The organism is Bordetella sp. MIP270_01_BMS (assembly GCF_054958705.1).
In genome coordinates this window covers 744,908-801,192 of record NZ_CM143297.1, presented here as the reverse complement: position 1 = coordinate 801,192, position 56,285 = coordinate 744,908, and the positions used below count along the sequence as shown (strand labels likewise).

The window sequence follows — 56,285 nt, the reverse complement described above, 5'->3', positions numbered from 1 at the left end:
TGCATTTCCGCCGGCACCCAGCCTGGCGCGCGCTTTTCCAGGAAGGCCGCGATGCCTTCGCGGCCCTCGTCGGTGGCGCGCTGGGCGGCCAGCCGCGCCGCAGTGTCTTCCATCAGCTGGCCATCGATGGGGCGGCCCGACACGTCGTGGATCAGGCGCTTGGATGCTGCCACCGCGTGCGGCGAGGCCAGCATGAAAGCACCCAGCAAGGTGTTGATCCGGGCATCCAGTTCATCGGCCTCGCAGAGTTCGTGCACGAGGCCCAGGCGCCAGGCCTCGGCGGCTTCGAAGACTTCGGCGGTCAGGAACCAGCGGCTGGCGGCGCGCGGGCCGATTGCGCGTATCACGTAGGGCGAGATCATCGACGGGATCAGGCCCAGGCGGGTTTCCGTCAGTGCAAATCGCGCCTCGCGGGCCGCCACCGCAATATCGCACGCCGTGGCCAGGCCCATGCCACCCGCGATGCATGCGCCGTGCACGCGGGCGATGGTGGGCTTGGGGCAGGTGTAGATGGTGTGCAATAAGGTCGCCAGCCCCATTGCGTCGGATCGGTTGTCGGCTACGCTGGCCTGCGCGCTGCGCCGCATGGCGTTCAGGTCGGCCCCGGCGCAGAACGCCTTGCCGTGCCCGGCCAGCACGATGGCCCGGATCCCGGGGTCTTCACCCAGCGAGGCGTAGACCTCGGTGAGTTCGGCTATCGTGCGTGCATCCAGCGCGTTGCGCACATCAGGCCTGGCCAGCCAGACCACAGCGGTCTGGGGGCCGTACGCAACTTCAACGTTTTCCAGCATCTGCGGCATTCCTTTATGACGTTGGATTTCAGCGGTACAGCACCGTGGGCAACCACAGGCCGATGCCGGGGAACATGTACAGCAGGAAAATGGCCAGTACCTGGATGCCCATGAACGGCATCATGCCCAGGAAGATCTGGTTCAGGGTGACGTGCGGTGGCGAGATGCCTTTCAAGTAGAAAGCCGACATGGCCACCGGCGGAGACAGGAAAGCCGTCTGCAGATTCAGCGCCACCAGCAATCCGAAAAACAGCGGATCAATATTGAACGTGACCAGCAGCGGCACGAAGATGGGCATGAAGATCACGATGATCTCGGTCCATTCCAGGGGCCAGCCCAGCAAGAAAATTATCACCTGGGCAAGCAGCAGGAACTGGATGGGCGTCAGGCCCAGCGACAGCACCCAATCTTCGATGATGCGCTGGCCGCCCAGCAGCGCGAAGGCCGCGGAAAATATCGACGACCCCACGAACAGCCAGCACACCATCGCGGTTGTCTTGGCTGTCAGGAAAACCGATTCTTTCAGCATCGGCAAATTCAGGCGCCGATATGCAAGCGCCAGCAGCGCCCCACCCATTGCGCCCATGGCCGCGGCCTCGCTGGGCGTGGCCAGCCCGAACGTGATCGACCCCAGTACTGCCGCGATCATGACGGTCAATGGGAAGAACGACCCCATCAGCATCTTGAATATTTCCAGGCGGGCCCAGGTCAGCAAGGAATAGAACAGGATCAGCAGCGCCAGGCATATGCCAAAGAAAATCCAATAACCGGCCGGGGTCGGCAGCCGCTGCGCGCCGGTGTCGGCGCCGCTGGCGGGTTCCGGCGCGGCTGCCGCGGCGCCAGGCGGCTCGGCGATACCGGCCGCTGCAGGAGGTTCCGCCAGCCCGCCATCCTCTGCAGGAGGCTCCGCCAGCCCCCCATCGTCTGACGGGGGTTCTGCCAGTCCGCTGTCGTACTCGCCGCCGCTGCCCAGGCGCAGTTCGTCGGGAATTTCGTACACCACGGGTGGCTTTGTCACGGCGTAGTGCACCGTGCCGGTCAAGGCCACGAAGATCAGCAGCGGTACCAGCGCCACGGCCATATTGCGCGACAGGAAGCGCATGCTCACGCCGCTGTTGCGTCGGCCTTTGAACAAGGTGGCGAGCATGCCCGTCATGGCATGGGTGTAACCCTGCCCGGCAATCGTGCTGGCGCCGGCGGGCAGCGCGAGCTGGCGTTCCTCTTTGCTCAAGGGCGGCGCCATGTCAGGCCGCAATTTGGCCACCAGCATGACGTAGCCGACATAAAGGCCTGCCAGCATCAGGCCGGGGAAGAAGGCGCCGGCGTACAACTGCACGACCGAGACGCCCGTGGTGGCGCCGTACACGATGAGCATGACCGATGGCGGCAGCAGGATGCCCAGGCAGCCGCCGGCCGTGATCGAGCCTGCGGTCAAGCGAACGCTGTAGCCGGCTTTCAGCATCGCAGGCATGGCCAGCAGGCCCATCAAAGTCACCACGGCGCCGACAATGCCGGTGGCCGTGGCGAAGATCGCACAGGTGGCCAGCGTCGCCACCGCCAGTGCGCCGGGCAGTCGCGCCAGCGCCAGGTGCATGGAACGAAACAGCTTCTCGATGAGGTTGGCCCGTTCGACCAGGTAGCCCATGAAGACGAACAGCGGCACCGAGATCAGCGCGTCGTTGGTCATGGTGGCGTAGGTGCGTTGCACCATGAGGTCCAGGGTCTGCCTCATCGACTGCTGGGCGTCGGCATTCTGCAGGAAGTAGGCCAGAAAGGTGAATATCACCCCCATCCCCATCAGCGTGAACGCAGTCGGGAAGCCCAGCATGATCGCCACGACGATGAGCGCCAGCATCAGCAGCCCGATGTGCCCGGTGGTAATGTCGCTCCAGGGGGTCAGCAAGCCGATCAGGCCCAGCACAATGCCTATGCAGGACAGGCCGAACCACAATGCTTTGTGGATTTTCATTTGGCCTTCTCCCCATCGACGACATAGCGGTCGAGCTCGACGATGTCCTCGTCCTTGACGTGCACCATCTCTTTCAGCTTGTCGACGTCGACTTCCTCAACGTCTTCTTCCCGGGAGGGCCATGCGCCGTGGCGCAGGCACAAGGCGCAGCGGGCGATTTCGGCCAGGCCCTGCAGCAGCAGCACGGCGCCTGCAAGGGGAATGAATGCCTTGAAGGGGTAGATGGGTGGGCCATTGGCCATCAGCGATGAATGCTCGCGGATGGCGATGGATTCGCCGGCGTAATACCAACCGGCCCATACCAGGGCCACGACGCCGGGTATGAAGAAGGCGATGTACAGCACAATGTCCAGCGCGGCCTGTACCCGCGGCGGCAGAAAGCCATACAGAATGTCGCCGCGCACATGCCCGTTCTTGGCCAAGGTATAGGCGCCGGCCATCATGAACAGCACTCCGTAGTACATGAGCTGCAGGTCGAACGCCCACGCGCTGGGAGTGTTGAACAGATACCGGGCCATCACTTCCCAGCATATGTGCACGGTGAGTACTACGATAAGCCAGGCAAAGGCCTGGCCCACGAAGGTGGACAGACGGTCCACCAAACGTATCAGCTTGAGCATCGGGTGCAGTCCACATCAGGATAGGGGCGCCAGAACGGCGCACCCGCCCGCCGGGCCGGGGTGCGAATCCGGCCACGGAACCAGGCGGGTGCGGGGTCGCGGCAGACCATCAGCCGGCCGTAACTCAGGCCGACGGCTTGCGGGCGAAGTAGTGGTTGAACGCCATCCGGAAGTTGACGGACACGTCGTTTTGCCAGCGGCCCGCGCGTTGCGCGAAGGCGCGTTGCGAATCCAGCACCTTCTTGAACAGGGGGTTCTCGGCCGAGCGCTTTTCGATCATCTCGTCCCAGATCTTGAGCTGCTGCTGCAAAATGGCGTCCGGCGTCTTGTAGAACTTGACGTTGTGATCCTGCTGCAGCTTGATGTAGTCGGCCGAGTAGCGATCAGCGGCCTTCCACGACATATCCGCGCTGGCGGCCTGCGCGGCGTAGGCCAGCACATGCTTGAGGTGCTTGGGCAACGATTCGTATTTTTTCTTGTTGAACAGGATCTCGAACTGCTCGGCGCTCTGGTGAAAGCTCTGCAGCATGCAGATCTTCGACACGTCCTGGAAACCCAGCGCCAGGTCCGATGACGCGTTATTGAATTCGGCGCCGTCCAGCAGGCCGCGGTCGAGCGCGGGTACGATTTCGCCGCCGGGCAGGGCGTTCACCGCCGCGCCCATGGCCGAATACATGTCGATGGCCAGCCCCACCGTGCGGAACTTCAGCCCCTTGACGTCTTCTGCCTTGGTGACGGGCCGCTTGAACCAGCCGAAAGGCTGGGTCGGCATGGGGCCATACATCATCGACACCACGTTGACGCCCATGGCTTGCTGGATCTCGGTCAGCAGTTCTTTGCCGCCGCCATATTCGTGCCATGCCAGCAGCATGTTGGCGTCCATGCCGAATGACGGGCCCGAGCCCCACAGGGCCACGGCCGTATTCTTGCCGTACCAGTACGCCACCACACCGTGGCCGCCGTCCAGGGTGCCGGCCGACACCGCGTCGAGCAGGTCAAAGGCCTTCACGACGGCTCCCGCGGGCAACACTTCGATCTTCAACTGGCCCTCGGCCATGTCGTTGACCTTGCGGGCGTAGTCCTGCGCGAACTCGTGAAAAATATCGTTGGAAGGCCAGGTGCTCTGGAATCGCAGTGACACAGGCGCGTTCTGGGCCCGGCTCACCGCCGGAAAACCCAGGGCCGCCGTGCCGGCGATCGATGTCGCGCCGGCAATGAAACGGCGACGGGAAGTAGTGGGGTGTTGCATGGCTTGTTGTCTCCTGATTGGACTGCGTGAACCAGCTTGTTGTGAACAACTTGTTGGTGCAAGAACAAAGCGCAATGCATGGTGCGGGCGACCCGGAAGCGAGCGGACTGATGCGGATGGGTCGCAAGGCGATTAAACCGTGCTGCACGTGATCTGACAATTATCTGGCGCTCGGTGATAACCCGTACGGCAGGAAAAAGAGCAGGGCACGCTGCATGGCCCAGGCGCATACTGTGGACGGTGACTTTGTGTCGCCGCGGTTCGCCGTCGCGCAGCTCGGGGCTCGCGGCTCGCGGCGCGGCCGGATTTCCGCGGGGGCATGCCCGGCTGCTACACTACCCGGTTTACCCAACGCGTCCGTCTGACGCCTGTCTTCATTCCACATCCGTGATTTCTACCGCCAATCTCACTATCCAGTTCGGTCCCAAGCCCCTGTTCGAAAACGTCAGCGTCAAGTTCGGGGAAGGCAACCGATATGGGCTGATCGGGGCCAACGGCTCGGGCAAGTCGACGTTCATGAAAATCATCGGCGGCGACCTCGAGGCGTCCGCCGGCAACGTCTCGCTCGAACCCGGAGTGCGGCTGGGCAAGCTGCGCCAGGACCAGTTCGCCTACGAGGACCTGCGCGTGCTCGACGTCGTGATGATGGGCCACACCGAAATGTGGTCGGCCATGACCGAACGCGACGCCATCTACGCCAACCCCGAGGCCACCGAAGACGACTACATGCGTGCGGCCGAGCTCGAGGCGAAGTTCGCCGAATACGACGGCTACACCGCCGAAGCCCGTGCCGGCGAACTGCTGCTGGGGCTCGAATTCGCCGTCGACCAGCACCAGCTGCCCATGCGCGAGATCGCGCCCGGCTGGAAGTTGCGCGTATTGCTGGCCCAGGCCTTGTTCTCGAATCCCGACGTGCTGCTGCTCGACGAGCCCACCAACAACCTCGACATCAACACCATCCGTTGGCTCGAGACGGTGCTCAATGGCTACCAGAGCACGATGATCATCATCAGCCACGATCGTCACTTCCTGAACCAGGTGTGCACGCACATGGCTGACGTCGATTATGGCGATATCCGCATCTATCCGGGCAATTACGACGACTACATGCTGGCCTCCACGCAGGCGCGCGAGCGGCTGGTGGCCAACAACGCCAAGGCGAAGGAGCGCGTGGCCGAACTGCAGGATTTCGTGCGGCGCTTCTCGGCCAACAAGTCCAAATCGCGCCAGGCGACTTCGCGACTGAAGCAGATCGACCGCATCAAGTCCGAGCAGGTCGAGGTCAAGCCGTCGTCGCGGCAGAACCCTTACATCCGCTTCGAGCAGAACAAGGTCATGCACCGTCTGGCGGCCACCATCGAGCGCCTGTCCAAGTCGTACGACGCGCCCGTCATACGCGACTTTTCCGCGATGATCGACGCTGGCGAGAAAATCGCCATCATCGGGGCCAACGGCGTGGGCAAGTCAACCCTGTTGCGCATGCTGGCGGGTGATCTCGCGCCCGATTCCGGCTCCATCAAGTGGTCAGACAACGCCGATCTGGGCTACATGGCGCAAGACGTCTCCGACCAGTTCCAGCAGGGCGACATCAACCTCTTCGACTGGATGGGTGAACACCGCCAGCCTGGCGATGACGACCAGTCCATCCGCTCGGTGCTGGGGCGCCTGCTGTTTTCGGCCGACGACCTGCCCAAGGCGCCGCGGGTACTGTCGGGCGGCGAGAAAAACCGCATGACCTTCGGCCGCCTGATGTTGGGCAGGCACAACGTCATGTTGCTTGACGAGCCCACCAACCACCTCGACATGGAATCCATCGAGTCGCTGCAATTTGCGCTCGAGAAATACCAGGGCACGCTGATTTTCGTGTCGCACGATCGTGAATTCGTGTCGGGCCTGGCCACTCGCGTCATCGAGATCCTGCCTTCGGGAGAGATCGTCGATTATCGCGGGGGCTATGAAGACTATCTCTCGTCGCGCGGTATCGAAGGCTGACAGCCGGGTGGAGCAGTCCAGGCGTCTGCCCACCTCTCACTTATAACCAAAAGTTGTTAAAGAATTATAAAATTATTGTTTGGATTCATATAACGGATTGTTAGATTAGGGCTTCCGTTTCCACGCCAGCGCGCGAGCCCGTCTTCATGAATCTGACTTTCGACCACGTCCACAAGAACTTCGGCGCATTGCAAGTCGTGGACGGGTTCTCCAGTGAATTCAAGACCGGCGAACTGGTCGCGCTGGTGGGTCCGTCGGGTTGCGGCAAGTCCACCTTGCTGCACATGGCGGCCGGCCTCGAATCCCCCAGCCAGGGCAGGGTGCTTGCCGACGGCAAGCCCATCACGGGCCCGCATCCCAGCCGCACCCTGGTATTCCAGGAGCATGCGCTCTACCCCTGGCTGACACTGCGCGACAACGTGTCGCTGGCTCTCGAATTCCAGAACGTGGCCAAGGCCGAGGCCCGCGAGAAGGCGGTGGCCTGGCTGGCGCGCGTGGGCCTGACGGGCTTCGAACACTACTATCCACAACAGGTGTCGGGGGGCATGCGCCAGCGGGCCGCGCTGGCCCGTGCCTTCATCGCGCAACCGCAGACCATGCTGATGGACGAGCCTTTCGGCGCGCTTGACGCTCTTACGCGACTGAGCCTGCAGGATGTGCTGCGCCAGTTGATCCAGCAGGAAAAGCCCTCGGTGCTGCTGGTCACGCACGATGTCGACGAAGCGCTGTTCCTGGCGGACCGGGTCGTGGTGTTCAGTGCGCGCCCGGCCAAGGTGCTGCGGGAGTTCAACCTGCAACACCGCCGCAAGACGCACGACCTGGCCGACCTGGCCGGCGAAAAGCGCGAAATCCTGAGACTGCTGGGCATCCAGGTCGCCGACGGCGACGTCGCGCTGGCCGCCTGAACGGCCTGATGGTGCCGTTGGCCGTCGGCACCGTCCCGTTGATCCTGATTCCTGATCGTTGACGTACCGGAGAGCAAGATAATGAAACTCAAGCACTGGCTGGCCCTGACGCTGGCCACCGCCCTGGCTGCGGCTGCGCCCGCCATGGCCGCCGAAAAATTCCGCGTCGGCTACCTTCGCGTCATGGATGACGCGCAAGCCATCGTGGCCCAGGAGGGCGATTTCTACAAGAATGCGGGGCTGGACAGCGAACTGGTCGAGTTCAAGTCGGGCACCGACCTCATCAAGGCCATTATCGGCGGGCAGCTCGACATAGGCGTGCTGGGCTTCACCAACGCCGTGGCCTGGGCGTCCAAGGGTGCCGACCTGAAGGTCGTGGGCGGCGCCCAGCAAGGCTATCACTCGCTGCTGGTGCGCGAAGGCACCGGCATTGACGACATCGCCGGCCTGAAGGGCAAGACGCTTGCTTCGCAAAGCGAAGGCAGCACCGCCGACGTCGTGCTCAAGGGCGTGGTGCTGAAGCAGGGCGGCCTGCAGCCTTCGGACGTGAATATCATGGGCGTGAGCCCGGCCGTGGCCGTGCAGTCGCTGGTGGGCCGGCGCGTGGACGCGGCGTTCCTCTTCGAACCCTATGACCGCATCGCGCAACTGGTGGCGCCCGTCAAGCAGATCTACGAGGTCGGCCAGGCCTGGCCCTTTCCGTGCATGGTGGTGATCACTTCAGGCGAAGTGCTCGCCAAGCGCAAGGACGACGTCTGGAAGGCGCTTGATGCGCAGAAGGCGGCCATCGACCTGCTGCAGCAGGATCCCGAGCGCGCAGCCGGCCTGATTGCTTCGTACTTCATCGCCGAACCCACGTTGAAGACGCTCAAGCGCGGCGAGCTTGCACGCGAAATCGTGATCACCGAGGCCATCAAGACCCAGGAGTTCACGGCCAAGCTCACCGACAAGGATACGGCGCGCATGCAGGAAATCGCCGACATCCTTCAGGCGCAGGGCTCGCTGAAGACGCGTGACGGCAAGCCGTACGATGTCTCGACCATTGTCGATCTGTCCTGGCAAGAGGCGCGTCAGCTTTGAGCTCATCAACCCGTGTCACCGGCCTGCGCAAGCACCTCGCGGGGGTGCTGGGCGTGGCCTTCATTCTGTTGCTGTGGCAATCGGCCGCCTGGGTGCTGCCTGATTTCCTTATGCCTGGCGTGCCCACCGTGGTGATGCGCCTGGTGCATGACCTGGGCGAACCAGCCTTTCACCAGAGCCTCGCGGGCACGCTCGGCAGGCTGGGCGCGGGTTATGGCCTGGCCCTGCTGGCCGGCATCGGCTTTGGCCTGGTGGCCGCCGTGCTGTATTTTTTCCGCGAAGTGCTGCGCAGCGCCATCGTGATTCTGCAGTCGATTCCATCGATTGCCTGGGTGCCGCTGTTCTTGATCGTGATGGGCTTCGGCAGCACGCCGATCATCGTGGTTGTCGCGCTCGCCGCGTTCTTCCCGGCCGCGCTCAGCGTCATGAACGCCACCGAATCCGTACAGCGGGTGCACGTGTCGGCGGCCCGCGTCATGGGCGCGACACGCTGGGGCCTGATCAAGCGGGTATATCTGCCGGCCGTCATGCCCGAACTCATCACCGGCGCCCAGCTGGCTTTCGGCAACGCGTGGCGCGCGCTCATTTCGGCGGAGATGCTGATCGGTTTCGGCAAGGGCCTGGGCAGATCGCTGGCGTATTCGGGCGAGATTGCCGATATGACCGGCGTCATGATGAACATCCTGGTAATCGCGATTCTTGCGGCATTGATCGACCAGTTCGTGCTCGAGAACCTCAAGCACCGCCTGCTGCGCTATCAGTACGTCTAACGGGGAGGCGGGCGCAGAGCCCGCCGCGAGCCATGATTCCTGGGTTGAATTTCCTGTTTCGTTGTCTGCGGCCGGCACTGGCCGCATTTGTCGCGGGCGGCCTGTCGGTCTCGCAGATTGCTTTGGCCGCCGGCTCGTCCGGCCTGCCGTTCAAGCAGGCGCGGGATCGCGGCGAGCTGGTGATCGGTGTGCCGTTCCTGGCGCCGCCGGCGGTGGCCGGCGCCAAGGTGCGCACACCCGAACGCCTGGATACGGTCGTGGCGGCACGACTGGGCGAGCAGATGGGCCTGCCCGTCAGGGTCGTGCAGATCGAGCCGGGGCGCCGCGCCGAGGCGCTGGCCGACGGCACGGTGGACGTGCTGCTGGCCGACCGTATTGCCGGCCAATCCGTGCCCGGCCTCGACCGTGACCGCGTCATCGCCGTGCCCGCCCGTTACACCACGCGCCCCAAGGCCGTGATTCGCAGCGATACCGATCTGCGCCAGTGGCATCAATTGCGCGGCCATAGTGTGTGCATGTCGACCGCCGCCTTCCAGGCGCAAGCGCTGGCGGCTCGTTGGGGCGCCACGGTGCGCACGTTCCGTGTGCCTTCCGATGCCTTGGTCGCCGTGCGCGAGGGCACCTGCGACATTGGTCTGGTCGACGACACCGTATGGAGCCCCCTGATGCAATTTCCCGAGTGGAAAAAGTTCTCGGCGACCTTGCCCGTCTCAGGCGTCAACGCCGCGGAACTGGTGTGGCTGGTGCGCGCCGGAGACGACGCTTCGTCGCGCTGGCTGGCCGCCGTCATGCGGCAATGGCAGGACCAGGGAGTTTGGCAGGCCATGGCCGGCAAATGGGCGCGTGACGTGGCGTTCGACGTCTACCTCGACCAGGAAGTACCCGACTGCCACGGTTGATCTCCGGGCCGTCCCGGCACCGCCACGAGATGGGCCGCCGCGAGGCGAAGCGCGCCCCGCAGCAAGTACATGCCTCATGGCCATCGCTTGCGCGGCAAGTCCTACAATAGCCACGTATGAGCCAAACATTGGACGCGGCCTGCGCGTATCACGAAGACATCAAGAAAAGCCGGTTCCAGGTTTATGCGGCGCCCGTGGCCAGCGTAGACGAGGCCATGGCGTTCTTCGCCGCGCGCAGCGATCCGGCCGCCACCCACAATTGCTGGGCATATCGCATCGGGCAGGCCTATCGGTTCAATGATGATGGCGAGCCGGGCGGAACCGCCGGGCGTCCCATACTGCAGGCCATCGAAGGGCAGGGGCTCGATCGCGTAGCCGTGCTCGTCGTACGCTGGTTCGGCGGCGTGAAGCTCGGCGCGGGCGACTCGTGCGCGCCTACGGAGGCTGCGCGGCGCAGTGCCTGCGGCTGGCGCCCAAGGTTCCCATTATCGACACGGCCACCGTGGCCTGCCGTTGCAGTTACGCCGAACTGCCCCTGCTCAAGGCGCGTTTCGCCCAGGCTGGGGCGCAGATAGCAGCCGAGTCGTTCGACGGCGAGGGCGTTGCGCTGACCCTGGCCGTGCCGCGCAATGCGCTAGCGGGGCTCGCCGCCCAGGTGGCCGACATCACGCGCGGCCGTTCAGCCTGGCAGGCGCAAGACTAGCTGCCGGCACGAAACGGCACGCCACGGCGCGGCTTGACGCCGCGCCTGCGCGCAGCGTCGCGACGGCAGCCTCTCATCACAGTCCCGGATCACAGTCCCGGATCACAGCCCCGGATCACAGCCCCGGATCACAGCCCCGGATCACAGCCGCCGTTCTGCCCGCCTATTCTTCGCTGTTGCCCTGCGCGGCGGCGATTTCCTGGTGGACTTTTTCCATGTCGACCGCCTTGATCTTCTCGAGCAGTTCGTCGAGCTGGCCGGCCGACAGCGCGCCGGGCTGAGAGAACATCAATACCTGCTCGCGAAACACCATCAGCGTGGGAATAGAACGGATGCCGAGGGCGCCCGCGAGTTCCTGCTCGACGTCGGTATTCACCTTCGCGAACGTGACATCCGGGTTTTTCTCTGCGGCTTGCTCGAACACCGGTGCAAACCCTCGGCAGGGGCCGCACCACGGCGCCCAGAAGTCGACGATCAGGGTGTTGTCGGGCTGGATGGCTTCCTGGAAGGAGTCTTTGGTGAGTTCAACAATGCTGCTCATGCTGGCGTCCTTGCCGCCGGGTGGGCGGCGTTGATGGCCGGATCGGCCGATTGGGCGGTCGTTCGGGCCTTTGCCCGCCGATCGCACGGTGTCCCGCCGCTGCCGGCGGGTCGGACAGGCCTATGCGGCGGCCTGGTTGGAGGTTCCTGAACCCTGTTTGAGCGAGGCCAGAATCTCGTATGAACGAAGGCGGTCGGTATGGCGATAGAAGTCGGAGACAATCATCACTTCATCGGCTTCGGTCTGGGCGACCAGCGCCTGCAGGCCCCGTCTGACGGTATCCGGGCCTCCCACGATCGAGGCCCCCAGCTTCTGGTGCACGGCCTGGCGTTCCCATTCGTTCCACAGGCCGTCCATGCTCTCGACCGGCGGCTGCAACTGCAGGCGGTTGCCACGGATCAGCGACAGGAACTTCTGCTGCTGAGTGGTGGCCAGATGTTGCGCCTGGGCGTCGGTGTCCGCCGCAATGACCGGCACGCCGATCATTGCGTAGGGGCGTTCGAGCGTCGACGAGGGCTTGAACAGGTGGCGGTAAAGCCGCATGGCGGCCATGCCTTCGGGCGAAAAATGTCCGGCAAAGGAGAACGGCAAGCCCAGCTCGGCGGCCAGCCTGGCGCTGAAATCACTGGATCCCAGCAGCCAGATCGGGATATCGAGGCCGGCACCCGGAATGGCGCGCACCGCCTGGCCCGGCCGTTCGGGCGCCAACAGGGCGCGCAGTTCATCGAGCAGCGCGGGAAATTCCAGTCCGCTGCGCGGACTGCGCCGCAACGCCTGCTGGGTCGCGCCGTCGCTGCCGGGCGCCCGTCCGAGGCCCAGGTCGATGCGTCCGGGGAACAGGCTTTCCAGCGTGCCGAACTGTTCCGCGATGATCAGCGGAGCGTGGTTGGGCAGCATGATGCCGCCCGATCCGACCCGCATCGTCTTGGTGTGCGCGGCAACCTGTCCGATCAGGACGGCGGTGGCGCTGCTGGCGATGCCCGTGATGTTGTGGTGCTCCGCCAGCCAGAACCGCTGGTATCCCCAGCCTTCGACATGGCGGGCCAGGTCAACCGTATTGCGAAACGCGTCCGCAGCCGTACAGCCCTGCACGATGGGCGCAAGGTCGAGCACGGAAAACGGTACGCGGGCCAGATCGGTCATGGGGAGCCTCCGGGGAATTCATGACAATAAAGCGCCCGAAGCAGGGCGCCTATGCGAACACAGACAGTGTATCGGTGAATCGGGCTCCGGGCGCGATCAACCGCACACTCGATCGGGTCGATAGGCTGCGTCAATGGGCACGCAAACCGCATGCCGCCGATCGAGGCGGGGTCGGCACGGGCGAGGCGCCCGGCGTGCCGCGCGAGGCAGGCGAACGCGTCGCGGGCAGCCGGTGCACGGCTGCCCGCGGCGGGCATCACTCAGGAAAGAACGCGTACCGTATGACGAACAGTACGGCCACCAGCCAGGTGGCGGGATGCACTTCGCGCATGCGGCCGGTGCAGGTCTTGAGCACTACGTAGCTGATGAAGCCGAATGCCAGGCCGTTGGCGATGGAGTAGGTGAACGGCATGATCAACGCCGTGAGCGCGGCCGGCGTGGCCTCGGAAACTTCATTCCAGTCGATGTCGATGAGTTCCCGCATCATCAGGCCGGCCACATAAAGCAGCGCGGGCGCGGTGGCATAGGCGGGAACCGACCCGGCCAGCGGCGAGATGAACAGGGCGGCCAGGAACAGAAGCGCCACCACCAGGGCGGTCATACCGGTACGGCCGCCGGCTTGCACACCCGAAGCACTTTCGACAAAGGCCGTGGTGCTGCTGGTGCCCAGTGCCGAGCCGGCCACGATGGCCGTGCTGTCGGCGAACAGCGCGCGGCCCAGGCGGTTGAGCCGGCCTTCGGGCACCAGCCCGGCGCGCTTGGCTACGCCCATCAGCGTTCCGGTGGCGTCGAAGACCTCGACCAGCACGAACACCAGGATCACGTGCACAAAGCCCGTGTGCAGCGCACCCATGATGTCCAGTTGCAGGAAAGTCGGCGCCAGGCTGGGCGGCGCTGAAAACACGCCGTGGAATTCGTTGTAGCCCAGAGCCATCGATAGCAGCGTCACGGCCAGGATGCCGATGAGAATGGCGCCGCGCACCCGCAGAGCGTCCAGGGCGGCAATGATGAAGAAACCCAGTATGGCGAACAGGGGCGCATGGCCGCGCAGGTCGCCCAGCGTGACCTTCGTGGCCGGATGCGCCACCACAATGCCGGCGTTGGACAGGGCAATGATGGCCAGGAACAGCCCGATGCCCGCGGCAATTGCGCTGCGCAGCGAATGGGGAATGCCCTGGATCAGCCAGCTCCGCACTCCGGTAACGGTAAGCAGCAGGAAGATGACGCCGGAAATGAACACTGCGCCCAACGCCTGTTGCCAGGAATATCCCATGGTCGCGACCACGGTGAACGCGAAAAAGGCATTCAAGCCCATGCCGGGCGCCATGCCGATGGGCCAGTTGGCCACCAGGGCCATGATGAGGGACCCGAGCGCAGCGGCCAGGCAGGTGGCCACGAACACGGCGTTGCGATCCATGCCGGTGGACGACAGGATGTCCGGATTGACGAAGATGATGTAGGACATCGTCAGGAAGGTCGTCAGGCCGGCAACGATTTCGGTACGCGGATTGGTACCGTGTTCGCGCAGTTGGAATAGCTTCTCCAGCATTTTTCAGTTCCCCGGTAGATGGAATGCTCGGTGTTATAAAGCCGCCATTTTCGCACCAGATGTAAACTTCCGCCCATGATCATCCTTGGCTTCGAAAGTTCGTGCGATGAAACCGGCGTGGCCGCCGTCTGCACCGAACGCGGCCTGCTCGCGCACGCCCTGCATACCCAGATCGCCATGCACCAGGAATACGGGGGCGTGGTGCCCGAACTCGCGTCGCGCGACCATATCCGGCGCGCGGTGCCCCTGGCGCGACAGGTGTTGGCCGATGCGGGCCTCGGCCTTGATGATGTGGGGGCCGTGGCCTACACCGCTGGGCCGGGCCTGGCGGGCGCCTTGCTCGTGGGCGCCAGCGTCGCGCAGGCTTTTGCCTGGGCCCGGGGGCTGCCGGCCATTCCCATCCACCACCTCGAAGGGCATCTGCTGTCGCCGCTGCTCGATGATCCGCGTCCCGATTTCCCGTTTGTGGCGCTGCTGGTTTCGGGCGGGCACACACAGTTGATGCGCGTGGACGGGGTAGGGCGCTATACGCTTCTTGGTGAAACGCTCGACGACGCGGCCGGCGAGGCGTTCGATAAATCGGCCAAACTGATGGGCCTGGGTTACCCCGGCGGGCCGGCCCTGGCGCGTCTGGCGGCCAGCGGTGATGCAAGCCGGTTCACCTTGCCGCGTCCGATGCTGCACAGCGGCGACCTCGACTTCAGCTTCAGCGGCCTCAAGACCGCGGTGCTGACCCGAGTCAAGGATTGCGAGCGTGCGGATGCCTTCGACGAAGCCGCGCGCGCCGACCTGGCCGCCGCCACACAGGCCGCGATTATCGAAGTGCTGGTGGCGAAGGCGGGGCGGGCTCTCAAGCAGACCGGCCTGAAACGCCTGGTGGTGGCAGGAGGCGTCGGGGCCAATCTCGCGCTGCGCGATTTGCTGGCCAGAACGCTCAAACCGCTGGGCGCACGCGCGTATTTTCCGCCGCTTGCGCTGTGTACCGACAACGGCGCCATGATCGCCTACGCGGCGGCAGAGCGTGTGAAGGCAGGCCTGGTCACCTTGCAGCCCGGTCACCATGCGTTCACCGTTCGACCCCGCTGGGACCTCGCCGACATCAGCGCCGACGCCGCCCTGTAGGGGGCTACGCCTTTTTCTTGCCCCCGATGCGGCTTTCCGTGCCCGCCAGCAGCCGCGCAATATTGGCACGATGGCGGTAGAACAGCAGCGCGGTGATGATGGCGAGCGCGACGCTGACGGGCGCCTGCGCGTACCAGGCCACGCCCGACCCGAACAGGTAATACACCGGGGCGAAGAAGGCTGCGATCAATGCAGCCAGCGACGAGTACCGGGTGAATACGGCGACGATGATCCAGGTGGCGGCGGTGGCCAGCGCCAGCCCGGGGTGGATGGCCAACAGAATGCCCAGCGCGGTGGCCACGCCCTTGCCGCCCCGGAAACCCAGGAACACGGGGTACAGGTGGCCCAGAAATGCCGCCAACGCCACCAGGGCATAGGTATTCCAGGTGAGGCCCGGCGCCAGCGCCTGGGCCAGCCACAGCGCAAACCAGCCCTTGGCGGCGTCGCCCAGCAAGGTCAGGGCGGCGGCGGCCTTGTTGCCTGTACGAAGCACATTCGTGGCGCCCGGGTTCTTCGATCCGTAGCTGCGCGGGTCTTTCAGGCCCATCAGTTTGCTGACCACCACCGCGAACGGAATCGATCCAATCAGGTAGGCCAGCGCAATCAGCGCTGCACTGAAGAAGAACGAAGGGGCTGTCTGCACCATGACTCGGGTCCATTGTTAGAACTTGTGGCTGCGGATTCTACCGCGCGGGCTGCAGCGATGTCTGGGGGTTATCCATGACGTACCTGGCGCAGCGCGTAGTGGTCGACCCACTTTAATGACCCTCGGGGCGGTACAATCGGTCGCGATTCATCAAGCGCGCTTTCTTCTGGATGCACAATGCGGATTCTGGTTTCCAACGACGACGGCTACACCGCGCCCGGTCTCGAGGCGCTGGTTCAGGCCCTGCAGGGTCTGGGCGAATTGACCGTCGTCGCTCCTGAAACCAACCACAGCGGCGCGTCCAACTCCCTGACCCTCAACCGGCCCCTCACGGTACGCACGGCCTCCAATGGCTTCATTTGCGTGAACGGCACGCCTTCCGACTGCGTGCACGTGGCTCTCACCGGCCTGATGGATACCCGGCCCGACCTGGTCGTGTCAGGGATCAACAATGGCGCCAACATGGGCGACGACACGCTGTATTCGGGTACGGTGGCGGCCGCGGCCGAAGGCTACCTGTTCGGTATTCCCGCCATCGCGTTCTCGCTGGCCGAGAAGGGGTGGGCACATATCGAGTCCGCGGCCCGCGTGGCCCGCCAGGTGGTCGAGCGCCAGATCGCCAGCCGCCTGGCGGCACCGGTACTGCTCAATGTCAACATTCCCAGCCTGCCGTTCGAGGCGCTCGATGGCTTCCAGGTGACGCGCCTGGGCAAGCGCCATCCCTCCGAGCCCGTGGTGCGTACCACCACGCCCTACGGTGAAACGGTCTACTGGATCGGGCCGGTCGGGCTGGCCGCCGACGCGACTCCGGGCACCGATTTCCATGCGGTGGCCCAGGGGGCGGTATCCATTACCCCGTTGCGACTGGACCTGACGCAGCACAGCCAGCTGGATGAAGTCCGGAACTGGGCGGAGCCCCTATGCGCAAGCCAGTAAGCCCCGGCGGCCAATCGCCGCGCCCGCGTACGAATCAGTACGGATCGACGGCCCTGGCGCCGGGCATCACTGCGGCCAACAGCAATACCCGGATTTCTCCGCCCACGCTCGCCCGTCCCGCGCCGGCCGGCGGACCCGCGGGCGCCGCGGGCAACCTCGGCCTCAATTCCGATCGTCTGCGCCAGGCCATGGTGCAACGCCTGCGCGCGCAAGGCATCGCCGACGAACGCGTGCTGAACGCAATGGCCGCCGTGCCGCGGCACCTGTTCGTCGACGAGGCTCTGGCCAGCCGGGCCTACGAAGATGCGGCCCTGCCCATCGGGCATTCGCAGACTATCTCTCAACCCTGGGTCGTGGCCCGCATGATCGCCGCCGCCTGCGAGGACCGCACTCCGACCCGGGTCCTGGAAGTGGGCGCCGGATGCGGTTACCAGGCCGCGGTGCTTGCCCAGTTCGTACGCGAAGTGCACGCCATCGAGCGCATACGCGGTTTGTTCGAGCTGGCCCGCACGCATCTGCGCGCATTGCGCCTGGCCACCCGAGTGCGCCTGGTCTATGGAGATGGCATGCTGGGCCTGCCCGGCGTGGCTCCGTTCGATGCTATTGTTGTGGCTGCGGCCGGGCTGACCATTCCGCCCGCGTTGCTGACGCAACTGGCGCCGGGCGGGCGTCTGATCGCTCCTGAAGGCGGCTCCAGCCAGCGGCTCGTCCTGATCGAGCGTACGGGCGCGGCCAGCTGGAAACGCACTGAACTCGAAGCGGTGCGGTTTGTCCCTCTGAGGGCAGGAATACAATCTTGAGCAACCAGGAGAAACACATGCTCAACGGGCAGTTGCCACTGACCGCCATTTCATTTTCCGCGGCGTCTGCCGCGCGTCTGCCGCGAGCCGTCCGGCTTGCTGGCATGCTCAGCCTGGCACTGCTGGCCGGGTGCTCGTTCAATCAGAACCGCGCCCCGGTCGTCGACTTATCGAAACAACCCGCGCCAGGCCCTGCACAGCCCGGTGGTACCTACGTGGTCAAGCCTGGCGATACGCTGTTCCAGATTGCCCGGTCGAATAACGTCGATATCGAGCAGCTCAAGCGGTGGAACAACATCAGCGACCCCAATCAATTGGCGGTGGGCCAGGTGCTGAAGTTGTCGGGCAGTGCGGTGTCGAACCCGCCACCCGTCAACCCGCCTTCGGTGCCGCCCGCCGATAACAAGCCCATCCCGCTCGACCCGCCGGCAGAAACGCCGCCGGCCGTCACCCCTCCGCCTGAAACTCCGGCTCCGGTGCCGACGCCGCCGCGCGCCTCGGATGCCAGCCTCATCAGCTGGGGCTGGCCGTCCAGCGGGCCGATCCTGCAGACTTTCAACAGCAGCACCAAGGGCATCGACATCGGCGGGGCCCTCGGCGACCCGGTATCGGCGGCCGCCGACGGCAAGGTCATGTACAGCGGCAACGGGGTGCGCGGCCTGGGCAACCTGATCATCATCAATCACCAGAACGGATTCATCACCGCGTACGCGCACAACCAGACGCTGCTGGTCAAGACCGGGCAGACCGTCAAGCGGGGGGCGAAGATCGCAGAAATCGGCCAGACCGACACCACCTCGCCCCGGCTGCACTTTGAAATTCGTCGCCAGGGCACGCCGGTGGATCCGCTGCAGTATCTGCCGCCGCGATGACGCCGACGCTGGTCTTCGATCTTGAAACGCTGCCCGACACCGACGGGCTGCGCAAGCTCAACGGGTGGGGCACCGACGTGCCCGATGCCGAGGTCGCCGAGCGCGCGTTCCAGGCGCGACGCGACGCGGTGGGGCACGACTTCCTGCCCCTGCATCTGCAACGCATTGCCGTCATCGGTTGCGTTTTTCGCGACGATCAGGGCTTTCGCGTCAAGACGCTCGGGCAGCCCGACGATTCCGAAGCCACCTTGATCAATCTGTTCTTCAAGACCATCGAGCGCTACACGCCCCGACTGGTCAGCTGGAACGGGTCGGGCTTCGACCTGCCGGTATTGCATTACCGCAGCCTGATACACGGCGTGCCCGCGCCGCGATATTGGGACACCGGCGAGGATGATCGCGAGTTCAAGTACAACAACTACATCAGCCGCTACCACACTCGCCATACCGACCTGATGGACCTGCTGGCCAAGTACAACGGCCGAGCCAATGCGCCGCTCGACGAACTGGCCAAACTTTGCGGATTTCCCGGCAAGCTCGGCATGGACGGCGGGCAGGTCTGGCCCGCCTGGCAGCAGGGCAAAGCCGATGAAGTCCGGGCCTATTGTGAAACCGACGTCGTCAACACCTGGCTGGTGTACTGCCGCTTCCGGTTCCTGCGTGGCGAACTCGATCACGCCGCTTACCAGGCCGAAGTGCAACTGGTGCGCGATACCTTGGCGGCCAGTGATGGCGCTCACTGGCGCGAGTACCTCGCGACGTGGGATGCAGGCGGCTGAACAGCGCAATCAACTGAAATATCGAGCGCTGCACCGGAAACCTGGTTGAAACGAGGCGCGCTCCACAATGGTCTCGCGTTCCACTTTTCCAGGAGACCACTATGTCCCGATTCGCGATCCGTTCCTCCCTCGCCGCACTCAGCCTGGCCATGGCCGCCACCGGCCTGTCCGCCACCGCGGTGGCGGCGCCCGACGCCGATGGCGCACGCCATGAACAGCGTCAGCATCGTGGGGGCAAGCATGGTCACCACCATGCGGGCATGAAAATGCAGGGTGCTTTCATGGTTCCGGGCGTTGGCCCGATCAGCAAGAAGCAGGTCGAAGCGCTGAAGCTCGACGCCAGGCAGCAGGCCGCTTTCGACGCGGCACGCGACGCGCAGGCCGAGCTGCGCAAATCCATGCGCGCCGCCGGAAACCAGCGTCACGAACTGCTGAATACCCAGTTGGCCAGCGGTAAGCTCGATCCCCAGGCGCTCGTCGCGCGCCAGGATGAAGGCAGGGAGCAGTTCCGCGAGCAAGCCGGGCAGGTTCGCGGCAAATGGCTGGCCGCATGGGACACGCTCAATGACACCCAGCGCCAGCAGGTTACGGAACTGGTCAAGGCGCGGCAGGCCAAGATGCAGGAGCGTCGGGCGAAGATGCAGGACCGCTACGCCAAGATGCAGGAACGTCGCGCCACGCTGAAAGACGGCCAAGATGCCAAGGCTGCGCCCACGCAGGCACCGGCGAACTGAGCCCCACCTGTTCCGCTGCGGCCCATGCCGTAGCGGCCGATCTTCACGCGGCCATGGGCCGCGTTTTTGTTGCCTGGGATATCGCGCGGCCCGCATGCCGCGCCAGCGGGAAGGGTATACCCAGTTTGGCGCAAGCGCCGGCGCGTCTTGCGCCTGAATCGTGCGCGGCCCCAGGTTTCTGCACTACGGCGGTGCGGCCGCGCGGCCGAAAGCAAGGGAAAGCCGGGAAAGCGGAGTTGGCACGAAAGGTGCTTTAAGCATAGTCAGCCGGTGCCGCGTCATACTCGCGCGCCGGCGCCAACAGACCGGCATCCCGCCGGCGTTCAGTCCCTCGCACAGGATCCGCACCATGAAACGCACGCTGCTTGCCTTGCCCCTGGCGCTTTGCGCCGGCTTCGCCGCTATTGCCCATGCCGAGACTGATTTGGGTGGCGGATTTTCGCTGAGCGGTAACGCTGCCGTCGTCAGTGACTACCGCTTCCGCGGGTATTCCCAGACCAATTTCCGGCCTGCCGTGCAGGTAGGCATCGATCTGACGCACAGCTCGGGCTTCTACGTGGGCAACTGGAACTCGAACGTATCCGACTTCGTGTTCCCCGAAGGCAATCTCGAAATGGATTTCTACGGCGGCTGGAAAGGGGACCTGGGCCATGGCATCGGGCTCGACGTGGGCGCCTTGTATTACTACTACCCCGGCTCGTCTTCGCCCAAGGGCGGCAACTACAACAACACCGACTTGTACATCGGCCTGAGCTATGGCAGCTATAGCCTGAAATACTCCTACACCCCCAGCGACTTCTTCAGCACCCCGGACAGCAAGGGGACTTGGTATCTGGACGGAACGGCCAATTTCGATCTTGGCGATGGCTGGGGCCTGGTGGCGCATGTGGGCTACCAGAAGTTGAAGCAGCAGGTGGACATGGATGGCAACTCCATCGGGCACTATGTGGACTACAAACTCGGCGTCACCAAAGACCTGAACGGCTGGGTGCTCGGACTGGCCGCGGTTGGCGCCACCAAGGACAACTGGCTGCCTACCAAGAATGGGCACCCCTCGGGACGCCTGGGCGCCGTGTTCTCGGTCGCTCACGCCTTCTAGGCAAGCGCCGCACGGCGGCGCGACGTGCTTCGGCCGCATCTTTTACAATGCCCGGCTGCCGTATTAGCCTGGAACGACCGAAGATGGCCGAAGTACTGAATATCGAATCCCTGGACCTCGAGGCCCGGGGAATTGCCCACCGCGATGGAAAGGTTCTATTCGTCGAGGGGGCGCTCCCCGGCGAGCGCGTCGTTGCAGAAACCGTGCGGCGCAAGCCTTCCTATGAAATCGCGCGCGTGACAGAGGTGCTGCGGCCGTCGCCGTTGCGCGTAGCGCCGCGCTGCCCGCATTTCGGCGTCTGCGGCGGCTGCGCCATGCAGCATCTCGAGCCCAGCGCCCAGGTGGCGATCAAGCAGCGCGCCCTGGAAGATACCTTCTGGCACGTGGGTAAATTGCGTCCCCGACGCGTATTGCCGCCGTTGCACGGCCCGACCTGGGGTTACCGATTCCGGGCACGCCTGTCGGTGCGCGTGGTGCCCAAGAAGGGCGGTGTACTGGTCGGCTTTCACGAGCGCAAGAGCAGCTATGTGGCCGATATGCGTGAATGCCATGTACTGCCCCCGCACGTCAGCGACCTGCTGTTGCCCTTGCGCGCCATGATCGCCCGGATGTCGGCGCCGACACGGCTGCCGCAGATCGAAGTGGCGCTCGGCGAGGGCGTCACAGTGCTGGTGCTGAGGCATCTGGAACCGCTCACCGACGCTGATCTGGCGGTGCTGCGCGAGTTCGCGGCCCGTCACGATGTGCAGTGGTGGCTGCAGCCCAAGGGCCCGGACACCGTACATCCGCTCGAGCGGGCGCATGCCGATACGCTGGCCTACACGATGCCCGAATTCGGCCTGCGCATGCCATACCGGCCCACGGACTTCACGCAGGTCAACCATGCCATCAATCGCGCCATGGTGTCGCGTGCTCTCACGCTGCTGGACGTTCAGCCTGAAGATCGCGTCGCCGACCTGTTCTGCGGCCTCGGCAACTTCACCCTGCCGCTGGCCACGCGCGGCCGCGAGGCCGTGGGTGTGGAGGGCAGCAAGGCGCTTACCGACCGTGCCCTGGAAGCCGCGGAACGGCATGGCCTGGGATCGCGCACGAGCTTCGCCACGCTGAACCTGTTCGAAGTCGACGTGGCATGGCTGCGCGGCCTGGGATACTTCGATCGCATGCTGATCGATCCGCCGCGCGAGGGCGCCCACGCAGTGGCGCAAGCCTTGGCGTTGCTCGAGCCTGCGGAAAGGCCCCGCCGCATTGTGTATGTATCCTGTAACCCGGCTACGCTGGCTCGCGACGCTGCCATCATGGTCCACGAGGGCGGCTATGTGCTCAAGAGCGCCGGCGTGATCAACATGTTTCCCCATACCGGCCACGTGGAATCGATCGCCGTCTTCGAATCGTTGGCCGCCGATGAGGTGCTGGCCGCGCAGCAGCGGGCACGCGACAAAGCCCTGGCGGATGCGCAGGCCGCGGCGCTGGCCTCAGCGGGCCAACCCATGCTCGAAGATTCGTGATACCGCAGGGGGGGCGCTGGCCGGGCCCCTGCGGGTAAATACCAATGAACAACTACTTGATCTGGCGCGCTGTCAGCAACATACTTACCTGACAGTATGTTTAATGGGGCGGCGGTTATTCTCTTGACCGACACGCCCATCTCGAACCGGATGCAGTACATGGTGACAGACCAGAAACGCCGCACTAAGCAGGAACAGCGCGATGCCAGCATTGAAAAAATCCTGGCAGCTGCGGAACGCCTTTTCATCCAGAAAGGCTTCCATGCCACGACCACGGAAGAATTGGGCGCGAAGGCCGGGCTGACGAAAGGGTCGGTGTATTTCTATTTCGGCGACAAGAACTCGGTATTGCTGGCCTTGCTGGAACGCGTTCAGGAGCAGGTGCTCGACCGGCTGCGAGTGAAACTCACCGACACCAGCGTGCCCCCGCTGGAGCGGATCCGCCACTTTCTCGTGCATCAGGCAAATCTGGCAAAGAGTTCACCCGCCATGCTGCTTCTGCCGATTATGGTATCGATCGAATTCGCGGGCACCGGCGAGGTGGCAGAAAAGCGCGTCAAGTGGGGCTACCGCCAGACAGCGCAGCTTTTGGCAGGAGTGATCGCAGAGGGCCAGCTGGATGGGGTGTTCCGCACTGACCTGAGCGCCGACGAACAGGCCTCGTTGATGCTCGCCCTCAACGACGGCACGATGCTGGAGTGGTGGAGAAGCGATCGCAATATCGCAGGCAAAGGGCTCTTCGATTCTTTGTACGCAATGCTGATGGCAGGCATCGCAGTGCCGGGCAGTGACACAGCTTCGTCCAAACTGGGTTCGGCCGCTTAGCACGCTCCCATTTCGCCAGTGCCTAGCCCCCGTTCGCAAAATGAGCCAAACACCTAAACCAAAATGGAGCCTCAAATGTACCGACACCCTATGGATCTAAAAGAGAAAGTGGCCGTAGTCACCGGCGGAAACAGCGGAATTGGCTTCGGCATTGCCAAGGGTCTGGCGTCGGCCGGGTGCAACGTCGCCATCTGGGCGAGAAACCCAGAGAAGAATCGCGCCGCCGCCGAGGCCTTGAAGGATCTGCCCGGTCAGGTCGAGACGTACTGCTGCGACGTGACAAACCCTTCCGAGGTCGAAAGCGCCGCCAGCGCGACCGTAGCGCGATTCGAATACATCGACGGCATGTTTGCGAACGCTGGAATGGGCGGGGGAAGCCGGGTACCCTTCCTGGAGCGGCAGCCAGCGGATTGGGAAAAAATGATTTCGCTCAATCTCTATGGCGCCTTTCATGTGTGCCAGGCGGCGCTATCGCGAATGAAGCTGCAAAGCGAACAAGGAAGAAAATCCGGCCGTATCGTGCTGATGTCCAGCATCGCCGCGCATTTCGGAACTGCGGCCAACGAGCACTATGCCCTCACCAAGGCAGGCCTTGCTTCGCTCGCGCGGTCAATCTCGGTCGAGTTCGCCCGGTACGGCGTCACGGCCAACGCGTTGTTGCCCGGGTATACCGCTACTGATATGACTGCAGGGTTGTTCGACAACGAAAAGTTCGTCAAAGCAGTATTGCCGCGAATTCCGTTGCGTCGCTTTGGTTCTATCGACGATTTTTCCGGTGCCGCGATCTACCTGATGAGCGATCTCTCGAGCTACCACACGGGGGACACCATGACGATCGACGGCGGTTACTCCATCTATTAATGCCGCGCATTTTTTTGTTTATCTGATACTGACTGAATAGTAAGTATTGATTTTATGCGCGTTGAACTGGGACCAACGATGAAGGTGACGGAAGTGATCACAAAGCAAACCGTAGCAGATGCATCGCCGGCTCGAGAAGAGGATGCAGTAGAGCGCTCGCTGCAGCTGCGCGTGAAGGCCGGCCATAAGCTCGAGTGCGAAGAGGAGATGACGCCCCGGTATCGGGAGGTGCTGACGCAAACCATGCTGATCGCAGCCGACCTGGAACTCATGACCTTGCCTTCGTATTACGGCGCGTTATGCACGGCTCCGACCCTGGATGACAAGATTGCTGTCGCGGCTTCCATCCAGGACGAAATGGGACACGCCCAGGTCATGTATCGCATGTTGGAAGATTTTGGATTCGATGCCCAGAAACTGATCATGGAGCGGCCCCCGGAAGCCGTCAAATCTTTTGAGCTCATCGAGCAGGACGTCGGCGATTACATCACCTGCGTGGTCATGATGGCCTTGGGAGATCGGGCCGGCTACACCACCACCCGCGACCTGGAGGCTCACTGCTCGTTCGGACCTTACGCGCGGTCGCTGCGCAAGGTCAATTTCGAAGAGCGATTCCACGTGGCGCACGGCGAACGCTGGGTCAGATACTTCTGGCACCACTCGGCACATGCGCGCGAACGCGTTCAGGCCGCGGTTGATCTGCTGTTTCCCATGGCGGCAAGCTGGTTCGGGACACCGGACGCCATGAAAAAACGTACCGATCAACTCACCTACAGCATCCGGGGCCTGAGTAATGATGAGTTGCGTCAGCAGTGGCTGGATGAAGTCGTTCCGTTCTGCGAGTCGGTGGGAATCCAGATTCCCGCTCACTTTGACCACAAACTGGGTCGCCACGTCTTGAGCTACGAGGAGCCCATCGCGTGGGATGAGCAAAAGAAGAAATGGAACTTCGGCGCTCAGATCACCTGGCCCGAAAAATTCGCTCACTGGAAAAAGGGCGGGCCCATCAAGAGGTCTGGGCTGGAACGTATCCAGAACGAACGATGGGGCAAGGACCTATGGTGAGCCGCGAAGAATTGCACCAGTTGGTCGGTGCCGTCAAAGACCCCCATTTGCCGTTTGGCCTTGCCGAGTTGGGAATGCTCGAACGGGCGGAGTTCAACGATAGCGATGGCATAGAAGTGGTGGTCAACGTTCCTTGCCATCATTGCCCTGGGCTGCAGATGCTTCGGGATGACATTCAAGCCGCTTTGCGTTCGGCCGGGGTCACGGAGCCCATATCCGTGTCTTTTCAGGGGGCCAGATTCTGGAGTCCGGCGGATATGTCCAGCAGTGCGCGCGCCGCCATGCGAGCGGCAGGCATACAAGTCAATTCCACGCCTAAAGGATCCGAATCATGACTCGTTCATATAAAGAAGAATTCTTTGAAGTTTTCGCACGCAAGGATTCGGAAGATCCACTGCAACACGTCGGCAGCGTGAAGGCGCCGAGTTCCGATATCGCCATCACGCGGGCCTGGTATGTCTATGACCAGCACCCTTGGTCGGAAATGTGTTTGGTCCCTCTGGCGTCGGTCATACCGATCACTGAGCGCACGAAGCGCGTCAAGATCAAGCCGATCTGAGCGCAGCTTCTTCCTTCACCGCATTTCCGAGAGTACGCCTGATGACGACTACTTCTTACGACATAGATGCATTGCTGCGCGTGGCCGATACCAAGCTTGTGCTGGGCAATGTTTGTATAGCGACTGTATTCAATGGCCGGTCCATTGGTGATTTCGCCACCTTGCTGGCGATTTCAGGCACCGCACTGGGCGCAACGCGGGCCCTTTACCGCCTGTTGGAGCAAGCCGGTAACGATTACAGCTGGCTCGAACGGGGCCGCGACGCCTCAGAGATTGCTTCAGCGGAGATACTGGATTCGGCCCCGGAATCCTGGGCCGACTTGATGATGACGATATATCTCGCCGAGGCCATCGCGGCCGTCGCCTCGGGTGAGTGGGAAGCGAGTGCCGATCGTCTGCTTGTCAATCAGGCGCGAATGATGCGCCGCGACTGTGCCTTCCATAGTGCCTACTGTCTTGGATGGTTGAAGATCGAGACCGAGCACAATCCGGACGCGGTCCGGTCAGCCTTCGCCAGGCGGATGCCGTTGGCAATGCGTTGGATACAGCAATGCGCGGCGTCGGCCCGGCCACAATTCCTGGCCGACGTGGCGCCGCTGCTGAACCTGCTCGGTGCGGCTGAACCTCAGGCGTCGGCCGCGGAGGTCTGGGACGAGCGGCTCGGGCGCGCCGCCCCGGCCCTCGGCGCTGTGGGATATGGTTCGGTTCAAAGATGCCGAGCTTGCAAGATGAAGTCCTGCACCAGATTTCCCAATGCAGCCGATTATGGGGTGGATACGAGCAGCGTTCAGTGCCCATTCTGCGCGTGCGCTGATAAGGTCGAATTTGAAAGCATGACGGGTGGCGCCGCCAATGAACTCCTCATGCGCTGCACAGCTTGCCGGTCGTTCTTTTATGTATTGAAGGATCCAGTCTTTCTCAGGCCTCTTGCGTCGTAGGCATCGTGCGCAAGCGGTCCGGGAAATATAAAAAAAGCGTTGAATCGCTACACATCACCTTGAAGAGGATGGAGATAATGAAGAGCACCTTGCTGAAATTGCTGGCGATATCCGCCGGCCTGCTGATGGGCGCAACCAGTGCGGCCGCGTACCCGGACAAGCCCGTGCGCATCATCGTGCCGTGGCCGGCAGGAGGCGGTGCAGATTTCGTCGCGCGCGCATTCGGAAAAGAGCTTTCTGATCTGTGGAGTCAGTCGGTCATTATCGAAAATGTGGGCGGCGCAGGTTCGGTCATCGGAGCGGAGAGAGCGGCTCGTTCGACTCCCGACGGCTACACGTTGATGTTGACCATCAATGGAACTATTACCAGCAACCGATTTCTGTATAAATCGCTGCCTTATGACCCGGATAAGAGTTTCGTGCCGGTGTCTCAGCTGGTGCAGAGCGGACAGCTTATCCTGGTGAGTTCCGCTGTCCAGGCGAGCTCGATGCAAGAGCTCGTGGATCAGATCCGCCGGAGTCCGAACTCCATGTCGTACGCCTCTTACGGCAATGGAACCCAGCCCAACCTTCTTTTCGAATTGATGAAGAAGCGGGAAGGGGTCGACATTCTGCACGTACCCTACAAAGGATTGGCCCCTGCATTGACCGCTGTGATGGCCAACGAAGTGCAGATGACGGTTGTGAGTCCGAGCAGTGCGACGGGCGCCTTGAACTCCGGACGAGCCAAGCCGATTGCGATTGGCTCGCCCTCGAGGTCCAGCGCGCTGCCAGACGTTCCCACCGTGAGTGAAGCAAACTTCCCGTATATGGCGGCCACTATCTGGTTCGGCCTGTTTGCCCCAGCGGGGACCCCGACGGACATAATCAAGAAGTTGCAAGGCGACATCACCAAGGTCGTCAGCCAGCCTGTGTTCGCGAAATCGCTCGAAGAGCGAGGGTTTGACATCGTGGCGAGCGACTCCGAGCAATTCGTCAGAGTCATCCAGGAAGAAACTGCTCGCACGGCTGAAATGGCCGAGGCGGCGAACATCAAGCCCGAGTAATTTCTTCAATCCCGTACGCAGGAGTTCACCTCAGCATGTACTCTCCATCAGCATTGGATGCATTTTTCCGGCCCCGCAGCATTGCAGTCATCGGCGCCTCCGGCGGCCATGGAAAAATGGCGTCGCGTCCGCTTTCCTATCTCCGCAAGCATGGGTTCGGTGGCGGCATATATCCGGTTAATCCGAAATATGACGAACTCGGCGGGTATCCTTGTTTCAAGGATATCGAATCGCTCCCGCCGGATGTCGATCTGGCCATGATATCGCTGCCAGCTGAAGCGATTCCCGACGCGGTTCGCCGCTGCGCGGCCAAGGGCATCAAGGTCGCCACCATCCTGTCAGGCGGTTTCGGTGAGCTCGGAACCGACGCGGGCCGGCAGGTCGAAGAGCAACTCAGGGCTGTCGTGCGCGAGACGGGTATTCGGGTGTGTGGCCCGAATTGCCAGGGAGGCATCAACCTGTTCGACCGGGTTGCTGCTACCTATTCCGGAGCGCTCTCCAGCGACGCATTGCAGGCGGGGCCGATCGCCCTCATCACTCAAAGCGGAGTCTTCGGGGGCCTGGTTTTCGCGGCCGCCCAGGAAGAGGGCATTGGTGTCGGTTATTGGACCAGCACGGGCAACGAGATCGACCTGACTTTCAGCGATTTCCTGGACTACATCGTGAAGGAAGACCGGATCCGCGTGATCGGCGGATACCTTGAAAGCGTCAAGGACGAAGGACCTCGCTTCGTGGAGGCCTTGCGTCGCGCACGCAATGCGGGAAAGCCCGTCGTCATACTGAAGACCGGCCGGACCGATGCCGGGCGTGCCGCCGCCGCATCGCACACGGCGGCGTTGGCCGGATCCGACGAGGGATACAGCGCGGCCTTCTTGAAGGCCGGAGCCGTGCGCGTCGATTCGGCGGACGCATTTCGGGATTTGACCGCAGCCTTCTCCACGGGGCGCATGCCACGGGGCCGCCGGGTGGCCATACTGTCCATTTCGGGAGGCGCGGCAACGCTGATGGCAGATGATTGCAGCCAGCAGGGGCTGGAGATAGCCGCGTTTTCTGACGCGCTGCAGGCCCGGCTTGCCGAGGTGGTGCCCAGTTTCGGCAGCGTGGTCAACCCCGTGGACCTGACGGGGCAGCTCGTGGCCGACGCCTCGCTTCTCGAGAAGGCGGCAGACGAAATCATCCAGAGCGGGGAGGCCGACATTCTGTCGATCTTTATCGGGATGTGCGACGGCAACAAGGACGCCCTGGTCGAGGTGATCGGACGGCTGGCCTCGCGCACCGAGCTGCCGATTGCCGTCACGTGGGTCGCGGCAGAAGATAAATCCATCTATTCCAGAATCAGGAAACACGGGGTGCCCGTCTTTAACGACGCCACCGCCTGCATCGGGACGTTGGCAAAGATGGCTGAATGGGCATTGCACCGTGATCACCAGCCGACAAACTCGCAGGCCGATGCCGTCGCAACCTGGCATGAGCTCACACAAGACCTCGCACAGGGCCCGGCCGGCGTACAGACTGAAGCCACTGTCAAAGCAATGCTGCGAAAGGCCGGATTGCCCGTGCCCGCGGGGCGGCTCGTGCACAGCGCCGCAGAGGCGCGACAGGTGGTGGCTACGATGGACGGAGACGCCGTCATGAAACTGCAGGCCGTGTCCATCCCGCACAAATCGGACGTCGGTGGCGTTCGAATCGGCGTGACAGTGCACAGCGCCGAGGCGGAATTTTCTGCTCTTCAAGCCTTGTTCCCGCCCGATGCGCAAGGGGTTCTGGTCGAAGAACGAGTGCGACAGGCCACGGAGTGTTTTGTAGGGGTGCAGCGGCATCCCGTGTTTGGGCCCATGATTGCCGTCGGCCTCGGCGGGATCTTTATCGAAGTGTTCCGCGATGTCGCAATCCGTCTGGCGCCAGTCAGTCTGGATGAAGCCCATCAAATGATCGAGACCTTGAAAGGCTTTCCCATCCTGCAAGGTGCACGAGGACGGGGAGCAGCCGACGTCGCCTCGCTTGCGAAGCTCGTGCAGCAAGTCTCGGAGATTGCCTCGGCGAATCGCGACAGCATCGAGGAAATGGATCTGAATCCAGTATTCGTGCGCCCGCACGGACAGGGCGCAGTGATCGGCGATGCGCTGCTGAAGCGATCCTGATCCCGGCGTGGCGTCGCATTTTCTAATTGTGTGTACTCAACGGAAGCAAGGCTGACATGACTGAAGATCTGATTACCCGGGTCGAAAACCGGGTGGGCTATATCACATTCAACCGCAGCGCGGTGCTCAACTCCTTCACGCCCGACTTCCTGGGCATGTTGATCTCCGCCGTCCAGAAATTCGAAAAAGATGACGAGGTCCGCGCCATTGTGCTGACCGGCGCAGGAAAGGCGTTCTCGTCGGGCGGCGATAAAGCCTTCTTGAACGAGCTTACCAAGATGACTCCCATCGAGATCCGTTCCACGGTCTACACCTATTTTGGTGGTGCCGCCAAGACCATCAAGCTCTGCTCGAAGCCAACCATCGCAGCCGTCAACGGACCCGCCGTCGGCGCAGGATGCGAGATAGCCGTCGCTTGTGACTTTCGTGTCGTGGCGCGGGAAGCGTTCTTCTGTGAGTCCTGGATAGACCTGGGCATCATTCCTCCGTTGGGCGGCATGTTCCTGCTGCCGCGCCTGATCGGGCTTGGGCGCGCCAACGACATGGTGATGCGCGGGATACGGGTGTATGGCGAGGAAGCTGCCGCCATCGGCCTGGCTAATCAGGTCGTGGATCTGGAATCGCTTGGAAAAGCTGCCCGCGAATTTGCGGAGGATCTTGCGCGCAAGGCGCCTACGGCACTGAGTGTGGCCAAAGAAGGGCTGCGCCGCGGCCTGGAATCAACCATGGAAAGTGAGTGGGGATTCAACATCTACGCGCAAAGCATGCTGTTGAATGGGCCGGACTTCGAAGAGGCAGTACAGGCCATGGAACAGCGCAGAGCCCCAAATTTCTGATCTGGCATTTTCGCGGCGTATTCGCCGCATCTTGGACTCAGGAACTTTACAGATGAAGCTTTACGGAAGCCAAGCCGACGTCGCGGTGATAACCATCGATGCGCCCCCGGTCAACAGCCTGGGGCATGCAGTGCGATCCATGTTGGTGGCCAGCATTCGCGAGGCGGTTCACGCCGAATCGGTTCGGGCGATTGTGCTGATCGGCGCCGGAAAAATGTTTTCGGCCGGCGCCGACATCAAGGAATTCAGCGGCGCCGATGTCTGGCGTGATCCGGATCTCGGCGCGGTCATCGATGTCGTCGAGAACTGCAGCAAGCCGGTTGTGGCGGCGATTCATGGCATGGCCATGGGAGGCGGACTCGAACTTGCCTTGGGAGCGCACGCGCGCATCGCGACTCGCGCCGCCATGCTGGCGTTGCCGGAATCGAAACTCGGGTTATTGCCGGGCGCCGGCGGAACGCAGCGACTCCCGCGGCTCGTGGGATTGGGGCGAGCGCTGGACATGATCGTCTGGGGTGAGGCGGTTCGCGCAGAAATGCTTGCCTCTGCGCCGCTGCTGGATGCCTTGGTCGACCGCGATGATGAGCTGCTTCCCGCCGCGGTCGAGTTTGCCACCGAAATGGCTGCCAGATCGGGGCATGCCCGGGTCAGGGACCTCCACGTTGACGGCCAGCAGGCCCAGGAGCTGCTCGCGGCCGCCCGAGAGCAGGTGCAGCGTCGGGCTTATGGCCATCCCGCGAAAAAGCTATGCATCGAGGCCATTGAAGGTTCTCTGACGCTTCCGTTCGATTCTGCGCTGCAGAGGGAGCACGAGTATTTCACTGCTCTGAATGACAGCCCGGAATCGCGTGCGTTGATCCACTTGTTCTTCGCGCAGCGCTCTGCAATGACCATTCCTGGCTTACCACGCCAGAACTCGACGTCTGCCATTGAGAGTGTTGCGGTGATCGGAGCCGGCACCATGGGCGCGGGCATCGCTCAGTGCATTGCCCAGGCCGGTATGCCGGTCATGCTCCTGGACGTCGACCAGGCCGCGTTGCGACGGGGTTTGGCGGCAATCGAAGATGGCTTCCGCCGCGCTCGCGACAAGGGGCGTCTCACCGCGGACCAGATGGCCCAATGTCTGGCGCGTATCACTCCAACCGAGCATTTCGAAGATCTGCGTGACGTCGACATCGCGATCGAAGCGGTCTACGAACAGTTCAGTATCAAAGAGGACGTGTTCCGAAAGCTGGATGCCCACCTGAAGCAGGGCGCGATACTCGCGTCCAATACGTCGATGCTTGACATCAACAAGATCGCCGCCACGACTTCTCGTCCCGATGCCGTCGTGGGAACGCATTTCTTCAGCCCGGCACATGTCATGAGGCTGTTGGAAATCGTGCGGGGCGAACTCACCAGTCCAGCGGTGCTTGGCGCCGTGATGCAACTGGCGAAACGCCTTGGCAAGACTGCCATTGTCGCCGGGGTTTGCGATGGCTTCATCGGCAATCGGATGATCGAGCAGTACTTGCGGCAGGCCGGATTCCTCCTCGAAGAGGGCGCATCACCCAAGCAGGTCGATGGCGCGATTGAACGTTTCGGTTTTGCCATGGGTCCTTTCCGGATGAGCGACATGGCGGGCAATGATGTGGGCTACGACATCCGGCAGCGCCGCCGCATTGACATGCCCGAGCTCCGATATAGCAGGCTGCCGGATCTGCTGATCGAGGAAATGCAACGGCGTGGCCAGAAGGTCGGACGCGGCTGGTACGACTACCAGGAGGGCAGCCATCGCGCGACACGGAGCACAGAGGTCGAGGCGATGATCGAGCGATTCCGCGAGACCTCCGGCATCCGGCCACGGGCTATTACCGATGAAGAGATTGTTCAGCGCCTGGTCTATGCACTGGTCAATGAAGGCTACCGAATCCTCGACGAAGGAATCGCGCAACGCGCCTCCGACATCGACGTGGTTTATGTCGCTGGCTACGGCTTTCCCGATTATCGCGGCGGGCCAATGTTCTACGCATCAGAATTGGGGCTTGGCAAAGTCGCCGAGAAAATGCGGGACTTCGCGGCGAATCCTATGGCCGATCCGGCGTTCTGGGTTCCAGCACGCGGCCTCGAGGCCGCGCTGCAGCAGGCCGCCTGAACGCGCTGCGACACCACATATGGGCATGAAATGAGCGATGTATTTGTGGTTTCGGCTGTGCGCACTGCTATCGGCGATTTCGGCGGGGCGTTGAAAGACGTGCCGCCCGTCGAGTTGGGGGCGACAGTGATCCGGGAAGCGCTGGCACGAGCGAACCTCGATGGTGGGGAAGTCGGCCACGTCGTCATGGGCAATGTCATCAACACCGAACCGAGGGATGTATTTCTTTCACGGATCTCGGCGGTGCAGGCGGGAGTCAGCTACGAGGTTCCTGCGTATAACGTAAATCGGCTCTGCGGGTCAGGCCTGCAGGCCATCGTTTCTGCCGCGCAGTCCATCATGCTCGACGATGTCGGCATAGCGGTTGCCGGTGGCGTGGAAAACATGAGCCGTGCGCCGTATCTGGCCAGCGGCCAGCGCTGGGGCGCCAGGATGGGCGACAGCACCATGGCCGATATGCTGCTCGGCGCCCTGACCGACCCTTTCAACCAGATTCATATGGGCGTGACGGCCGAGAATGTCGCCGCACGCTACCAGGTCACGCGGGAGGACCAAGACGCACTGGCGCTGGAGTCTCATCGGCGGGCTGCCGCAGCGATCGATGCCGGACATTTCCAACAACAGATCGTTCCGGTAATGTGCAAGACGCGCAAGGGCATTGTCAGGTTCGACATCGACGAGCATGTCAGGCGAAACCTGACCCTCGACGCGTTGAGCGCGCTGCGCCCCGTATTCAAGAACGAACACGGCACAGTGACTGCCGGTAATGCGTCAGGGCTGAACGACGGTGCCGCGGCAGTCGTGTTGATGGACGAGTCGGCGGTTCGCAGACATCGCTCCGAGCCTTTGGCCAGATTGGTGGCTTATGCCCATGCCGGCGTCGACCCGGCATTCATGGGAATAGGACCGGTGCCTGCCACGCGTAAAGCGCTACAACGGGCGGGGCTATCGATCGATCAGATCGACGTCATCGAAGCCAACGAGGCGTTTGCCGCACAAGCCTGCGCGGTCGCGCGTGAGCTGCGGTTTGATCCTGCGAAAGTCAACCCCAACGGCAGCGGCATCGGGCTAGGGCACCCCGTGGGAGCAACAGGAAGCATCATCACCGTCAAAGCGCTCCACGAGTTGCAGCGCATCGGTGGCCGGTACGCCCTGGTCACCATGTGCATTGGAGGCGGGCAGGGGATCGCGGCGATCTTCGAGCGTGCCTGATCCGGACCGATCGTCCGATGAACGCTCTATTTCGGAACGCATTGCCCCGATACTCAGCCCCCACCTTCGAGTCCTTCGATAATGGGGCAGGTCGGTCGCCCATCGCCATGGCAATGCCGGGCCAGGTGACGCAGGGTGTCGGCCATTTGCTGCAGCTCGGCGGCTTTGCGCTCCAGGCCTGCCACGTGGCTGAGCGCGATGCGCTTGACGTCGGCGCTCGCCCGATTGCGGTCGCGCCACAGCGCCAGCAATTCATGCATCTGCTCCACCGAGAAGCCCAGGTCGCGAGCGCGCCGCACAAAGCGCAATGTATGCAGTTCGGCGTCGCCATATACGCGATACCCGGCCTCGGTGCGCGTCGCCGGTCCGACCAGTCCGATGCTTTCGTAGTAGCGGATCATCTTGGCCGAAATGCCCGTCGCCTTGGCGGCTTCCCCGATGTTCATGGCCGTGATGCTCCGGTATGCCGTTCGGCGCCAGCGGCTTGCTCGCCGAAACGGCGCAGGCGCAGCGCATTGCCCAGGACGAACACGCTGGAAAGAGCCATGGCGCCTGCGGCGAACATGGGCGACAGTTGCCAGCCGAACGCCGGATACAGCGCGCCCGCGGCGATGGGAATCAGCGCAGTGTTGTAGGCAAACGCCCAGAACAGGTTCTGGCGAATGTTCGCCAGGGTGGCTCGGCTCAGCCCGATGGCCGTGGGCACGCCGCGCAGATCGTCGGCCATCAGCACGACGGACGCGGCTTCGATGGCCACGTCGGTGCCCGTGCCTATCGCGATCCCGACGTCGGCGGCGGCAAGCGCAGGGGCATCGTTGATGCCATCGCCCACGAACGCGAGCTTGCGGCCGCCGGCGCGCAGTGCATCGATGGCCCGAACCTTGCCCTCGGGCAGGACTTCGGCGTGCACTTCATCGATGCCCAGGTGCCGCGCCACAGCCTGTGCCGTGAGCGCGTTGTCGCCGGTGATCATGGCCGTCTTGATGCCCTGGGCATGCAGTGACGCGATCGCCTCGGCGGCGCCGGGTTTCAGCGGGTCGCTTACGGCGATGATGGCCGCCGCCTGGCCGTCCACCGCGACGTAGACGGGAGTCTTGCCCTCGGTCGCCCACGCCGCTGCGAGCTCGGTGAAAATCGCCACGTCGATGCCTTGCTGGGCCATCAGCCGTGCCGCTCCAGAGATGACGTGCCTGCCATCGACGGTGGCCTGCACGCCTGCGCCGGTGATGGCCTGAAATTGCTCGGCGTGGGTGATCGGCAACCGGCGATCCCGCGCCGCTGCAACAATGGCGCGCGCAATGGGATGTTCCGATCGTTGTTGCACCGCGGCCAGCCAGCCCAGGACCAGCTCTGCGTCGAAAGCAGGAGCAGGGCGCACGTCGGCAAGCGTGGGCGCGCCCAGCGTGAGGGTGCCAGTCTTGTCGAAGGCCACCAGGGCGACGTCGCGCAGGGCTTGCAGCGCGTCGCCCTGGCGGAACAGCACGCCCAGATCGGCGCCTCGGCCGGTGCCGACCATGATCGAGGTGGGCGTGGCCAGCCCCATCGCGCACGGACATGCGATGATCAGCACGGCCACGGCGTTGACCAGCGCGTGCGTCAGCGCCGGCGCGGGGCCCCAGGCCAGCCATGCCCCGAAGGTCAGCATTGCAACCACCATGACCACCGGCACGAACCAGGCCGTGACCTGGTCGACCAGCGCCTGGATGGGCAGCTTGGCGCCCTGCGCGGCCTGCACCATATGGATGATGCGGGCCAGCATCGTGTCTGCACCGGTATGCGTGACGCGCATCGTAAAGCTGCCCGACGTATTGAGCGTGCCGCCGGTGGCACGCATCCCGGCATTTTTTTCGACGGGCATAGGTTCTCCCGTCAGCATCGATTCGTCTACAAACGATACGCCTTCGACAATCTCGCCATCGACCGGGATTTTCTCACCCGGGCGCACCAGCACGTGCTCGCCTCGCTGCACCTGCTCAATGGGCACATCCTGCGCCTGGCCCGCGCGCAGCACACGCGCCGTGCGTGGCTGCAACCCGATCAGCCGCTGGATCGCCGCGCCGGTGCGTCCCTTGGCCCGCGCTTCCAGGGTGCGGCCCAGCAGAATCAGGGTCACGATGACGGCAGCCGCTTCAAAATACACATGCCGGGCATTCTCAGGCAGCCAGCCCGGCGCGAAGGTCGCCACCGTCGAATAGGCCCAGGCCGCGCCGGCGCCCACTGCCACCAGTGAATTCATCTCGGGTGCAAGGCGAGCGAGGGCCGTCAGCCCCTTGGTGAAGAACATGCGGCCGGGCCACGCCAGCAGCGCCGTGGTCAACACAAACTGCAGGACCCAGCTGGTTTGCCTTCCGATCGTGCCGTCTATCCAGTGGTGCAATACGGGGATGACGTGGCCTCCCATTTCCAGCAGGAACACCGGTACCGCGAGCAAGATGGCCATCACGAAGGCGCGACGCAACGCGCGCGCTTCGTCGTCGCGGGCCTGTTTCTGTTCGCCGCTGGGGTAATGCTGCTCATTGACGGGGTGAGCGGCAAAGCCGAGCCTGGCAACGGCCGCGAGCAGGGCGTGGTCGTCGGCGTCGGGGGCGTGATCCACCTGCGCCCGCGCTGTGGCCAGGTTCACACTGGCATTGGCCACGCCCGGCACGGCGGCCAGCGCCTTTTCCACACGTCTGACGCATGATGCGCAGGTCATTCCCTCGATGGCGAGTTCGGTTTGGTGCAATGCAGGGGTATTCACGCTGGCTCCGGCCTGACGACATGCCGTTAGTCTGATCCTTCCCATCATGGGAAGGTCAAGCCATTCTACGCTTGACCTTTCTATCGTGGGAAGGATTAAGCTGGCGAAATCCCTGCGCTATTCGAGCGCGTGATTTCAGGAGCTACCCATGGCCTATACGTTCAAGGTCCCCGACATGTCCTGCGCCCACTGCGAAGGCGCCATCACACAAGCCGTTGCGCAGGCCCTGCCGGCTGCCAGGGTCCGCGTCGACCTTGCCAATCGCCAGGTGACCGTCGATAACGCGCCGGCCGCCGGCCCGGTGCAGGCGGCCATTGTCGACGCCGGTTATGACGCTGAGCTGATTGACTAGGCTTGGGCGATTGTTTTTGACTATCAATCAATTTTGTTTATTAAATTTGATATATTGATAGTGCTTATTTATCATTCTCTACATGGTGGTTACCCCACCGACACTCTAGGAGATGATTGAATGCTGCAGAATCGCGAAGGCCAACGGGTCCCCAACGTGACCTTCCCCGTCCGCCAGGGCAATGACTGGAAACAGCTCAGTACCGACGATCTGTTCAAGAACAAAACGGTCGTGGTGTTTTCGCTGCCCGGCGCCTTTACGCCGACCTGCTCGTCGACCCACCTGCCGCGGTACAACGAGTTGGCGTCCGCGTTCCGCGACGCCGGCGTCGACGACATCATCTGCGTATCCGTCAATGACACGTTCGTCATGAACGAATGGGCGAAGGACCAGGAATCCGCCAACATTACGCTGCTGCCCGATGGCAACGGTGACTTCACCGAAGGCATGGGTATGCTGGTCGACAAGCGCGACCTCGGTTTCGGCAAGCGCAGCTGGCGCTATTCCATGCTGGTGAAAGACGGCGTAGTGCAAAAGATGTTCATCGAACCCGAGAAAGACGGCGACCCTTTCGAAGTGTCCGATGCCGATACCATGCTCGCGTACGTTGCTCCCGACGCAAAGAAACCTGACCAGGTGGTGGTGTTCTCGAAGCCGGGCTGCCCGTTCTGCGTCGAGGCCAAGGCACTGCTGGCCGAGAAGGGCTTCGACCCGATCGAGATTCCGCTCGAGCACAAGGTGCGTGGCCGCGTCATCGGCGCCGTGTCCGGCAAGGGTACGGCTCCGCAGGTCTTCATCAACGGCGCTCTCATCGGCGGTCTGGAAGACTTGAAGGGCTACCTGGCCTGAGCCTGCGCCGACGCCGCCCGGCGCCGGTAGGCAGGCGGCTGTCCCGTCCGGCGGAGGTCGCTCCGGCGCGGCCCCGCTGACGCGGCGTCGCGCCGTACACGGCCGCACTGCCGCGCGACTTCCCATTTCACACGGCGAGCACGCCGGCCTGGCGGCCGGCGAGCTTGAGGCGGGTGCGCGCGCCTGGCGCGCGGCCCCAGTACAGCAGGAATAGTCATGGAAACTTTGCATACTGACGTTGCCGTTATCGGTGCCGGCACGGCGGGCCTGGCTGCTTATCGTGCGGCGCGTGCCGCCGGCAAGCGTGCCTTGCTTATCGAGGGCGGGCCCTATGGCACCACCTGCGCGCGCGTGGGCTGCATGCCTTCTAAACTCTTGATCGCGGCGGCGGAAGCGGCGCATGCCGCGACCCATGGAACACCGTTTGGCGTGCATGTGGACGGCCCGGTTCGTATTGATGGCCGGGAAGTCATGGCCCGCGTGCGAAGCGAACGCGACCGCTTTGTCGGTTTCGTCGTGCAGGGCGTGGAAAATATCCCGGCGCAGGACAAGCTGGCGGGCTACGCGCGCTTTGTCGCCGATACGGTGCTGCGTGTGGACGACCGCGTAGAGGTGCGCGCCGAGCGCGTCGTGATCGCCACGGGTTCGCGCCCGTCAATACCCGCCGCATTCCAGGCGCTGGGCAACCGGATGATCGTCAATGACGACGTATTCGACTGGCACGACCTGCCACGCAGCGTGGCGGTCTTCGGGCCGGGGGTCATCGGGCTGGAGCTGGGCCAGGCATTGGCGCGCCTGGGGGTGCGGGTTCGGGTCTTCGGCGTCAGCGGCAGCCTGGGCGGCATTTCGGACCCCGCAGTGCGCCAGCGTGCGCGCCGCGTTTTGCAGGACGAGTTCTATCTTGATCCCGACGCTCGCGTGCTGTCCACGCAGCGGGTCGATGATCAGGTCGAAGTACGCTATCTGGCGCTCGACAACACCGAACGCACCGAGCGCTTCGACTATGCGCTGGTGGCCACGGGCCGCAAGCCAAACGTCGATACCCTGGACTTGCACCGTACCAGCCTGGAGCTCGACGCGCGTGGCGTGCCGCTGTTCGATCGCCATACGCTGCAGGCGGGGCAATCGCCGATATTCATCGCGGGTGATGCGAACGCCGAGGCGCCCCTGCTGCACGAAGCCGCCGACGAGGGGCGCATCGCGGGCGCCAATGCCGCCCGTTTCCCCGACGTGCAGGAAGGCCTGCGTCGTGCCGGGCTCGCGGTCGTGTTTTCCGATCCGCAAATCGCGCTTGTGGGTACCCCCTACGCGCGGCTGCAGCCTGGCAGCTTCGTAACGGGGGAAGTCGATTTTGGCGACCAGGGCCGATCGCGCGTGATGCTGAAGAACAAGGGCATGCTGCACGTCTATGCCGACATCGAGTCGGGACACTTCCTGGGCGCTGAAATGCTCGGCCCCGCCGCCGAACATATCGGCCATTTGCTGGCGTGGGCGGTGCAGCAGCGCATGACCATCGATCAGATGCTCGACATGCCGTTCTATCATCCGGTGGTGGAAGAGGGCGTGCGCACTGCATTGCGCGACGCCGCGGCACGCCTGCAGCAGGTTCGCGCATCGCAGCAGCTCGCGGCCTGATCGCTCGGCCGGGTTCGGGCGCGCGCGTCGAATGCGGGCGCCCGGCCTTGTAGACAGGGCTGACAGGGCACTGCTGGCGGGCCGTCGGGCGCCCATGCCGCCAGGCCAGCCGCGCCGGCCTGAAAAACCTCAGCCTGCCTAAGCCGCGCGCTGCGCGACGTCTTCGCCGGCCAGGGCGTCAAGCACGGCCCGCTCGAATTGCATCTGGGTGCGTGGGCGGTCGAACGCCGCTCCGGACAGGATGAACACGTCTTCGACCCGATCACCCAGCGTCATGATTTTGGCCATGCTGACGCTCACTCCGTGGTCCGCGAACACGCGGGTCAATGCGTGCAGCAGCCCGGCCCGGTCAGTGGCCGTGACCGACAGTCGCCATGACTGGCTGCGCTCGTCGGGTTGCAATTCGGCCTGCGGCATGACGGGGAAGACCTTCGACAGCCGCGATTGCCGGCGCCGAGACGGCGCGCCGTAGGCGCCCCGCGTGCCGACGGCATCGTGCGGGTCACGCAGTCGCTGCGCCAATTCATGCTCTACCAGTGTGGCCTGGGCGCGCAGATCGGTGCTGCCTTCCGGCAGCAGCACAATAAAGCTGTCCAGGGCCCAGCCGTGCCTCGTCGTGTGGATGCGGGCGTCCTGGATACCCAGCGATTTGGCATCGAAGTACGCGCATATGGCCACGATCAGCTCGGGCACGTCGCGCGTATACACCATGATCTGCAAGCCTTCGCCCTGTTCGGTGGGCCGGGCGCGCACCACCGGGGCTTCGGGCGCCACCTGATAGTAGAGATGGCGTGTATGCCAGGCGATGTCCGAGGCGTCGTGCCTGAGGAAATAGGCCACGTCGAGCTGATTCCAGAACGCTTCGCGCGCATCGTCGCGCAGGCCCGCCAGCCGGGTCAGCCGTGCAGCTTCTTCCTTGCGCTCGGTCAGGACGGTATGCGTATCGGCCGGCGAGCCGCCGAGCGCCGCCAGCGTCAGCCTGTACAGGTCTTCGAGCAGCTTGCCTTTCCAGGCGTTCCAGACCTTGGGGCTGGTGCCACGAATGTCGGCGACAGTCAGCAGGTACAGCGCGGTCAGGCGGCGCTCGTCCCGTACCACCGCGGCGAATTCGCTGATGACGGCGGGGTCGGACAGGTCGCGTTTCTGCGCCACTGCCGACATGAGCAGATGCTGGCGCACCAGGAACTCGACCAGCTCGGCGTCTTCGGGGTCCAGCCCGTGGTCGTGGGCGAAACGCCGCACCTCGCGGGCGCCGAGTTCTGAATGGTCGCCGCCGCGGCCCTTGGCGATGTCGTGGAACAGCGCGGCGACATACAGTAGCCAATGGCGTTCCAGATTGGCAATCAGCTGGCTGGCCAGCGGATATTCCTGCGCATGCTCCGGCATGGTGAATCGCCGGATATTCCGCACCACGGCCAGCGTATGCTGGTCGACCGTGTACGCATGGAACAGGTCGTGCTGCATCTGGCCCACGATGCGCCGGAACACGGGCAGATAGCGGGGCAGAATGTTCAGCATGGTCATGCGCCGCAATTCGTGAACAATGCCACGCGGCTGTTGCAGAATCTGCAGGAACAGTTTGCGATGCACCGGGTTGCGCCGGAATTGCGCATCGATGCGATGACGCGAATGCCAGATCGCGCGCAGGGTGCGGGGCGACAGGCCCGTAAGCTCCGGATGCTGCTGCATCACGAGAAACGCCCGCAGCAATAGCGTGGGCTTGCGTTCGAATTCGTCGTCACGCACCACATCGAGCCGGTCGCGCAGATTGCGAAAATCGACGTCGATTTCTCGCGCTTCGGCATCCGGCCGCGGAAAGAGGCGTTCTTCGATGCTCGGCACCAGAATGGCGTTCAGCTGCGTGACCAGCCGCGCGGCCCAATAATAGCGTTGCATCAGCAACTCGCTGCCGCGCCGCGTGGCCGTGGCCTTGATGCCGTAGATGTCGGCCAGCCCGGGCTGCAGGTCGAACAGGACGCGGTCTTCGCGGCGGCCGGTGAGCAGGTGCAGTTCGATACGCAGGCGCTTGAAGGCCTGCTCGGCGCGGCGCAGGTCACGGGCTTCGGCGGGTGTCAGCAAGCCGGCCTGGGCGACTTCGCGCCAGGTCCGGCCGAATCCCGCAGCGCGGGCCATCCACAGAATGACCTGCAGGTCGCGCAATCCTCCCGGCGATTCCTTGCAGTTGGGCTCCAGGGCGTAAGGCGTTTCGTGGTAGCGCGCATGGCGCTGCTGCATCTCGACCCGCTTGGCCTGGAAAAATGCCGGCGCATCGAGCTGAACCTGGATGGCCTCTTCGAACTGCTTCATCAATGCGCGGCTGCCGGCCAGCCAGCGCGATTCGAGCAGGGCAGTCTCTACCGTGATGTCGGCCTGCGCCTCTTGTTCGCATTCCGCCAGCGTCCGGACGCTGTGGCCAGGTTCCAGCCCCAGGTCCCAGAGCGCGGCCACCAGACCTTCTACGGCGCTGGCGTCGTCGGGCCCCGGTGCATGGGGCAGCAGTATCAGCAGGTCTACATCAGAATGCGGATACAGTTCGCCGCGGCCGTATCCGCCCACAGCCGCCAGCGTGGCGCCGACCGGCAGCGGATGCAGTTTGAGGAGTTCGCGCAGGGCCTGGTCGACGACGCGCCGAAGGTCGGTGAGCAGGGTGTCGGGGCGGCGGTGCTGGCGGAATTGCGCAATGGCGGCGGCCCGGGCGGCTTGCAGCCGCCGGCGCAGTTCAGGGAGCGAGGGCGGGGCGGCTGCAGTCATGGCGGGCTTCAGGCGGGCAGGATCAGGCGGTCGGCGACGAATTCGGGCGGCTGGCGCACCCCCGGAGACAGGGTCAGCACTTCATATCCGGTGTCGGTCACGCACACGGTGTGTTCCCACTGCGCCGACAGACTGTGGTCGCGCGTCACCACGGTCCATCCGTCGGACAGCTGGCGGATCTCGCGGCGGCCCGCGTTGATCATGGGCTCGATGGTGAAGATCATGCCGGTGGCCAGGCGCACGCCGCTGCCCGGCTTGCCGTAATGCAGCACCTGCGGATCTTCGTGAAAGTTGCGGCCGATTCCGTGGCCGCAGAATTCACGTACTACCGAATAGCCGTTCGATTCGGCATGCTTCTGTATGGCATGACCCACATCACCCAGCGTGGCGCCATTTCGCACCTGCTGGATACCTTTCCACATGCATTCGAACGTGATCTCGGCCAGGCGGCGCGATTGGATGGATGGCTCGCCGACGTGATACATGCGGCTGGTGTCGCCGAACCAGCCGTCTTTGATCACCGTTACGTCGATATTCAGGGCGTCGCCGTTCTTGAGCACCTTGTCACCGGGAATGCCATGGCACACCTGATGGTTCACCGAGGTGCAGATCGCGCCGGGGAAGGGCGGGTATCCCGGGGGCGCGTATCCCACCGTGGCAGATTTCACCTTCAGTTCGTCGGTCAGGTATTCCAGGCACAGGCGGTCGAGTTCGCCCGTGGTAACGCCGGGTTTGACGTACGGCGTGATGAAATCGAGTATCTGCGCCGCGGCCTGGCAGGCGGCGCGCATTTTGTCCAGGTCGGCGGGGTCGGTCACTATGCCCATGTATCGGCTTGAGTATGTGGGTGGAAAAATAGTAGAATTATAGGCTTGCCTAAAAAACCGGGCGCGCTGGGGGCTCTGAGCCTCGAGTCGCGGTCATGGCAGTGAAGTCAAGGCGGGGAATTTACACCGGCAGTCGCGGCGCAAGCCAGCGGCAGGTCGGTACAGGCACAAGGTCCGGTTGGCATATCCAGCGGGCATGTGTCGATTGTATTCCCTGCCTGTGGCCTCGGCCGATGTGCCTCGTCCCGTCGTGTTCGTGCGGCCGGCCGGCTCAACCGGTTTGTTAGGCAGTTCATCCTGATATCAGGAAATCGCGTGCTACGCCACCTAGGGTGCCAGCCGTGCCACATTGCATGGGCCGGTACGGGTGTAGCACAAGAACCAACCCTCGGAGAAACTCATGTCCCTGATGCGCGAAATGCTGGAAGCCGGTGTCCACTTTGGTCACCAGACCCGCTACTGGAATCCCAAGATGGCCCCGTATATCTTCGGCCATCGCAACAAGATCCACATCATCAATCTCGAACAGACGGTGGCCAAGTACCAGGAAGCCACGAAGTTCGTCAAGCAGCTGGCTGCCCGCGGCGGCAACATCCTGTTCGTCGGCACCAAGCGTGCTGCCCGTGAACTGGTTGCCACCGAAGCGGCGCGTTGCGGCATGCCCTTCGTCGATGCCCGCTGGCTCGGCGGCATGCTGACCAACTTCAAGACCGTCAAAACCTCGGTCAAGCGCCTGAAGGAAATGGAAGCCGTCGTCGCCGAAGGCGGCGCCGAGCGCATGATCAAGAAAGAAGGCCTGTTGTTCCAGCGCGAACTCGACAAGCTGAACAAGTCCATCGGCGGCATCAAAGACATGAACGGCCTGCCCGACGCGCTGTTCGTCGTCGACGTTGGCTACCACAAGATTGCCGTCGCCGAAGCCCGCACGCTGGGTATCCCCGTGGTGGCCGTGGTCGATACCAATCACTCGCCCGACGGCATTGACTACGTCATCCCCGGCAACGACGACTCGGCCAAGGCCATCGCGCTGTATGTCAAGGGCATCGCCGACGCCGTCCTGGAAGGCCGTGAGCAAAACCTCAACGGGCTGGTCGAAGAAGCCGGCGAAGGCTCGGAAGAGTTCGTCGAAGTGCAAGACAACCAGGCTTGATACAGGCTGGCGTCGCCGCTTGGCGGCCGGCCCGGTTCGTGTTGCGGCACGGGTCGGCCTGGTTTTCCTGCCACGCGGCGCGGGCCGGTGTTCAGCAGTCTGTCTGGAAGGCGGTGCGTGGGGCGGTGTCGCCCCCGCAGTCCGCCGCAAAAATGTCGAGACGGGTTCCCGTCTCAGGGCCCGCCAGCGCGGGCGTCTAGTCGAATCAATCCGCGTGTTCCGGTGCCGCCGGAATGCGTCTTAGCGAAACTGGAGCAATCATGGCTGAAATTACCGCTGCCCTCGTCAAGGAACTGCGCGAAAAAACCGACGCGCCCATGATGGAGTGCAAGAAGGCCCTGACCGAAGCCGAGGGCGATCTGGCCCGTGCCGAAGAAATCCTGCGCGTCAAGCTGGGCAACAAGGCCAGCAAGGCGGCCGCCCGTGTCACGGCCGAAGGCCTGATCGGCCTGTACATCTCGCCCGACGCCAAGCAAGGTGCCGTCATCGAAGTGAACTGCGAAACCGATTTCGTGGCCAAGAACGATGATTTCATCGGCTTTGTGAACACCTTGGCCGAACTCGTCGCCACCAAGCAGCCCGCCGACGTGGCCGCGCTGGCAGAACTGCCCATGGGCGAAGGCACGGTCGAAACCACCCGCACCGCGCTCATCGGCAAGATCGGTGAAAACATCTCGGTGCGTCGCTTTGACCGCATCGAGACAGCCAATGCGCTGGCCAGCTATGTGCACAGCGGCAAGATCGGCGTGCTGGTCGAATACGCCGGCGCCGAAGAAGTCGGCAAAGACCTGGCCATGCACATCGCCGCCACCAAGCCCAAGGCCCTGAATGCCGACGGCGTGCCGGCCGATGTGATTGCTGCCGAGCGTTCGGTGGCCGAGCAGAAGGCCGCCGAGTCGGGCAAGCCCGCCGAAATCGTGGCGAAGATGGTCGAAGGTTCGGTGCAGAAGTACCTGAAGGAAGTGACGCTGCTGTCGCAGCCCTTTGTCAAGAACGACAAGCAGTCCGTTGAGCAGATGCTCAAGGAAAAGGGCGCCACCATCAACAAGTTCGTTTTGTTCGTGGTCGGCGAAGGCATCGAGAAGAAGACCAACGACTTCGCAGCCGAAGTCGCTGCCGCCGCCGGTCGCGGCTAAGCGGTCGTGGTACACGGGGCCGGCTAGATAAAAGTCTAGTCCGGCCCTATTTCTTGTCTTACACTTTCGTCGGATCGTTCCCTGGGACATCTCCAATGAGCAGCAGGCTATACAAACGGGTTCTCCTCAAATTGTCCGGCGAGGCGCTGATGGGCGAAGATGCGTTCGGCATCAATCGCGGCACCATCGTGCGCATGACCGAAGAAATCGCTGAAGTGGTGGCGCTCGGCGTCGAGCTGGCCATCGTCATCGGCGGAGGCAACATCTTCCGTGGCGTCGCCCCGGGCGCGCAGGGCATGGACCGCGCCACTGCAGACTACATGGGCATGATGGCCACCATCATGAACGCGCTGGCGCTTCAAGACGCGCTCAAGCACAAAGGGGTGGATACCCGCGTGCAGTCCGCGCTGAACATCGACCAGGTGGTCGAACCCTACATCCGGCCCAAGGCGCTGCGGTATCTCGAAGAGGGGAAGGTCGTCATCTTCGCGGCCGGCACCGGCAACCCATTCTTCACCACCGACACGGCTGCCGCGCTGCGCGGTGCGGAAATCGGTGCCGAAATCGTGCTCAAGGCCACCAAGGTCGACGGTATATACAGCGCCGACCCCAACAAAGATCCCACGGCCACGCGCTACGCCCGCATCAGTTTCGATGAGGCCATCGTGCGCCGTCTCGAAGTGATGGACGCCACGGCGTTCGCGCTGTGCCGCGACCAGAAACTGCCCATCAAAGTGTTTTCGATCAACAAGTCCGGCGCGCTCAAGCGCGCGGTCAGCGGCGAAGACGAAGGCACATTGGTACACGTTTAAGCAAAGGAAATCCTCATGAGCGTCGCAGAAATCCGCAAATCCGCCGAAACCAGGATGGCCAAGTCGCTGGACACGCTTAAGGTCAACCTGTCCAAGATCCGTACCGGACGCGCCCATACGGGCATCCTGGATCACGTTCAGGTCGAATATTACGGTTCGCCGGTGCCCGTGAGCCAGGTGGCCAACGTCAACCTGGTCGACGCGCGCACCATCAGCGTCCAGCCGTACGAAAAGCCCATGGCGCAGGTCATCGAGAAAGCCATTCGCGAGTCCGATCTCGGCCTCAACCCCATGAGCATGGGCGACTCCATCCGTGTTCCCATGCCTGCGCTCACCGAAGAACGCCGCCGCGACCTCACCAAAGTGGTCAAGGGCGAGGGCGAAGACGCCAAGGTTGCGGTGCGCAATCTGCGTCGTGAAGCCAACGAAGCGCTCAAGAAGCTGGTGAAAGACAAGGAAATCTCCGAAGACGACGAACGTCGCGCCCAGGACGACATCCAGAAGCTCACCGACCGCAATGTGGCAGAAATCGACAAGCTCATCACCCAGAAAGAAGCCGAAATCATGACCGTATAATCGGTCCAGGTACCGACTTCACGCGCCGCCAGTGCCGTACCGCTGCTTGCTTGCCCAGCGCGGTGGGGGCCGGCGGCGCGGTTCTTTTGGTTCGCTGGCCTGCACGGCTTCAACGGCACGACGCTTCTGCTCATGGTTATCAGTTCTACCCAGGCGATTCCCGCTCCACAGGCGGTCCCACAGCACGTTGCCATCATCATGGACGGCAACGGGCGCTGGGCAACGCGCCGTCACCTGCCTCGTACGGCGGGGCACGCCAAGGGCGTGCAGGCCGTGCGCCGCGTCGTCGAGGCCTGCGGACGGCAAGGCGTGCGTTACCTCACCCTGTTCGCATTCAGTTCCGAAAACTGGCGCCGTCCGCCTGAAGAGGTCTCTCTCCTGATGCGGCTGTTCGTGCAGGCGCTCGAACGCGAGGTCGACAAGCTCAACGAACAGGGCGTGCGTCTGCACGTGGTGGGCGACATGTCGCGTTTCGAACCGCGCCTGCAGAACCTCATCGCCGATGCGCAGGCCCGCACTGCCCACAACGACCGGCTTCATCTTACGGTGGCGGCCAACTATGGCGGGCGCTGGGACATCCTGCAGGCTACGCGCGCCTTGCTCAGCCAGCACCCCGAGCTTGCCCGCGACCCGCAGGGCATCGACGAAAGCCATTTGTCGGCCCATCTCTCGATGGCCTGGGCACCCGAGCCGGACCTGTTCATCCGTACCGGCGGCGAGCAGCGCATATCCAATTTCCTGATCTGGCAGCTGGCCTACACCGAGCTGTACTTCACCGACCAATACTGGCCGGATTTCGGTGCGGCCGAGCTCGATGCGGCATTTGAATGGTACCGTTCGCGCGAACGCCGATTCGGGCGCACCAGCGAGCAATTACGCGGCGACGACGCCCGTTGACCCGGAGGATCCCATGCTAGGCCAACGAGTTCTTACCGCTGTGATATTGCTGGCCGTGCTGGCTGCCGCGCTGGCGTCCGGCAACCCCTGGTGGTTCATCGCCTTGCTGGCTGCGGGCGCCGCCTGCGCCTGCTGGGAATGGCTGCGCCTTACCGTTGCGCAACCCCCGTCGCGGGCCTGGTGCGTGGGTAGCGCGGCAGTGCTGCTGGCGTTGATGTTGTGGCTGGCCTGGGCCTGGCTGTCAGGGCAGGCGGCCGGCGTGCTCGGGCAGGCGGCCTTAGTGAACTGGCTGGTCCCGGCCGTGGCGCTGGTATGGTTGCTGGCCGTGGTGCCGGCAGTGGTGCGCGGCCGGGCCGACGCGCCGCCGGCCAGCGTGGGGTGGTCGTTGTTCAGCGTGCCGGCCGTCCTGGCGGCGTGGGCGGCGCTGGCCCTGATGTTCATGTCCCGGGGCGCCTGGTTCGTAGTGTCCTTGCTGGCCCTCGTCTGGGTGGCCGATATCGCCGCCTATTTTGCGGGGCGGGCGTTCGGCAAGCATAAGCTGGCCCCGCGGGTCAGCCCCGGCAAGACGATCGAGGGTGCGGTGGCCGGCGTTGTTGCAGCGATCGCATGGGTGTGGCTGTCCAGCCTATGGACGGGCAGCTTCGGCGCTACGCTGGTCGAGCGCGGCACGTGGTGGCTTGCGCTGCCCGCGGCCGCGCTGCTGGGGGCCATATCCATCGTGGGCGATCTGTTCGAATCCCTGCTCAAGCGCCGCGCCGGCCGCAAGGATTCCAGCGCGCTGTTGCCTGGGCACGGCGGTGTCTACGACCGCATCGACGCCATCCTGCCCGTCGCGCCGTTCGCCATGCTGCTGTCTGGAGTGTTGTCTTGATTCGTTTCCAACGCGTTGCAGTCCTGGGCTCGACCGGTTCTATCGGCGAAAGCACGCTGGATGTCATCGCCCGCCATCCCGAAAGGCTGGCTGTATTTGCACTTTCCGCGCACAGCCGCATGGAACGCCTGGCGCAGCAGGCGGCCGCTTGCGACGCGCCGGTCGTGGTGGTGCCCGATGACGAGGCGCGGCAACGGTTCCTGGCCGCCTGGCCCGCCGGCCGCAACCCGCCTGAGGTACGCGTCGGCCCGCAGGCGCTGGCCGACACTGCTGCCGACCCGGGCTGCGATACGGTCATGGCCGCGATCGTGGGCGCCGCGGGCTTGCCGGCCGCCCTGGCGGCGGCCCGCGCCGGCAAGCGCGTGCTGCTGGCCAATAAAGAGGCCCTGGTGGCCGCCGGCGAACTGTTCATGCGCGCCGTGAGCGACCATGGCGCCGAGCTGCTGCCTATCGACAGCGAGCACAACGCCATTTTCCAGTGCCTGCCGCACGGTACACGAGCCGATGCGGTTCGGGCGCCGGCGCCCGGCGTGCGGCGCTTGTTGCTGACCGCCTCCGGTGGGCCTTTCCGCCGCCACGATCCGCTGGACCTGCACGACGTCACCCCGGCCCAGGCCTGCGCCCATCCCAACTGGACCATGGGACGCAAGATCTCGGTGGATTCCGCGACCATGCTGAACAAGGGGCTCGAAGTCATCGAAGCGCATTGGCTTTTCGCAATGCCGCCCGACCGCATCGAAGTCCTCATCCACCCGCAAAGCGTCGTGCATTCGATGGTCGAGTACGAAGACGGTTCAGTGCTGGCGCAATTGGGCCAGCCCGACATGCGCACGCCCATCTCGTACGGGCTGGGCTTTCCGGAGCGGCTCAGCAGCGGCGTGGGGCCCCTCGACCTCGCGCGCTGCGGCAAACTTGAATTCGAGGCCCCCGACATGCAGCGCTTCCCCTGCCTGCAATTGGCCTTCGACGCGCTGCGCGCAGGGCAGGCCGCCTGTGTCGTACTCAATGCGGCCAACGAAGTGGCCGTCGAGGCGTTCCTGGCAGGGCGCCTGCGTTACACCTGGATCCCCCGGGTAATTACCGCCGCGCTCGAATGGCAGCAGCGGCAGTCTTCTGTTACGCTGAATGATCTGGCCGACGTTCTGGCCCTTGATGCTGCCACGCGTGATTACGCCGGCAATCTCGGGCTGGCCTGAGCCCGCGGCGCCCCTATACACCGATCCATGCTTTTCACCCTGCTTGCCTTCGTCGTTGCCCTGGGCATACTCATTACGTTCCATGAACTGGGTCACTATTGGGTGGCGCGCCTGTGCGGCGTGCGCGTGCTGCGATTCTCGGTGGGCTTCGGCAGGGTCCTGATCCGGCGTACGGATCGCAACGGCACCGAATGGGCGGTCTCGGCCATTCCGCTGGGCGGCTACGTCAAGATGCAAGATGACCCGCCGGCCGGCGCCTCGCGCGAGATCGCGGCCCAATCTTTCAATGCCCAGCCTGTGGGTCGGCGCATCGCCATCGTGGCGGCGGGCCCGGTGTTCAACCTCATCCTGGCGGTCATGCTGTACGCCGGCCTGAACCTGGCCGGCACGCAGGAACCTGCGCCCATCCTCGCGGCCCCGGCCGCCGAGTCGCCGGCCGCCCAGGCGGGCCTTCGAGGCGGCGAGCAGATCGTGGCCGTGGACGCGAGGCCAGTCGCCTCCTGGAATGACGCGCGATGGCGCCTGCTCGACGTGCTGTCCACCGGTGGCCAGGCGCAGGTCGAAGTCCGCACTGCCGACGGCGCCACCCGGCAGCACCAGTTGCACGTGCCCCCCAATCGCATGGACCCTGCCCAGGGCGATCCCCTGGCGGATGCCGGCCTGCGCCTGGCCATGCCCAAGCCCTTGGTGCGCGATGTGATCGCCGGCGGCGAGGGTGAAAGTGCCGGCCTGCGCAGTGGCGATCTCATCGTGCGCGCGGGCGAGGTCGCCGATCCCGATACGGGCCAGTTGGTGCGCATCATCCAGCAGCATGCCGGCCAGGCTCTACCGCTCACGCTCGTACGAGACGGCGCACAGGTGTCGGTCAGCGTCGTGCCTCGGGCCGAAACCGTCCAGGGCCAGACCATCGGGCGCATCGGCGTGCAGTTGGGCGGCGAGGCGCCCATGGTCACCGTGCGTTATGGGCTGTTCGAAAGCATCAGTCGTGCCACTGTGCGCACCTGGGACACCGCATGGCTATCGCTGCGCATGATGGGGCGCATGGTCATCGGGGAAGTCTCGTGGCGCAATATCAGCGGCCCGGTCACTATCGCCGACTACGCGGGCCAGACCGCGCGGATCGGCATTGCGGCCTATATCGCCTACCTCGCGCTCATCAGCATCAGCCTCGGCGTCCTCAACCTGCTGCCGATTCCCATGCTCGATGGTGGCCATCTGCTGTACTATTTCGTCGAAATTGTGCGCGGCAGCCCGCCGCCCGACCGCTGGATCGATATCGGCCAGCGTGCCGGCATCGGGCTGCTGGCCGGTCTGATGGGGTTGGCCCTGTTCAATGATTTCGCCCGCCTGTTCACCTGACGTGCGATCGAATAAAATCGTCCGCCATTTGCTCCACCTAGGATAGCCAAGGACATGTCTTTTCGGATGTTTCATCACAAGAAGGGCGTCATGTCGAGCCTGCTCGCCGCGCTGCTTATGCCGGCCCTGGCTCACGCTTTCGACCCGTTCGTCGTGCGGGATATCCGCGTAGAAGGCATCCAGCGCACCGACGCCGGCACTGTGTTCGGGTACCTGCCTGTCAAGGTTGGCGAAGAATTCACGGATGCCGAGGCAACGGAAGCCGTGCGTCGCCTGTATGGCACCGGGTTCTTCAGCGACGTTCGCATCCAGACCGACAACGATGTGGTCGTGGTGGTGGTCCAGGAACGGCCCACCATCGCGTCGGTCACGTTCAACGGCATGCGGGAGTTCGACTCCAAGGCCATCACCACGTCGCTGCTGCAGGTGGGCTTTGGCGAAGGCCGCATCTTCGATCAGTCGATGCTCGAACGCGCCGAATACGAACTGAAAGAACAGTATCTGGGCAAGGGCAAGTACGGCGTAGAAGTCACCGCCACGGTCACGCCGTTGCCGCGTAACCGCGTGGGGGTCAGCTTCGACGTCTTCGAAGGCGAGGTCGCCAAGATTCGCCAGATAAGCGTCGTGGGCAACAAGGCCTTCTCTGAAAGCGAACTGCTCGACCTGTTCGACCTCACGACGCCGGGCTGGCTGACCTGGTACACCAATACCGACAAATACTCGCGCGAAAAGCTCGAAGGCGATATCGAGCGCCTGCGGTCGTTCTATCTCGACCAGGGCTACCTCGAATTTTCCGTCGAGCCGCCACAGGTCACGATTTCGCCCGACCGCAAAGACATCTACATCACGGTCACGCTTCACGAAGGCGAGCCCTACAAGGTGCGCAACGTCAAGCTTGCCGGCAACCTACTGGGTCTCGACAAGGAAATCAGCGGCCTGGTTCAGGTCAAAGAAGGCGAGGTCTTCTCGGCCGCGCAGGCCAACGATTCCGCAAAGGCCATCACCGATTACCTGGGCGACCTGGGTTATGCGTTTGCGAACGTCAATCCCAACCCCACGCTCGACCGTGCCGCACATGAGGCCGACGTCACGTTCTACGTCGACCCCAGCCGTCGCGTATATGTGCGCCGCATCCAGATCGGCGGCAACACGCGTACGCGCGACGAGGTCGTCCGGCGCGAAATGCGCCAGGAAGAGGCGGCTTGGTATGACTCGGGCGATCTCAGGATCTCGCGCGACCGCATCGACCGCCTGGGTTACTTCAGCGAAGTCAACGTTTCCACCGATCCGGTTCCCGGGTCGCCCGACCAGGTCGACGTCAACGTCGACGTCAAGGAAAAACCCACCGGCATGATCAACCTGGGGGTGGGCTACGGTTCGTCCGAGAAGGCCATCCTGTCCGCGGGCATCAGCGAAGACAACGTGTTCGGCAGCGGCACCAACCTGACGCTGCAGTTCAACACCAGCAAGACCAACCGTGCCGCGGTGCTGTCGCACACCGATCCGTACTTCACGAAAGACGGCATCAGCCGCACCACGTCGGCCTACTATCGCGTTACCGAGCCCTGGGACAACAACGACGGCGACTACCGCGTCAAGGCGCTGGGCCTGGGCATGAACTTCGGCGTGCCCATTTCCGAATACGACCGCGTGTTCCTGGGCGCCACGTTCGAACGCAACCAGATCGACCTGTACGACAACTCGCCGCTGGCCTACCAGGACTTCGTCGACCAGTATGGCGACAGCACCAATGCGCTGATCTTCAACGTGGGCTGGTCCAAAGACACCCGTGACAGCGCGCTGGCGCCCACCAAAGGCGCCTATACCCGCCTCAAGGGCGACTTCTCCACAATGGACCTCAAGTACTATCTGCTGACGGCTCAGCAGCAGTACTACATCCCGTTGGGCCGCAGCTATACGCTGGCGCTGAATGGTATGGTCGATTACGGGCGCAGCTACGGCAGCCTCGACTACCCGGTCATCAAGAACGTCTACGCCGGCGGCATCGGCACGGTGCGCGGCTATGATGGCGCCTCGCTGGGCCCCCGCGACCCGCTGACGGGCGATTATCTGGGCGGCTCGCGCCGCATCGTCGCCAACGCGCAGCTGTACCTGCCGTTCCCCGGCGCCTCGAAAGACCGCACGCTACGCTGGTTCGTGTTCGCCGATGCCGGCCAGGTTTCCGCGGGCAGCGGCATGAAGTGCACGGGTGGGGAACCGGGCAGCGAGGTCGACGATCCCTGCGGCTGGCGTTATTCGGCCGGCGTTGGCCTGTCCTGGCAATCGCCGCTGGGCCCATTGCAACTGTCTTACGCCCGTCCCCTCAACGCCAAGTCGGGTGACGACCAACAAAGCTTCCAGTTCCAGATCGGAACCGGATTCTGATACCTGCCGGTTACGCCTGATCACACGGGCAGGGCACCGCTTCCCGGTGTTCTGCCCGTTTAGTGGCACAATATTGGCTTTGCTTTACCTCATTGGAAGGTGAGATTTTCATGATGTCTGATTTCGCACTCAACACCTCGAGCCCGGCGCGCGTCCGACGTGCTGGCAAACTGCGCGGTACGCTGGCCTTGGCGGGTGCGCTGCTCCTGGGTTCCGTCGTCTCGCTTCCCGCGAACGCACAAGGCACCAAGATCGGCTTCGTGAACACCGAGCGCATCCTGCGCGAGTCCGGTCCGGCCAAGTCGGCACAAACCAAGATCGAATCCGAATTCAAGAAGCGCGACGACGAACTTCAGCGCCTGAGCAACAATCTGCGTTCGCAGGCCGAGAAGTTCGACAAGGACGCGCCGGTGCTGTCCGAATCCGACCGCACCAATCGCCAGCGTGACCTGTCGCGTCTCGACACCGAACTGCAGCGCAAGCGCCGCGAGTTCCAGGAAGACTTCAACCGTCGCCGCAACGAAGAATTCTCGGCAATTGTTACGAAGGCCAACCAGGCCATCAAGCGCATCGCCGAACAAGAAAACTATGACCTCATCGTCCAGGATGCGGTTACGGTCAATCCGCGTGTCGACATCACCGACAAGGTGATCCAGGCCCTCGGCAAGTAAGCGGCGGCGCCGTACGCATGCCGATCCTGCTGGACCCCGCCCGCGCCCCGGCTCTCGACGCGCTTCTCGCGGCCGCCAACACCAAGGGGCTGGATTGGCGCATCGAGCCCGCCGCGGCCGAAGCCGGCCTGCCGCGTATCCGGGGTATAGGCACCCTGGCATCTGCAGGCCCCGAAGAAATCAGTTTCCTGACCAATCCGCGTTACCAAAGCCAGCTGGCCACGACGCGGGCGGCGGCCGTCATCGTCACGCCGGATGCGGCGCAGGCGTTGGCCGGTGCCCCCGACGCGCCGCAGTGCGTGCGGGTGGTCTGTCCGCACCCGTATTTGCTGTATGCCCGGCTGGCACAATGGTTCGACGCGGCCCGGCAGCCTCGGCAGCCGGCGAGCGTGCATCCGCTGGCCGTGGTGGCCGACGATGCCGTGGTCGAAGACGATGTTCGCATCGGACCGCATTGCGTGATCGAATCAGGTGCGCGTATCGGCCGGGGCAGTACGCTGGGCGCGAGTTGCGTGATCGGAGCCGGGTCGAGCCTGGGTCCCGATTGCCTGCTGCATGCCCGGGTCACCCTGTACCCGAATGTGCGCATCGGCGCGCGGGCCATTCTGCACAGCGGCGCCGTGCTTGGCGCCGATGGCTTCGGTTTCGCGCCAGATCCGACGCTGGGGCAGGGCGCCTGGGGCAAGATCGCCCAACTGGGCGGCGTGCGCATTGGCGATGACGTCGAAATCGGCGCCAACACCACAATCGACCGGGGTGCGCTCGAAGACACCGACATCGGCGACGGTGTGAAACTCGACAACCAGATCATGCTGGGCCACAACGTGCGCGTCGGGGCCCACACCGCCATGGCGGCCTGCGTGGGGGTGGCGGGCTCCACCGTCATAGGCGCACGGTGCACCATCGGCGGAGCCGCAATGTTGTCGGGGCACCTGACCCTGGCCGATGACGTCCACATATCGGGCGGCACAGCGGTTACGTCGAGCATTGCCCAGCCTGGGCGCTACACGGGCGTGTATCCTTACGCCGAGCACGGTCAATGGCAGCGCAACGCCGCCGTCATACAACAACTGTCACATCTGCGCCGCCGCTTGCGGACGCTCGAAAAAGCCTGAGCCGCGGCCGGTTGCCCATCGGCGCGGCCGCATTATCAAAACGGTAGGAAACCTTAGCAAATGGAACTCGACATCAAGGCGATCATGGAGCGCTTGCCGCATCGCTACCCGATGCTGCTCATCGATCGTGTGCTGGACATCGTGCCTGGCAAATCCATTGTCGCCATTAAAAACGTGTCTATCAACGAACCGTTCTTCGAGGGCCATTTCCCCCATCATCCGGTGATGCCTGGCGTGCTCATAACAGAAGCCATGGCCCAGGCCGCGGCATTGTTCTCGTTCACCGATGAGAACGGCGGCCTCAAGTGCGACAGCGCCACGACCGCCTATTATTTGGTGGGCATCGACGAGGCCCGGTTCCGTCGACCGGTGGTACCCGGCGACCAATTGCGCCTGGAAGTGCAGGCCGAGCGCCTCAGCCGCGCCATCTGCAAATATCAGGGCAAGGCCCTGGTTGACGGCCAGGTGGTGGCCGAGGCCAAGCTGATGTGCGCCATTCGCAGCCTGGAAGCGTAAATGTCCGGAAACATCCATCCCACTGCTCTCGTAGACCCCGCCGCGCAGATCGACGCCAGTGTGCGCATCGGGCCCTATTGTGTCGTGGGGCCCGGAGTGACCATCAAGGCCGGCACCGAGCTCGGT

The 56,285-nt window shown here is 63.7% G+C and carries 52 protein-coding genes and 1 pseudogene (2 of these 53 running past the window's edge); 41 read left to right on the top strand and 12 right to left on the bottom strand.

The annotated features are described in order from the left end of the window. The 4 genes from ACV17W_RS03645 to ACV17W_RS03630 form a co-directional block, all read right to left on the bottom strand. Nucleotides 1-791, bottom strand: the 5' portion of a protein-coding gene (locus ACV17W_RS03645; RefSeq protein ID WP_462595098.1) for an enoyl-CoA hydratase/isomerase family protein. It extends 16 nt beyond the left edge of the window; the window shows 791 of its 807 coding nt (coding positions 1-791); its start codon is at nt 789-791; the stop codon falls past the left edge of the window. 28 nt (nt 792-819) lie between these two features. Next, nucleotides 820-2,760 (bottom strand): TRAP transporter large permease, encoded by a 1,941-nt coding sequence (locus ACV17W_RS03640; RefSeq protein WP_462595097.1) that lies wholly within the window; start codon nt 2,758-2,760, stop codon nt 820-822. Beyond that, nucleotides 2,757-3,380, bottom strand: coding sequence for a TRAP transporter small permease subunit (locus tag ACV17W_RS03635; RefSeq protein ID WP_462595096.1), 624 nt, complete (start codon nt 3,378-3,380; stop codon nt 2,757-2,759). The genes ACV17W_RS03640 and ACV17W_RS03635 overlap by 4 nt, the downstream gene beginning before the upstream one ends. Before the next feature lie 124 nt (nt 3,381-3,504). Next, nucleotides 3,505-4,629, bottom strand: a complete 1,125-nt coding sequence (locus tag ACV17W_RS03630; RefSeq protein ID WP_462595095.1) for a TRAP transporter substrate-binding protein — start codon at nt 4,627-4,629, stop codon at nt 3,505-3,507. A gap of 387 nt (nt 4,630-5,016) precedes the next feature. On the opposite strand from ACV17W_RS03630, the gene ACV17W_RS03625 reads away from it, so the two are divergent. From ACV17W_RS03625 to ACV17W_RS03600, 6 genes and pseudogenes are all read left to right on the top strand, one after another. Next, on the top strand, nt 5,017-6,621 hold the full coding sequence (locus ACV17W_RS03625; protein WP_462595094.1) for an ABC-F family ATPase: 1,605 nt from the start codon (nt 5,017-5,019) through the stop codon (nt 6,619-6,621). Nucleotides 6,622-6,767: 146 nt separating this feature from the next. After that, a complete protein-coding gene (locus ACV17W_RS03620; protein WP_462595093.1) occupies nt 6,768-7,526 on the top strand; it encodes an ABC transporter ATP-binding protein in 759 nt (252 codons plus the stop codon). 81 nt (nt 7,527-7,607) lie between these two features. Next, nucleotides 7,608-8,606 carry an ABC transporter substrate-binding protein gene (locus ACV17W_RS03615; protein WP_462595092.1) on the top strand — a complete coding sequence of 333 codons (999 nt, stop codon included), beginning with the start codon at nt 7,608-7,610 and terminating at the stop codon, nt 8,604-8,606. Continuing rightward, complete coding sequence (locus tag ACV17W_RS03610) at nt 8,603-9,376, top strand: ABC transporter permease (protein ID WP_462595091.1); 774 nt, start codon at nt 8,603-8,605, stop codon at nt 9,374-9,376. The genes ACV17W_RS03615 and ACV17W_RS03610 overlap by 4 nt, the downstream gene beginning before the upstream one ends. Nucleotides 9,377-9,408: 32 nt before the next feature. Continuing rightward, nucleotides 9,409-10,275: a type 2 periplasmic-binding domain-containing protein gene (locus tag ACV17W_RS03605; RefSeq protein ID WP_462595090.1), complete on the top strand. Its 867-nt coding sequence runs from the start codon at nt 9,409-9,411 to the stop codon at nt 10,273-10,275. A gap of 116 nt (nt 10,276-10,391) precedes the next feature. Further along, nucleotides 10,392-10,978: pseudogene (locus tag ACV17W_RS03600) on the top strand (IMPACT family protein). Nucleotides 10,979-11,141: 163 nt separating this feature from the next. Here the strand turns inward: ACV17W_RS03600 and trxA are convergent. The 3 genes from trxA to ACV17W_RS03585 all read right to left on the bottom strand — a co-directional run bounded on the left by trxA (nt 11,142) and on the right by ACV17W_RS03585 (nt 14,211). Beyond that, nucleotides 11,142-11,519: a thioredoxin gene (gene trxA, locus ACV17W_RS03595; protein WP_462595089.1), complete on the bottom strand. Its 378-nt coding sequence runs from the start codon at nt 11,517-11,519 to the stop codon at nt 11,142-11,144. Between the two features lie 120 nt (nt 11,520-11,639). After that, complete coding sequence (locus tag ACV17W_RS03590; RefSeq protein ID WP_462595088.1) at nt 11,640-12,662, bottom strand: LLM class flavin-dependent oxidoreductase; 1,023 nt, start codon at nt 12,660-12,662, stop codon at nt 11,640-11,642. A 256-nt stretch (nt 12,663-12,918) separates the two neighbouring features. Further along, a complete protein-coding gene (locus ACV17W_RS03585; RefSeq protein ID WP_462595087.1) occupies nt 12,919-14,211 on the bottom strand; it encodes an NCS2 family permease in 1,293 nt (430 codons plus the stop codon). Nucleotides 14,212-14,286: 75 nt separating this feature from the next. On the opposite strand from ACV17W_RS03585, the gene tsaD reads away from it, so the two are divergent. Further along, a complete protein-coding gene (gene tsaD / locus ACV17W_RS03580) occupies nt 14,287-15,333 on the top strand; it encodes a tRNA (adenosine(37)-N6)-threonylcarbamoyltransferase complex transferase subunit TsaD (RefSeq protein ID WP_462595086.1) in 1,047 nt (348 codons plus the stop codon). Between the two features lie 4 nt (nt 15,334-15,337). On the opposite strand, the gene plsY is transcribed toward tsaD, so the two are convergent. Next, nucleotides 15,338-15,979, bottom strand: a complete 642-nt coding sequence (gene plsY / locus ACV17W_RS03575) for a glycerol-3-phosphate 1-O-acyltransferase PlsY (protein WP_462595085.1) — start codon at nt 15,977-15,979, stop codon at nt 15,338-15,340. Nucleotides 15,980-16,156: 177 nt separating this feature from the next. On the opposite strand from plsY, the gene surE reads away from it, so the two are divergent. The 18 genes from surE (at nt 16,157) to ACV17W_RS03485 (ending at nt 34,321) form a co-directional block, all read left to right on the top strand. Further along, nucleotides 16,157-16,915 (top strand): 5'/3'-nucleotidase SurE, encoded by a 759-nt coding sequence (gene surE / locus ACV17W_RS03570; RefSeq protein WP_462595084.1) that lies wholly within the window; start codon nt 16,157-16,159, stop codon nt 16,913-16,915. Further along, the gene (locus ACV17W_RS03565; protein ID WP_462595083.1) at nt 16,900-17,715 is read left to right on the top strand and encodes a protein-L-isoaspartate(D-aspartate) O-methyltransferase; all 816 of its coding nucleotides are present in this window, start codon (nt 16,900-16,902) and stop codon (nt 17,713-17,715) included. Before surE ends, ACV17W_RS03565 begins: the two co-directional genes overlap by 16 nt. Before the next feature lie 17 nt (nt 17,716-17,732). Further along, nucleotides 17,733-18,587, top strand: coding sequence for a peptidoglycan DD-metalloendopeptidase family protein (locus tag ACV17W_RS03560; RefSeq protein ID WP_462596449.1), 855 nt, complete (start codon nt 17,733-17,735; stop codon nt 18,585-18,587). Beyond that, entirely contained in the window at nt 18,584-19,366 is a 783-nt protein-coding gene (locus ACV17W_RS03555) for a 3'-5' exonuclease (protein WP_462595082.1), read from the top strand. Before ACV17W_RS03560 ends, ACV17W_RS03555 begins: the two co-directional genes overlap by 4 nt. Nucleotides 19,367-19,467: 101 nt before the next feature. Beyond that, a complete protein-coding gene (locus ACV17W_RS03550; protein ID WP_462595081.1) occupies nt 19,468-20,100 on the top strand; it encodes a hypothetical protein in 633 nt (210 codons plus the stop codon). Between the two features lie 349 nt (nt 20,101-20,449). Further along, nucleotides 20,450-21,199, top strand: a complete 750-nt coding sequence (locus ACV17W_RS03545) for a TorF family putative porin (RefSeq protein WP_462595080.1) — start codon at nt 20,450-20,452, stop codon at nt 21,197-21,199. Between the two features lie 83 nt (nt 21,200-21,282). Then, nucleotides 21,283-22,704 carry a 23S rRNA (uracil(1939)-C(5))-methyltransferase RlmD gene (gene rlmD / locus ACV17W_RS03540; protein WP_462595079.1) on the top strand — a complete coding sequence of 474 codons (1,422 nt, stop codon included), beginning with the start codon at nt 21,283-21,285 and terminating at the stop codon, nt 22,702-22,704. Nucleotides 22,705-22,827: 123 nt separating this feature from the next. Further along, nucleotides 22,828-23,529: a TetR/AcrR family transcriptional regulator gene (locus ACV17W_RS03535; RefSeq protein WP_462595078.1), complete on the top strand. Its 702-nt coding sequence runs from the start codon at nt 22,828-22,830 to the stop codon at nt 23,527-23,529. 90 nt (nt 23,530-23,619) lie between these two features. Further along, nucleotides 23,620-24,390 carry an SDR family NAD(P)-dependent oxidoreductase gene (locus ACV17W_RS03530; protein WP_462595077.1) on the top strand — a complete coding sequence of 257 codons (771 nt, stop codon included), beginning with the start codon at nt 23,620-23,622 and terminating at the stop codon, nt 24,388-24,390. A gap of 54 nt (nt 24,391-24,444) precedes the next feature. Next, nucleotides 24,445-25,455 (top strand): 1,2-phenylacetyl-CoA epoxidase subunit PaaC, encoded by a 1,011-nt coding sequence (locus tag ACV17W_RS03525; RefSeq protein WP_462595076.1) that lies wholly within the window; start codon nt 24,445-24,447, stop codon nt 25,453-25,455. Further along, on the top strand, nt 25,434-25,790 hold the full coding sequence (locus ACV17W_RS03520; protein WP_462595075.1) for an iron-sulfur cluster assembly protein: 357 nt from the start codon (nt 25,434-25,436) through the stop codon (nt 25,788-25,790). Before ACV17W_RS03525 ends, ACV17W_RS03520 begins: the two co-directional genes overlap by 22 nt. Further along, entirely contained in the window at nt 25,787-26,014 is a 228-nt protein-coding gene (locus ACV17W_RS03515) for a phenylacetic acid degradation b (RefSeq protein ID WP_462595074.1), read from the top strand. Before ACV17W_RS03520 ends, ACV17W_RS03515 begins: the two co-directional genes overlap by 4 nt. Before the next feature lie 41 nt (nt 26,015-26,055). Next, a complete protein-coding gene (locus tag ACV17W_RS03510; protein ID WP_462595073.1) occupies nt 26,056-26,952 on the top strand; it encodes a Phenylacetic acid catabolic protein in 897 nt (298 codons plus the stop codon). Nucleotides 26,953-27,029: 77 nt separating this feature from the next. Further along, nucleotides 27,030-27,998 (top strand): Bug family tripartite tricarboxylate transporter substrate binding protein, encoded by a 969-nt coding sequence (locus ACV17W_RS03505; RefSeq protein WP_462595072.1) that lies wholly within the window; start codon nt 27,030-27,032, stop codon nt 27,996-27,998. A gap of 35 nt (nt 27,999-28,033) precedes the next feature. Beyond that, complete coding sequence (locus tag ACV17W_RS03500) at nt 28,034-30,139, top strand: acetate--CoA ligase family protein (protein ID WP_462595071.1); 2,106 nt, start codon at nt 28,034-28,036, stop codon at nt 30,137-30,139. Between the two features lie 56 nt (nt 30,140-30,195). Then, nucleotides 30,196-30,975: an enoyl-CoA hydratase/isomerase family protein gene (locus ACV17W_RS03495; RefSeq protein ID WP_462595070.1), complete on the top strand. Its 780-nt coding sequence runs from the start codon at nt 30,196-30,198 to the stop codon at nt 30,973-30,975. Nucleotides 30,976-31,027: 52 nt separating this feature from the next. After that, nucleotides 31,028-33,109 (top strand): 3-hydroxyacyl-CoA dehydrogenase NAD-binding domain-containing protein, encoded by a 2,082-nt coding sequence (locus tag ACV17W_RS03490; RefSeq protein WP_462595069.1) that lies wholly within the window; start codon nt 31,028-31,030, stop codon nt 33,107-33,109. A 30-nt stretch (nt 33,110-33,139) separates the two neighbouring features. Further along, nucleotides 33,140-34,321, top strand: a complete 1,182-nt coding sequence (locus ACV17W_RS03485) for an acetyl-CoA C-acyltransferase family protein (RefSeq protein ID WP_462595068.1) — start codon at nt 33,140-33,142, stop codon at nt 34,319-34,321. Between the two features lie 53 nt (nt 34,322-34,374). Here the strand turns inward: ACV17W_RS03485 and cueR are convergent, their stop codons facing one another. Together cueR and ACV17W_RS03475 are read right to left on the bottom strand one after the other, a co-directional pair. After that, nucleotides 34,375-34,767, bottom strand: a complete 393-nt coding sequence (gene cueR / locus ACV17W_RS03480) for a Cu(I)-responsive transcriptional regulator (RefSeq protein WP_462595067.1) — start codon at nt 34,765-34,767, stop codon at nt 34,375-34,377. Continuing rightward, nucleotides 34,764-37,106 carry a heavy metal translocating P-type ATPase gene (locus tag ACV17W_RS03475; RefSeq protein ID WP_462596448.1) on the bottom strand — a complete coding sequence of 781 codons (2,343 nt, stop codon included), beginning with the start codon at nt 37,104-37,106 and terminating at the stop codon, nt 34,764-34,766. Before ACV17W_RS03475 ends, cueR begins: the two co-directional genes overlap by 4 nt. Nucleotides 37,107-37,209: 103 nt before the next feature. Here ACV17W_RS03475 and ACV17W_RS03470 point away from each other — a divergent pair, with 103 nt between their 5' ends. The 3 genes from ACV17W_RS03470 (at nt 37,210) to ACV17W_RS03460 (ending at nt 39,897) form a co-directional block, all read left to right on the top strand. After that, nucleotides 37,210-37,413 carry a heavy-metal-associated domain-containing protein gene (locus ACV17W_RS03470; protein ID WP_462595066.1) on the top strand — a complete coding sequence of 68 codons (204 nt, stop codon included), beginning with the start codon at nt 37,210-37,212 and terminating at the stop codon, nt 37,411-37,413. Between the two features lie 120 nt (nt 37,414-37,533). Beyond that, complete coding sequence (locus tag ACV17W_RS03465) at nt 37,534-38,262, top strand: glutathione peroxidase (protein ID WP_462595065.1); 729 nt, start codon at nt 37,534-37,536, stop codon at nt 38,260-38,262. 216 nt (nt 38,263-38,478) lie between these two features. Further along, complete coding sequence (locus ACV17W_RS03460) at nt 38,479-39,897, top strand: dihydrolipoyl dehydrogenase (protein WP_462595064.1); 1,419 nt, start codon at nt 38,479-38,481, stop codon at nt 39,895-39,897. A gap of 138 nt (nt 39,898-40,035) precedes the next feature. Here the strand turns inward: ACV17W_RS03460 and ACV17W_RS03455 are convergent, their stop codons facing one another. Then, nucleotides 40,036-42,648 carry a [protein-PII] uridylyltransferase gene (locus ACV17W_RS03455; protein WP_462595063.1) on the bottom strand — a complete coding sequence of 871 codons (2,613 nt, stop codon included), beginning with the start codon at nt 42,646-42,648 and terminating at the stop codon, nt 40,036-40,038. 8 nt (nt 42,649-42,656) lie between these two features. Next, a complete protein-coding gene (gene map / locus ACV17W_RS03450; protein WP_462595062.1) occupies nt 42,657-43,475 on the bottom strand; it encodes a type I methionyl aminopeptidase in 819 nt (272 codons plus the stop codon). A gap of 400 nt (nt 43,476-43,875) precedes the next feature. Here map and rpsB point away from each other — a divergent pair, with 400 nt between their 5' ends. The 13 genes from rpsB to lpxA all read left to right on the top strand — a co-directional run. Further along, complete coding sequence (rpsB, locus tag ACV17W_RS03445) at nt 43,876-44,625, top strand: 30S ribosomal protein S2 (RefSeq protein ID WP_462595061.1); 750 nt, start codon at nt 43,876-43,878, stop codon at nt 44,623-44,625. A 260-nt stretch (nt 44,626-44,885) separates the two neighbouring features. Next, nucleotides 44,886-45,761: a translation elongation factor Ts gene (gene tsf, locus ACV17W_RS03440; RefSeq protein ID WP_462595060.1), complete on the top strand. Its 876-nt coding sequence runs from the start codon at nt 44,886-44,888 to the stop codon at nt 45,759-45,761. A gap of 95 nt (nt 45,762-45,856) precedes the next feature. Further along, nucleotides 45,857-46,573 carry a UMP kinase gene (gene pyrH / locus ACV17W_RS03435; protein ID WP_462595059.1) on the top strand — a complete coding sequence of 239 codons (717 nt, stop codon included), beginning with the start codon at nt 45,857-45,859 and terminating at the stop codon, nt 46,571-46,573. Between the two features lie 15 nt (nt 46,574-46,588). Beyond that, nucleotides 46,589-47,149, top strand: coding sequence for a ribosome recycling factor (gene frr, locus ACV17W_RS03430; RefSeq protein WP_462595058.1), 561 nt, complete (start codon nt 46,589-46,591; stop codon nt 47,147-47,149). Between the two features lie 132 nt (nt 47,150-47,281). Next, a complete protein-coding gene (gene uppS / locus ACV17W_RS03425) occupies nt 47,282-48,046 on the top strand; it encodes a polyprenyl diphosphate synthase (protein WP_462595057.1) in 765 nt (254 codons plus the stop codon). A 13-nt stretch (nt 48,047-48,059) separates the two neighbouring features. After that, nucleotides 48,060-48,917 (top strand): phosphatidate cytidylyltransferase, encoded by an 858-nt coding sequence (locus ACV17W_RS03420; protein ID WP_462595056.1) that lies wholly within the window; start codon nt 48,060-48,062, stop codon nt 48,915-48,917. After that, the gene (locus ACV17W_RS03415) at nt 48,914-50,113 is read left to right on the top strand and encodes a 1-deoxy-D-xylulose-5-phosphate reductoisomerase (protein ID WP_462595055.1); all 1,200 of its coding nucleotides are present in this window, start codon (nt 48,914-48,916) and stop codon (nt 50,111-50,113) included. The genes ACV17W_RS03420 and ACV17W_RS03415 overlap by 4 nt, the downstream gene beginning before the upstream one ends. Before the next feature lie 27 nt (nt 50,114-50,140). Beyond that, entirely contained in the window at nt 50,141-51,472 is a 1,332-nt protein-coding gene (gene rseP / locus ACV17W_RS03410; RefSeq protein WP_462595054.1) for an RIP metalloprotease RseP, read from the top strand. A 54-nt stretch (nt 51,473-51,526) separates the two neighbouring features. Further along, entirely contained in the window at nt 51,527-53,857 is a 2,331-nt protein-coding gene (bamA, locus tag ACV17W_RS03405) for an outer membrane protein assembly factor BamA (RefSeq protein WP_462595053.1), read from the top strand. A gap of 110 nt (nt 53,858-53,967) precedes the next feature. Continuing rightward, nucleotides 53,968-54,528 carry an OmpH/Skp family outer membrane protein gene (locus ACV17W_RS03400; protein WP_462595052.1) on the top strand — a complete coding sequence of 187 codons (561 nt, stop codon included), beginning with the start codon at nt 53,968-53,970 and terminating at the stop codon, nt 54,526-54,528. A gap of 17 nt (nt 54,529-54,545) precedes the next feature. Beyond that, the gene (lpxD, locus tag ACV17W_RS03395; protein WP_462595051.1) at nt 54,546-55,643 is read left to right on the top strand and encodes a UDP-3-O-(3-hydroxymyristoyl)glucosamine N-acyltransferase; all 1,098 of its coding nucleotides are present in this window, start codon (nt 54,546-54,548) and stop codon (nt 55,641-55,643) included. A 60-nt stretch (nt 55,644-55,703) separates the two neighbouring features. Further along, the gene (fabZ, locus tag ACV17W_RS03390; RefSeq protein WP_462595050.1) at nt 55,704-56,159 is read left to right on the top strand and encodes a 3-hydroxyacyl-ACP dehydratase FabZ; all 456 of its coding nucleotides are present in this window, start codon (nt 55,704-55,706) and stop codon (nt 56,157-56,159) included. Next, on the top strand, nt 56,160-56,285 hold the start of the coding sequence (gene lpxA, locus ACV17W_RS03385; RefSeq protein WP_462595049.1) for an acyl-ACP--UDP-N-acetylglucosamine O-acyltransferase. The gene runs 669 nt beyond the window's last position; only the first 126 of its 795 coding nucleotides appear in the window; the start codon lies at nt 56,160-56,162; its stop codon lies off the right edge, out of view.

What these genes read in the sequence shown, in the direction of transcription:
- ACV17W_RS03640 (WP_462595097.1), bottom strand. Translation starts at nt 2,760, where the DNA reads ATGAAAATCCACAAAGCATTGTGGTTCGGCCTGTCCTGCATAGGCATT.
- ACV17W_RS03635 (WP_462595096.1), bottom strand. Translation starts at nt 3,380, where the DNA reads ATGCTCAAGCTGATACGTTTGGTGGACCGTCTGTCCACCTTCGTGGGC.
- ACV17W_RS03630 (WP_462595095.1), bottom strand. Translation starts at nt 4,629, where the DNA reads ATGCAACACCCCACTACTTCCCGTCGCCGTTTCATTGCCGGCGCGACA.
- ACV17W_RS03620 (WP_462595093.1), top strand. Translation starts at nt 6,768, where the DNA reads ATGAATCTGACTTTCGACCACGTCCACAAGAACTTCGGCGCATTGCAA.
- ACV17W_RS03615 (WP_462595092.1), top strand. Translation starts at nt 7,608, where the DNA reads ATGAAACTCAAGCACTGGCTGGCCCTGACGCTGGCCACCGCCCTGGCT.
- ACV17W_RS03605 (WP_462595090.1), top strand. Translation starts at nt 9,409, where the DNA reads ATGATTCCTGGGTTGAATTTCCTGTTTCGTTGTCTGCGGCCGGCACTG.
- trxA (WP_462595089.1), bottom strand. Translation starts at nt 11,519, where the DNA reads ATGAGCAGCATTGTTGAACTCACCAAAGACTCCTTCCAGGAAGCCATC.
- ACV17W_RS03590 (WP_462595088.1), bottom strand. Translation starts at nt 12,662, where the DNA reads ATGACCGATCTGGCCCGCGTACCGTTTTCCGTGCTCGACCTTGCGCCC.
- ACV17W_RS03585 (WP_462595087.1), bottom strand. Translation starts at nt 14,211, where the DNA reads ATGCTGGAGAAGCTATTCCAACTGCGCGAACACGGTACCAATCCGCGT.
- tsaD (WP_462595086.1), top strand. Translation starts at nt 14,287, where the DNA reads ATGATCATCCTTGGCTTCGAAAGTTCGTGCGATGAAACCGGCGTGGCC.
- plsY (WP_462595085.1), bottom strand. Translation starts at nt 15,979, where the DNA reads ATGGTGCAGACAGCCCCTTCGTTCTTCTTCAGTGCAGCGCTGATTGCG.
- surE (WP_462595084.1), top strand. Translation starts at nt 16,157, where the DNA reads ATGCGGATTCTGGTTTCCAACGACGACGGCTACACCGCGCCCGGTCTC.
- ACV17W_RS03565 (WP_462595083.1), top strand. Translation starts at nt 16,900, where the DNA reads ATGCGCAAGCCAGTAAGCCCCGGCGGCCAATCGCCGCGCCCGCGTACG.
- ACV17W_RS03560 (WP_462596449.1), top strand. Translation starts at nt 17,733, where the DNA reads ATGCTCAACGGGCAGTTGCCACTGACCGCCATTTCATTTTCCGCGGCG.
- ACV17W_RS03555 (WP_462595082.1), top strand. Translation starts at nt 18,584, where the DNA reads ATGACGCCGACGCTGGTCTTCGATCTTGAAACGCTGCCCGACACCGAC.
- ACV17W_RS03550 (WP_462595081.1), top strand. Translation starts at nt 19,468, where the DNA reads ATGTCCCGATTCGCGATCCGTTCCTCCCTCGCCGCACTCAGCCTGGCC.
- ACV17W_RS03545 (WP_462595080.1), top strand. Translation starts at nt 20,450, where the DNA reads ATGAAACGCACGCTGCTTGCCTTGCCCCTGGCGCTTTGCGCCGGCTTC.
- rlmD (WP_462595079.1), top strand. Translation starts at nt 21,283, where the DNA reads ATGGCCGAAGTACTGAATATCGAATCCCTGGACCTCGAGGCCCGGGGA.
- ACV17W_RS03530 (WP_462595077.1), top strand. Translation starts at nt 23,620, where the DNA reads ATGGATCTAAAAGAGAAAGTGGCCGTAGTCACCGGCGGAAACAGCGGA.
- ACV17W_RS03525 (WP_462595076.1), top strand. Translation starts at nt 24,445, where the DNA reads ATGCGCGTTGAACTGGGACCAACGATGAAGGTGACGGAAGTGATCACA.
- ACV17W_RS03520 (WP_462595075.1), top strand. Translation starts at nt 25,434, where the DNA reads ATGGGGCAAGGACCTATGGTGAGCCGCGAAGAATTGCACCAGTTGGTC.
- ACV17W_RS03515 (WP_462595074.1), top strand. Translation starts at nt 25,787, where the DNA reads ATGACTCGTTCATATAAAGAAGAATTCTTTGAAGTTTTCGCACGCAAG.
- ACV17W_RS03510 (WP_462595073.1), top strand. Translation starts at nt 26,056, where the DNA reads ATGACGACTACTTCTTACGACATAGATGCATTGCTGCGCGTGGCCGAT.
- ACV17W_RS03505 (WP_462595072.1), top strand. Translation starts at nt 27,030, where the DNA reads ATGAAGAGCACCTTGCTGAAATTGCTGGCGATATCCGCCGGCCTGCTG.
- ACV17W_RS03500 (WP_462595071.1), top strand. Translation starts at nt 28,034, where the DNA reads ATGTACTCTCCATCAGCATTGGATGCATTTTTCCGGCCCCGCAGCATT.
- ACV17W_RS03495 (WP_462595070.1), top strand. Translation starts at nt 30,196, where the DNA reads ATGACTGAAGATCTGATTACCCGGGTCGAAAACCGGGTGGGCTATATC.
- ACV17W_RS03490 (WP_462595069.1), top strand. Translation starts at nt 31,028, where the DNA reads ATGAAGCTTTACGGAAGCCAAGCCGACGTCGCGGTGATAACCATCGAT.
- ACV17W_RS03485 (WP_462595068.1), top strand. Translation starts at nt 33,140, where the DNA reads ATGAGCGATGTATTTGTGGTTTCGGCTGTGCGCACTGCTATCGGCGAT.
- cueR (WP_462595067.1), bottom strand. Translation starts at nt 34,767, where the DNA reads ATGAACATCGGGGAAGCCGCCAAGGCGACGGGCATTTCGGCCAAGATG.
- ACV17W_RS03475 (WP_462596448.1), bottom strand. Translation starts at nt 37,106, where the DNA reads ATGGGAAGGATCAGACTAACGGCATGTCGTCAGGCCGGAGCCAGCGTG.
- ACV17W_RS03470 (WP_462595066.1), top strand. Translation starts at nt 37,210, where the DNA reads ATGGCCTATACGTTCAAGGTCCCCGACATGTCCTGCGCCCACTGCGAA.
- ACV17W_RS03465 (WP_462595065.1), top strand. Translation starts at nt 37,534, where the DNA reads ATGCTGCAGAATCGCGAAGGCCAACGGGTCCCCAACGTGACCTTCCCC.
- ACV17W_RS03460 (WP_462595064.1), top strand. Translation starts at nt 38,479, where the DNA reads ATGGAAACTTTGCATACTGACGTTGCCGTTATCGGTGCCGGCACGGCG.
- ACV17W_RS03455 (WP_462595063.1), bottom strand. Translation starts at nt 42,648, where the DNA reads ATGACTGCAGCCGCCCCGCCCTCGCTCCCTGAACTGCGCCGGCGGCTG.
- map (WP_462595062.1), bottom strand. Translation starts at nt 43,475, where the DNA reads ATGGGCATAGTGACCGACCCCGCCGACCTGGACAAAATGCGCGCCGCC.
- rpsB (WP_462595061.1), top strand. Translation starts at nt 43,876, where the DNA reads ATGTCCCTGATGCGCGAAATGCTGGAAGCCGGTGTCCACTTTGGTCAC.
- tsf (WP_462595060.1), top strand. Translation starts at nt 44,886, where the DNA reads ATGGCTGAAATTACCGCTGCCCTCGTCAAGGAACTGCGCGAAAAAACC.
- pyrH (WP_462595059.1), top strand. Translation starts at nt 45,857, where the DNA reads ATGAGCAGCAGGCTATACAAACGGGTTCTCCTCAAATTGTCCGGCGAG.
- frr (WP_462595058.1), top strand. Translation starts at nt 46,589, where the DNA reads ATGAGCGTCGCAGAAATCCGCAAATCCGCCGAAACCAGGATGGCCAAG.
- uppS (WP_462595057.1), top strand. Translation starts at nt 47,282, where the DNA reads ATGGTTATCAGTTCTACCCAGGCGATTCCCGCTCCACAGGCGGTCCCA.
- ACV17W_RS03420 (WP_462595056.1), top strand. Translation starts at nt 48,060, where the DNA reads ATGCTAGGCCAACGAGTTCTTACCGCTGTGATATTGCTGGCCGTGCTG.
- rseP (WP_462595054.1), top strand. Translation starts at nt 50,141, where the DNA reads ATGCTTTTCACCCTGCTTGCCTTCGTCGTTGCCCTGGGCATACTCATT.
- bamA (WP_462595053.1), top strand. Translation starts at nt 51,527, where the DNA reads ATGTCTTTTCGGATGTTTCATCACAAGAAGGGCGTCATGTCGAGCCTG.
- ACV17W_RS03400 (WP_462595052.1), top strand. Translation starts at nt 53,968, where the DNA reads ATGATGTCTGATTTCGCACTCAACACCTCGAGCCCGGCGCGCGTCCGA.
- lpxD (WP_462595051.1), top strand. Translation starts at nt 54,546, where the DNA reads ATGCCGATCCTGCTGGACCCCGCCCGCGCCCCGGCTCTCGACGCGCTT.
- fabZ (WP_462595050.1), top strand. Translation starts at nt 55,704, where the DNA reads ATGGAACTCGACATCAAGGCGATCATGGAGCGCTTGCCGCATCGCTAC.